The sequence below is a fragment of the Stenotrophomonas sp. 21LCFQ19 genome (assembly GCF_056861425.1).
On sequence record NZ_JBSPUF010000003.1, the window covers coordinates 111,065 to 168,735 of the forward strand.

At 63.9% G+C, this 57,671-nt stretch carries 45 protein-coding genes (1 of these 45 cut by a window edge); 15 read left to right on the top strand and 30 right to left on the bottom strand.

All coding sequences use genetic code 11. From position 1 onward, the window contains the following. Nucleotides 1-133: 133 nt before the first annotated feature. The 7 genes from AC13FW_RS04595 to AC13FW_RS04625 all read right to left on the bottom strand — a co-directional run bounded on the left by AC13FW_RS04595 (nucleotide 134) and on the right by AC13FW_RS04625 (nucleotide 8,078). On the bottom strand, nucleotides 134-1,510 hold the full coding sequence (locus tag AC13FW_RS04595; RefSeq protein ID WP_482988345.1) for an FAD/NAD(P)-binding protein: 1,377 nt from the start codon (nucleotides 1,508-1,510) through the stop codon (nucleotides 134-136). Between the two features lie 154 nt (nucleotides 1,511-1,664). After that, complete coding sequence (gene rpmG / locus AC13FW_RS04600; protein WP_172675037.1) at nucleotides 1,665-1,832, bottom strand: 50S ribosomal protein L33; 168 nt, start codon at nucleotides 1,830-1,832, stop codon at nucleotides 1,665-1,667. 10 nt (nucleotides 1,833-1,842) lie between these two features. Next, the gene (gene rpmB / locus AC13FW_RS04605) at nucleotides 1,843-2,079 is read right to left on the bottom strand and encodes a 50S ribosomal protein L28 (protein WP_282270140.1); all 237 of its coding nucleotides are present in this window, start codon (nucleotides 2,077-2,079) and stop codon (nucleotides 1,843-1,845) included. 209 nt (nucleotides 2,080-2,288) lie between these two features. Next, on the bottom strand, nucleotides 2,289-3,740 hold the full coding sequence (locus AC13FW_RS04610) for a 2-dehydro-3-deoxy-6-phosphogalactonate aldolase (RefSeq protein ID WP_482988346.1): 1,452 nt from the start codon (nucleotides 3,738-3,740) through the stop codon (nucleotides 2,289-2,291). Next, the gene (locus AC13FW_RS04615) at nucleotides 3,737-4,669 is read right to left on the bottom strand and encodes a 2-dehydro-3-deoxygalactonokinase (protein ID WP_482988347.1); all 933 of its coding nucleotides are present in this window, start codon (nucleotides 4,667-4,669) and stop codon (nucleotides 3,737-3,739) included. Before AC13FW_RS04615 ends, AC13FW_RS04610 begins: the two co-directional genes overlap by 4 nt. Further along, complete coding sequence (locus AC13FW_RS04620; RefSeq protein ID WP_482988348.1) at nucleotides 4,666-5,412, bottom strand: SDR family NAD(P)-dependent oxidoreductase; 747 nt, start codon at nucleotides 5,410-5,412, stop codon at nucleotides 4,666-4,668. Before AC13FW_RS04620 ends, AC13FW_RS04615 begins: the two co-directional genes overlap by 4 nt. A 2-nt stretch (nucleotides 5,413-5,414) precedes the next feature. Then, nucleotides 5,415-8,078, bottom strand: coding sequence for a TonB-dependent receptor (locus tag AC13FW_RS04625; protein ID WP_482988349.1), 2,664 nt, complete (start codon nucleotides 8,076-8,078; stop codon nucleotides 5,415-5,417). Between the two features lie 289 nt (nucleotides 8,079-8,367). Between AC13FW_RS04625 and AC13FW_RS04630 the strand changes: the two genes are divergently transcribed. Together AC13FW_RS04630 and AC13FW_RS04635 are read left to right on the top strand one after the other, a co-directional pair. Then, nucleotides 8,368-9,300, top strand: coding sequence for a dihydrodipicolinate synthase family protein (locus AC13FW_RS04630; RefSeq protein ID WP_282270150.1), 933 nt, complete (start codon nucleotides 8,368-8,370; stop codon nucleotides 9,298-9,300). Beyond that, nucleotides 9,297-10,466, top strand: a complete 1,170-nt coding sequence (locus AC13FW_RS04635) for a mandelate racemase/muconate lactonizing enzyme family protein (RefSeq protein ID WP_482988350.1) — start codon at nucleotides 9,297-9,299, stop codon at nucleotides 10,464-10,466. Before AC13FW_RS04630 ends, AC13FW_RS04635 begins: the two co-directional genes overlap by 4 nt. Before the next feature lie 58 nt (nucleotides 10,467-10,524). Here AC13FW_RS04635 and AC13FW_RS04640 read toward each other — a convergent pair whose 3' ends face one another. The 17 genes from AC13FW_RS04640 to AC13FW_RS04720 form a co-directional block, all read right to left on the bottom strand. After that, a complete protein-coding gene (locus tag AC13FW_RS04640; protein ID WP_482988351.1) occupies nucleotides 10,525-11,802 on the bottom strand; it encodes an MFS transporter in 1,278 nt (425 codons plus the stop codon). Nucleotides 11,803-11,940: 138 nt separating this feature from the next. Continuing rightward, on the bottom strand, nucleotides 11,941-12,660 hold the full coding sequence (locus tag AC13FW_RS04645) for an IclR family transcriptional regulator (protein ID WP_282270074.1): 720 nt from the start codon (nucleotides 12,658-12,660) through the stop codon (nucleotides 11,941-11,943). Nucleotides 12,661-12,775: 115 nt separating this feature from the next. Continuing rightward, nucleotides 12,776-13,420: a cation efflux transmembrane domain-containing protein gene (locus AC13FW_RS04650; protein WP_482988352.1), complete on the bottom strand. Its 645-nt coding sequence runs from the start codon at nucleotides 13,418-13,420 to the stop codon at nucleotides 12,776-12,778. A 398-nt stretch (nucleotides 13,421-13,818) separates the two neighbouring features. Beyond that, a complete protein-coding gene (locus AC13FW_RS04655) occupies nucleotides 13,819-16,986 on the bottom strand; it encodes an efflux RND transporter permease subunit (protein WP_482988353.1) in 3,168 nt (1,055 codons plus the stop codon). A 29-nt stretch (nucleotides 16,987-17,015) separates the two neighbouring features. After that, nucleotides 17,016-18,020, bottom strand: a complete 1,005-nt coding sequence (locus AC13FW_RS04660; protein WP_482988354.1) for an efflux RND transporter periplasmic adaptor subunit — start codon at nucleotides 18,018-18,020, stop codon at nucleotides 17,016-17,018. Continuing rightward, nucleotides 18,017-19,297 carry a TolC family protein gene (locus AC13FW_RS04665; RefSeq protein WP_482988355.1) on the bottom strand — a complete coding sequence of 427 codons (1,281 nt, stop codon included), beginning with the start codon at nucleotides 19,295-19,297 and terminating at the stop codon, nucleotides 18,017-18,019. Before AC13FW_RS04665 ends, AC13FW_RS04660 begins: the two co-directional genes overlap by 4 nt. Nucleotides 19,298-19,351: 54 nt before the next feature. Continuing rightward, nucleotides 19,352-19,735: a hypothetical protein gene (locus tag AC13FW_RS04670; protein WP_482988356.1), complete on the bottom strand. Its 384-nt coding sequence runs from the start codon at nucleotides 19,733-19,735 to the stop codon at nucleotides 19,352-19,354. Between the two features lie 254 nt (nucleotides 19,736-19,989). Then, nucleotides 19,990-21,774, bottom strand: a complete 1,785-nt coding sequence (locus tag AC13FW_RS04675; RefSeq protein WP_296250099.1) for a DUF885 domain-containing protein — start codon at nucleotides 21,772-21,774, stop codon at nucleotides 19,990-19,992. Nucleotides 21,775-21,883: 109 nt separating this feature from the next. After that, nucleotides 21,884-22,219 carry a lipid-A-disaccharide synthase N-terminal domain-containing protein gene (locus AC13FW_RS04680; RefSeq protein ID WP_405051638.1) on the bottom strand — a complete coding sequence of 112 codons (336 nt, stop codon included), beginning with the start codon at nucleotides 22,217-22,219 and terminating at the stop codon, nucleotides 21,884-21,886. A 2-nt stretch (nucleotides 22,220-22,221) separates the two neighbouring features. Beyond that, complete coding sequence (locus AC13FW_RS04685) at nucleotides 22,222-22,944, bottom strand: glycosyltransferase family 2 protein (RefSeq protein ID WP_296250097.1); 723 nt, start codon at nucleotides 22,942-22,944, stop codon at nucleotides 22,222-22,224. Nucleotides 22,945-23,016: 72 nt separating this feature from the next. Continuing rightward, complete coding sequence (locus tag AC13FW_RS04690; protein ID WP_482988357.1) at nucleotides 23,017-23,982, bottom strand: SDR family NAD(P)-dependent oxidoreductase; 966 nt, start codon at nucleotides 23,980-23,982, stop codon at nucleotides 23,017-23,019. Further along, a complete protein-coding gene (locus tag AC13FW_RS04695; RefSeq protein ID WP_482988358.1) occupies nucleotides 23,979-24,710 on the bottom strand; it encodes a suppressor of fused domain protein in 732 nt (243 codons plus the stop codon). The genes AC13FW_RS04690 and AC13FW_RS04695 overlap by 4 nt, the downstream gene beginning before the upstream one ends. Before the next feature lie 39 nt (nucleotides 24,711-24,749). Beyond that, nucleotides 24,750-25,058 carry a helix-hairpin-helix domain-containing protein gene (locus AC13FW_RS04700; protein WP_296250089.1) on the bottom strand — a complete coding sequence of 103 codons (309 nt, stop codon included), beginning with the start codon at nucleotides 25,056-25,058 and terminating at the stop codon, nucleotides 24,750-24,752. A gap of 34 nt (nucleotides 25,059-25,092) precedes the next feature. Then, nucleotides 25,093-26,007, bottom strand: a complete 915-nt coding sequence (locus tag AC13FW_RS04705) for a ParB/RepB/Spo0J family partition protein (RefSeq protein ID WP_482988359.1) — start codon at nucleotides 26,005-26,007, stop codon at nucleotides 25,093-25,095. Continuing rightward, nucleotides 26,007-26,804, bottom strand: a complete 798-nt coding sequence (locus AC13FW_RS04710) for a ParA family protein (protein ID WP_282270048.1) — start codon at nucleotides 26,802-26,804, stop codon at nucleotides 26,007-26,009. Before AC13FW_RS04710 ends, AC13FW_RS04705 begins: the two co-directional genes overlap by 1 nt. Before the next feature lie 401 nt (nucleotides 26,805-27,205). Next, nucleotides 27,206-27,844, bottom strand: coding sequence for a 16S rRNA (guanine(527)-N(7))-methyltransferase RsmG (gene rsmG, locus AC13FW_RS04715; protein ID WP_482988360.1), 639 nt, complete (start codon nucleotides 27,842-27,844; stop codon nucleotides 27,206-27,208). Between the two features lie 261 nt (nucleotides 27,845-28,105). Next, entirely contained in the window at nucleotides 28,106-28,696 is a 591-nt protein-coding gene (locus AC13FW_RS04720) for a 4'-phosphopantetheinyl transferase family protein (RefSeq protein ID WP_482988361.1), read from the bottom strand. 102 nt (nucleotides 28,697-28,798) lie between these two features. Here AC13FW_RS04720 and AC13FW_RS04725 point away from each other — a divergent pair, with 102 nt between their 5' ends. Next, nucleotides 28,799-29,053 (top strand): GlsB/YeaQ/YmgE family stress response membrane protein, encoded by a 255-nt coding sequence (locus AC13FW_RS04725; RefSeq protein WP_282270042.1) that lies wholly within the window; start codon nucleotides 28,799-28,801, stop codon nucleotides 29,051-29,053. A 56-nt stretch (nucleotides 29,054-29,109) separates the two neighbouring features. Here AC13FW_RS04725 and xth read toward each other — a convergent pair whose 3' ends face one another. Further along, entirely contained in the window at nucleotides 29,110-29,883 is a 774-nt protein-coding gene (gene xth, locus AC13FW_RS04730) for an exodeoxyribonuclease III (protein ID WP_482988362.1), read from the bottom strand. 199 nt (nucleotides 29,884-30,082) lie between these two features. Between xth and AC13FW_RS04735 the strand changes: the two genes are divergently transcribed. After that, the gene (locus AC13FW_RS04735; protein ID WP_482988363.1) at nucleotides 30,083-31,171 is read left to right on the top strand and encodes a type IV toxin-antitoxin system AbiEi family antitoxin; all 1,089 of its coding nucleotides are present in this window, start codon (nucleotides 30,083-30,085) and stop codon (nucleotides 31,169-31,171) included. Further along, nucleotides 31,156-32,028 (top strand): nucleotidyl transferase AbiEii/AbiGii toxin family protein, encoded by an 873-nt coding sequence (locus AC13FW_RS04740; RefSeq protein ID WP_482988364.1) that lies wholly within the window; start codon nucleotides 31,156-31,158, stop codon nucleotides 32,026-32,028. Before AC13FW_RS04735 ends, AC13FW_RS04740 begins: the two co-directional genes overlap by 16 nt. A gap of 107 nt (nucleotides 32,029-32,135) precedes the next feature. Here the strand turns inward: AC13FW_RS04740 and AC13FW_RS04745 are convergent, their stop codons facing one another. From AC13FW_RS04745 to AC13FW_RS04765, 5 genes are read right to left on the bottom strand one after another with little or no spacing between them, the layout of a single operon-like run. Continuing rightward, nucleotides 32,136-34,439: a restriction endonuclease subunit S gene (locus tag AC13FW_RS04745; RefSeq protein ID WP_482988365.1), complete on the bottom strand. Its 2,304-nt coding sequence runs from the start codon at nucleotides 34,437-34,439 to the stop codon at nucleotides 32,136-32,138. After that, on the bottom strand, nucleotides 34,436-35,905 hold the full coding sequence (locus AC13FW_RS04750; protein ID WP_482988366.1) for a type I restriction-modification system subunit M: 1,470 nt from the start codon (nucleotides 35,903-35,905) through the stop codon (nucleotides 34,436-34,438). Before AC13FW_RS04750 ends, AC13FW_RS04745 begins: the two co-directional genes overlap by 4 nt. 9 nt (nucleotides 35,906-35,914) lie before the next feature. Beyond that, nucleotides 35,915-36,757, bottom strand: a complete 843-nt coding sequence (locus AC13FW_RS04755) for an HNH endonuclease (RefSeq protein ID WP_482988367.1) — start codon at nucleotides 36,755-36,757, stop codon at nucleotides 35,915-35,917. Then, nucleotides 36,754-39,123 (bottom strand): EcoAI/FtnUII family type I restriction enzme subunit R, encoded by a 2,370-nt coding sequence (hsdR, locus tag AC13FW_RS04760; protein ID WP_482988368.1) that lies wholly within the window; start codon nucleotides 39,121-39,123, stop codon nucleotides 36,754-36,756. Before hsdR ends, AC13FW_RS04755 begins: the two co-directional genes overlap by 4 nt. Nucleotides 39,124-39,144: 21 nt before the next feature. After that, nucleotides 39,145-40,032 carry a restriction endonuclease gene (locus AC13FW_RS04765; RefSeq protein WP_482988369.1) on the bottom strand — a complete coding sequence of 296 codons (888 nt, stop codon included), beginning with the start codon at nucleotides 40,030-40,032 and terminating at the stop codon, nucleotides 39,145-39,147. 732 nt (nucleotides 40,033-40,764) lie between these two features. Here AC13FW_RS04765 and AC13FW_RS04770 point away from each other — a divergent pair. From AC13FW_RS04770 to AC13FW_RS04815, 10 genes are all read left to right on the top strand, one after another. Beyond that, complete coding sequence (locus AC13FW_RS04770; RefSeq protein WP_481545116.1) at nucleotides 40,765-41,616, top strand: HpcH/HpaI aldolase/citrate lyase family protein; 852 nt, start codon at nucleotides 40,765-40,767, stop codon at nucleotides 41,614-41,616. 52 nt (nucleotides 41,617-41,668) lie between these two features. Next, the gene (locus AC13FW_RS04775) at nucleotides 41,669-44,077 is read left to right on the top strand and encodes a sodium:solute symporter family protein (protein ID WP_482988370.1); all 2,409 of its coding nucleotides are present in this window, start codon (nucleotides 41,669-41,671) and stop codon (nucleotides 44,075-44,077) included. A 135-nt stretch (nucleotides 44,078-44,212) separates the two neighbouring features. Then, on the top strand, nucleotides 44,213-45,094 hold the full coding sequence (locus AC13FW_RS04780; protein WP_296250076.1) for a LysR family transcriptional regulator: 882 nt from the start codon (nucleotides 44,213-44,215) through the stop codon (nucleotides 45,092-45,094). 594 nt (nucleotides 45,095-45,688) lie between these two features. Then, nucleotides 45,689-47,872 carry a TonB-dependent receptor gene (locus AC13FW_RS04785; RefSeq protein WP_282267477.1) on the top strand — a complete coding sequence of 728 codons (2,184 nt, stop codon included), beginning with the start codon at nucleotides 45,689-45,691 and terminating at the stop codon, nucleotides 47,870-47,872. Nucleotides 47,873-48,311: 439 nt separating this feature from the next. After that, nucleotides 48,312-50,570, top strand: coding sequence for a TonB-dependent receptor (locus AC13FW_RS04790; RefSeq protein WP_481615449.1), 2,259 nt, complete (start codon nucleotides 48,312-48,314; stop codon nucleotides 50,568-50,570). Between the two features lie 20 nt (nucleotides 50,571-50,590). Beyond that, nucleotides 50,591-51,847 (top strand): serine hydrolase domain-containing protein, encoded by a 1,257-nt coding sequence (locus tag AC13FW_RS04795; protein WP_482988371.1) that lies wholly within the window; start codon nucleotides 50,591-50,593, stop codon nucleotides 51,845-51,847. Then, nucleotides 51,844-52,785, top strand: coding sequence for a ribokinase (locus AC13FW_RS04800; protein WP_282267483.1), 942 nt, complete (start codon nucleotides 51,844-51,846; stop codon nucleotides 52,783-52,785). The genes AC13FW_RS04795 and AC13FW_RS04800 overlap by 4 nt, the downstream gene beginning before the upstream one ends. A gap of 37 nt (nucleotides 52,786-52,822) precedes the next feature. Further along, on the top strand, nucleotides 52,823-55,012 hold the full coding sequence (locus AC13FW_RS04805) for a formylglycine-generating enzyme family protein (protein ID WP_482988372.1): 2,190 nt from the start codon (nucleotides 52,823-52,825) through the stop codon (nucleotides 55,010-55,012). Continuing rightward, nucleotides 55,009-56,865, top strand: coding sequence for a glycoside hydrolase family 127 protein (locus AC13FW_RS04810; protein ID WP_482988373.1), 1,857 nt, complete (start codon nucleotides 55,009-55,011; stop codon nucleotides 56,863-56,865). Before AC13FW_RS04805 ends, AC13FW_RS04810 begins: the two co-directional genes overlap by 4 nt. A 162-nt stretch (nucleotides 56,866-57,027) precedes the next feature. Beyond that, nucleotides 57,028-57,671, top strand: the 5' portion of a protein-coding gene (locus AC13FW_RS04815) for a CaiB/BaiF CoA transferase family protein (protein ID WP_282267488.1). Its footprint extends 550 nt past the window's final position; the window shows 644 of its 1,194 coding nt (coding positions 1-644); it begins with the start codon at nucleotides 57,028-57,030; its stop codon lies off the right edge, out of view.

Consider the following 57,671-nt stretch of genomic DNA (forward strand, 5'->3'; position numbering starts at 1 on the left):
CTGGGTTTTGCGGGTATGGCCGTGTAGTGCCGAGCCTGGCTCGGCTGGGGCTTTACCGGTAAGGCCTCTGCCGAGCATGGCTCGGCACTACCTTGGGCCTGCTTGGAAAGCCTCTGCCGAGCATGGCTCGGCGCTACAAGGCTTGTTTTGCCGCCGTCGCCGCCTGCCCACGCAATTCAGGAATCGCCAGGCTCTCCCACAGATTGCCGATGCGCAGGCTGCCCAACACCTGCACGCGCGGCTCGACCGCGCCATCGGCGTCGATCAAGCTGCCGTCGGCTGCCGTGTCCAGACCGATCCCGTGCGGGCCAGCGCGGCCCACGCCGCTGCCCAGCAACTGCTGCAGCAGCGGATTGCGCATCGCCTGCGCGCGCATCTCCACACCGGTGGCGTTGATCACGCATTGCACTTCCAACTGCAACGGCTGACGCCAACGGTCCCGTGCGGTCAGACGTACGCAGGCGCCTTCGGCAACCGCGGTTTCCAGTCGGCCACGATGCAGCTGCAGGCGACCGGCCCGCTGCAGCTCCAGCAGCTGCGCATGCAGCGGGGCGGCGATGCGGTGGCGATGCACATCCCAGTAGCGCACCACATGGCGCAGGAAGCGGCGCTGGTCATCGAATGAAAGGGTTTGCCACAGCCGTTGACCCAGCGGACGGATACGCTCCATCACGCTTTGCCACGGAATATCACGCGTGGCCGCTTCGGCCGCGTGACATCGCAGTGCATGCATGCGCTGGCGCAGATTCATCGCCAGCAAAGGCTCGGGATCGTAATCAGCCGCAGCGCCCTTGGCATGCGGCAACGGCAGCAGCGCATGCCGCGACATCACATGGATGCGACCGCGATGACCATTGGCCTGCAGCGTTGCCACGCTGTCGGCCATGCTCAGGCCGGAACCGATGATCGCCACGTCGGCGTTGCCCGCAATGCCGTCGAGTGACGGGTAATCCCAGGCTTCCACGCGCTTGCCATCGACCAGGCCACTGGCACCGCGCGCCGGCAACGGCCGCAGCGCATTGCCCACTGCCAGAATCACCCGCCCAGCCTGCAACGGCCGGCCCGAATCCAGGGTCAGCAGCACGCCTTCGTCATTGGGCTGCAGCGCCTGCACGCGTGCAGCAAGAATTTCCAAATGCGCAGGGCTGGCGTCCACCGCCTGCTGCAGTCGGTGGCGCAGATAGTCGGCGTAGAAACGACGCGACACGAACTTCCCGGCCAACTGTTCCCGCGACAGTGCCGGAAAGACCTGCGCCTCACACAGGTAGTCGAGGAAATCCTCGGGTTGTTCAGGAAAGCCACTCATCTTGGCGGCCGGCACGTTCAATACGTGCTCGTCGCGGGTGGTGGCATAGGCCACGCCACGGGCCAGCGGCAGACTGGGCTCGATCACCAGCAGGCGCAGTGGCCCGCTTGCGCCACGCAGCACGCCGATGGCGGCAAGCACGCCGGCGGCGCCACCGCCAATGATGGCCAGATCACACAATGCAGGGGTATCGATAACACTCATCTGCCCGATTGTAGGCGATGCAGTCCCCTCGCCTGATGCTGCACGGGCATGTATTCATGCTCGCAGGGCGGGAACTTTTTTCACGGCACTGAAACACAAAACCCGCCTTTCGGCGGGTTCTGCTTGGAACAGCAGCTCAAACAATCCGTGAGGATTACTTGATCTTGCCTTCCTTGTACATCACGTGCTTGCGAACAACCGGATCGTACTTGAGGAATTCCATCTTCCCCGGGGTGTTCTTCTTGTTCTTGTCGGTCGTGTAGAAGTGGCCAGTGCCGGCCGAGGAAATCATACGGACCTTATCGCGCTTACCTGCCATGATCGTTTACTCCTCAGACCTTTTCGCCGCGCGCACGCAGCTCAGCCAGAACGGAATCGATGCCGTTCTTGTCGATGGTGCGCAGTGCATGCGCGGAAACACGAAGCTTGATCCAGCGGTTTTCGCTGGCAACCCAGAAACGACGCTCGTGCAGGTTCGGCATGAAACGACGACGGGTCTTGTTGTTGGCGTGCGAGACGTTGTTACCCGTCTGCACTCGCTTGCCGGAAACTTGGCATACGCGGGACATTGCGCACCTCGGTAATGTTGATGACTTCCTTAGCCAGGAAGACGGCGGCCCCGGCGGTTACCCGCCACGCGTCATGGGAATCAAAGAGTTACGCTGACAAGGGTGGCCAGATGACGTGTTCCCGGCCACCGGCCCGGAGAATTCCGGACACAGCGAGCCGCGTATTGTGCATGTAATCAGGTACCTGCGCAAGTTTGCGCCGGCAACCCTCAGGGCCTGGCGACAAACAGCCCGCCCGACGCCGGCGCCCGCTGCAGCGCATCGGCGCTCAGCCGGGCCCTGGCGGTGCTGATGAACAGGCGCCCATCCGGGGCGAAACACAGGCTGCCCACCTGCGGCGCCGGCACCGCCAGCCGCCGCAGGACTGCGCCATTGGCGGCAAGTTCGAGCACCGCGCCGCCGCCCCACATCGCCACCCACAGGCTGCCCTGCGGCGACATGGCCATGCCATCCGGCTTGCCGGGCTCGCCAAGGAAATCGGTGATCACCCGCGGCTCACCCAGGCTGCCGGCCTCGATGTCGACAGGGTAGGCCAACAGGGTCCGCGCCAGCGTGTCGATCACATACAGGGTCTGGCCATCGGCCGAGAAGGCCATGCCGTTCGCCACACCCAGCCCTTCGGCCACGCAGCGCACCGGGGCATCGGCGCTGGCCGCATGGAACAGCGCGCCCCGGCCAGCAAGCAGGCCACGGTGCATCGACCCTGCCCACAGCCCGCCACGGGCATCGACCACCATGTCGTTCAGCCGGCAACCCGCGCCCACCGCGATTTCCGGGCCAGCAAGCAGGCTGCCATCGGCACCGATACGCACGAAATGGGTCTCGCCGTTGCCCACCAGACCCTGTCCGTCGCAGCCAAGCGACCAGACCGCCTCGGCCAACGGGGTTCGTGTGCAGGCCTCACCATCCCAATGCAGCAGGGCCGGTGCGGTCGGCTCGACCCAGACGACCCGACCGTCCTCCAGCACCAGCGGCGACTCGCCGACCAGGGTCTGCGCGTCGCAGGCCAGACTGACACCACTGGTGGGAACCGCTCGCAGCGCCTGCAACCATTGCCTCGCCCTCACGCCAACCTCGTCGGCACTGCGGCCGGGCCGGTACAGATCCGAACCGATGCCGACCGCACGTACACCGGCCTGCCACAGCGCAGGCAAGGCATCCGCACTGAAGCCACCAACCGCCACCAGACGCGCCTGCGCCGGCAGCACCGCCGCCAGTGCCGACAAACGCGGCGCCGCCTCGTGCGCGGGGAAGGCTTTCAGGTAACGCGCGCCAGCAGCCAGGGCCGCGAATGCTTCGCTCGGCGTGGCAAAGCCCGGCATCGGTTCCATGCCATGTTCGAGCGCGGCGGCGATCACCGCCGGGTTGCTGTTCGGCGACACGCAGAAGCGGCAACCAATCGCCGCCAGCGCCTGTACCTGTTCCACCTCCAGCACGGTACCGGCGCCCACCAGCAAACGATCGCCGAAATGCGCGGCCATCAACGCGATGGTGGCCAGTGGATCGGGCGAATTGAGCGGCACTTCGGCCAGACGCACGCCTGCATCTACCAGCGCCTGACCGACCGCCAGCGCCTCGGCGCCGGTAAGTCCACGCAGTATCGCGACCAGCGGTGTGTGTTCGATCGCCGCATCGAAGGCGGCCGCGGAGCTGTGGTTCATGCGGGTTGTTCCAATGCCGCCCGATGCAGGGCGAGAAATCCGCGGGTTACCGCGTCGTGCGATGCGATCGAATGCGCCTGCCCACCCAGAACTTCCATGGCCCGCGCGTACAGGGCACACACCGGCGCTGCGCCCACCAGCGGCAGTGATTTGGTCAATGCGTCCGGCCATAGCTGCAGCACATCAGTCAACTCCGCACCGATCAGCACACCACGCAACCACGATGCGCCGTCGCGGCGCGGCAGTTCACCGCGGATCACCCGCGCACGCGCACCGAACAACAGGCTGCCCAGGCCCAAACCACTGCGATGGCCTTGCTGCAGGCCATCGAGGAAGGCCGGACCATCTTCGGCCGGGCCATCCACCACCGACGCCAACAAACCGGCAGCGGTCAGCCGATCGAATACTTCACCGGACATCGCGGTCAGGAACGATGCCACCGCACCGCCCTGCAGTTGCACCCATTTGCTGTGCGTACCCGGCAAGGCCACCAATCCATCCAGCGGCAGCTGGCCGGCGTCGAGCAGGCCAAGCAGCTCGGTCTCTTCGCCGCGCATGATGTCGGGCGCATCGTCCTGCGGGCGCCGGCAAGCCAGCCCCGGCACGATCGCCACTTCCACCGGACCGACATGGGTCCGGTGCAGACGCGCCGCCAGCCGCTGCGGCGTTGCCGGGCAGTCGGCATAGCCGGCATCGCTCCAGCCAACGTTGGAGCCGACCATCCCACAGGCATAGACCTGCGTGGCATCCGGCCAACGTGCCGCCGTCTGCACCAGCAATGCTTCCATCTGCGCACGGTCCAGGCCGACGATGCCGCGCGGCTGCTCCACCGTATCGGCAACGCGGCCATCGGCATGGATCAGGAACGCACGGAAATTGCTGCTGCCCCAGTTGATGCCGATGATCGGCGCTTGCTGCATGCCACTCATCGACGTGTCACTCCCGCACCACCATCAAGCGGCACCACCGCGCCAGTCATCCAGGCACTGCGCGGCGAGGCCAGGAACAGGGCCAGCTCGGCCGCATCCGTCGCCGTGCCGAGCCGCTGCAATGGATGTCGCTGCACATTGCGCGTGCGCGCGGCAGCCGGGTCCTCACTGCGATCGAACGAGGCGCGCAGCATCGGCGTATCCAATGACGCCGGTGCGATCGCATTGACGCGGATCTGCTCGGGCGCCAGCTCCAATGCCGCGGTGCGCGCCAGCGATTCAAGCGCGGCCTTGGAGGCAGCGTAGGCAGCCAAACCGGGCGTGGCGTAACGCGCATTGATCGAAGACAGCAGTACGATGCTGCCACCGCCGTTGCTGCGCAGGCCCGGCAGTGCATGCCGCATCAGACGACGCGCACCCAGCACGTTGACTGCATGCACCTGCTGCCACAAGGCATCGTCATCGGCCCAGGTATCTGCGGACGGGCAGATGCCGGCGCAATGGATCAAGGCGTCCAGTGGCTGGCCGACATGTGCCGCCAGCGCGGCATCCACCGCCGCGCCATCGGCCAGGTCAAGCACAAGTTGCTGGACCGCATCCGCTACCGCCACCCGGTCCAGCGCCAGCACCTGCGCGCCCTGCGCCTGCAACAGCGCGCACACGGCCGCCCCTGCGCCGCTGGCAGCGCCACTCACCCAGACGCGTCGCCCACTCCATTCCATCTGCCGTACATCCTCGCCCATGATCAGAACCGGTAGGTGATGCTGGCCTTGTACGAACGCCCGAACACCACGTTGGTGCGCAGGCCTTCGCCATAGCCATCGAAAGTGCGCTGTTCGCTGTCCAGCAGGTTGTTGGCCTCGACCTTCAACGACATGCGGTCGCTGAAATCGTAGCTCATCGATGCCGACAGATCCTTGTAGGTATCGTTGTAGATGCCGGTGGATGCGGCGGACAGACCGACCAGGTATTCATCGCGCCAGTTGTAGGCCAGACGGATGCCGAACGGGCCGTTCTCGTAGTAGCCGATCAGGTTGGCGTTGTTCTTCGACAAGCCCGGGAAGCTCATCGCATTGCCATTGATGTCGGTGATCGGGGTTTCCGAGTCGATCCAGGTGTAGGTCGCCACCACACCGAAGCCATCGAGGATGCCGGTGAACGGCACCTGCGCCAGCAGTTCGGCACCCTTCACCTTGGCTTTGTCACCGTTGATCTTGCGCAGCACCAGGTAGTTGGTGTTGTTGTAGACCTCGTTGCTCTGCCGCTGCACGATGAAGGTCGAGACATCCTTGTAGAACAGGCCGGCCGAGAGCAGGCCCTGGCCGCCGTAATACCACTCCAGCGACAGGTCGTACTGGGTGGCCTTGAACGGATCCAGGTCCGGTGCGCCGCCACTGCCGGTGCCCGGCGAGGTCTGTACGCCATTGCCATCGAACACGGCATTGTTGTTGAGGGTCACGCCGTTGTTGAGATCCTCGGTGTTCGGGAACGCCACGACTTTGGCGGCACCACCGCGCAACACCAGCGTATCGCTGAGCTGCAGCTTGGCCACCATCGACGGCAGCATCTCGTCATCGTTGCGCTTGAACGTGGCCGGCGTCACCACGCCGGTGCCGCTGAGCAGGTTGCCGCGCGACTCGAGCTCACGGTGCAGGAAGCGCACGCCGATGTTGCCGGTCAGCCCCATGTCGCCAACCGTGGTGTCCCAGTTGAGCTTGGCGTAACCCTCGAGGAAATCCTCATCGACACTGAAGGTGGAACCATGGGTCAGAACGGTGTTGCGCAGGTTCAGGCATTGCGCGTTCTGCGAGATCACCGGCAGGTTGGCATAGGTTTCGCAGCCAGCCAGCTGGCCACGCAGGCCGGCCAGGTAGTCGCGCGGCAAACCACTGAATTCGCCGGGCAGGAAGTCATGGTTGCTGTACTGGCTGACGTAGCCGCCCATCTGCGATACCGGGATGCCGCCACTCGGGCGAATGTCGGCGCGCAGCGGGTTCTGCAGGCTTTCCAGGCGGCTGAAACGCGCGCCGAAATCCAGCGAGCGCAGCGGACCATCATCGAAGGCCAGGCTCCAGTCGGTACGCAACGCGCTGGAATCGGTCTGGGCGCGCCAGTTGTTGTCGAACAGGATGGTCATGCGCCATTGCGCCGGATCGGTCAGGTCGACGCCACTGACATTGAAGCTGCCGAAGCTGCCATTGCGCAGGTCGAAGTCGGTGACCGAGGTCAGCCCGGCCATTGGCGCCAGGCGCATGTAGTGCTGGTCATAGCTGGCGGTGGAACGGCCCCAGTTGAGCTCGGCCGAACCGTCCAGTCGCTCGCCGACGCGGAAGCTGGCGCGCAGCGCGGTGGACAGCGTGTCCGCGTCGATGTCGGCGACTTCCGAGTTGAGCAGCACGGTGCCGGTGGAGCGTCCGGCCAGCAGGATGTTGTGCTCGGAGTAGACCGCATTGCTCAGCCCTGCGGACGGGTTGAAAGCAATCCAGTAACGATCACGCTCGGCCTCCTGGCGCGAATAGAACGTATCCCAGGTCAGCTCGACGCCATCGACCGGTCGCCATTGCAGCACCGCGCTGACGCCAACCTTGGTGCGGTCATCGTCGATGTTCTGCGCACGCATGTCGGTGCTGCCGAAGCGGGTCTTGCCCGGGTCGGTCGGATCGGTGAAACGGCTGTAGCCGGAGAACGTGTCCAGGCCCTGCTGGACCACGTTGCGGTGACCATAGGTGGCCGAGATCAACGCACCGAAGCGGCGGTCCTCGCTGCGTCGCGACAGCAGGCCGAAGGCGTTGTAACCGTAGGCATCGGCCATGTCATCGTAGGTTCCAGCGACGCTGACCACGTTCTGCTCGCTGTCGCCGGACAGCGGCTGGCGCGTATTGATGTCGACAATGCCGCCGAGGCCACCGCTCAGCTGGTCGGCACCGGCCAGCTTGGTCACCGACAGCCGCGAAATCAGCTCCGACGGCACCAATGACAGCAGCCCATACGTGGAGGTCGCCAACTGGTCCAGGCCATTGCCGCCGCGGCCGGTGGCATCGACGATCTGCCGGCCGTTGTAGAGCAGCACGTTTTCCTTCATGCCGCGCACGAGGATATCGCTGCCTTCACCCATGCCGCGCTCGATCTGCACACCGGCCACGCGGCCCAGCGATTCGGCCACGTTGGTGTCGGGCAGTTTGCCGATGTCATCGGCGACGATCGCGTCGACTATCTGCGCCGAATCGCGCTTGAGGTCGCGTGATGCCTCCAGGCTGCCGCGGATGCCAACCACGGCAACAGCATCCAGGGTCTGCGCTTCCTGCCCGCCTGCGGGCGGGGCAGCGGCGTCCTGTGCCGAGGCCAGTGCAGGTGCCAACAGGCAGACGCCCAGTGCGGTGAACAAAGTCGAACGTCGAAAACGATGCATATGTCGTGCCCTCTCCCAAGGTAGGGATCCTGCAGCCTGCCATCAGGACCGGCGCGGACCCTCTCCGTCCGCTGCCCCGCCCCGCACGCCAGCCTGCTGCCCGGATCCAACGAAATCCGTCATTGCTGCTGCACTGCGACTTGGCAGTGTTGTCGCTAATATAGCAATATGTTTTTGCCGCGCACGCTGCAATGCAGCGAATGAAGTCGATATACCAGCGGACACTTGGAAATCCCCTTTAACGCGTGTTGCTACGAATGGCACACCAATAGAACAAGGACCCGGCGCAATGGCCGCTCTGCAAGGCGTCTTCCCGATTCTCCCCACGATCTTCACTGCCACTGGCGCCATCGACGAAGCCGGCACCGAGGCAGTGTTCGAGTACCTGCTGGCCGCAGGTTCCGCAGGCGTCGTGTTTCCCGGCCTGGCCAGCGAGTACGACATGCTCAGCCTGGAGGAGCGGCTGCACCTGACGGCCTGCATCGGCCGCTGGAACCGCGGCCGCGTGCCCTTCATCGTCGGCGGTAGCGCAAAGACGCTGGAGGACGCGGTGCAGGTCACCCGCGCCGGCGGCCAGGCTGGCGCGGCGGCGGCAATGGTGCTGACCCCGCATGCATTGGCCGGTGACGAAGATGCGATGGCGGCGTTCTTCGCCCGCCTCGGCGAAGAATCCGGCGTCGCCATCATGCTGCAGAACGCCCCGGCACCGATGGGCATCGGCCTTGGCGTGGACGCATTGCTGTCGCTGGCCACGCGCGTGCCTGCTATCCGCTACGTCAAGGAAGAAACCATGCCGTCCGGCCACCGCATCACCGCGCTGTCCGAGCGCGCTGGCGACTCGGTGGAAGCGATATTCGGCGGCGCCGGTGCCCGTTACGTGCTTGATGAACTGGCCCGCGGCGCAGTCGGCACCATGCCCGCCTGCGAGATCACCGAAGTGCACGTGGCGATGCTGGCCGCGCACGCCGCCGGTGACCCGGAAACAGCGCGCGTGCTGTTCGAACGCACGCTGCCCTTGCTGAGCATGCAGGCGGTGTTCCGCTGGCGCCTGACCAAGGCCGTGCTGCTGCGCCGCGGCCTGATCGCCAGCGACCATGTGCGTGCACCCGGCCCGGCCCTGGATGCCTACGACCAGCGCGAACTGGATACCCTGTTGGCCCGCATCGCCGATCTGCTGCCGCTGGATGCAGTTCCCGGCCGCGCGCCACGGAGTCCTGCATGAGTGCCGTCACCCGCGTCGAAACCTTCATCCTGACCGTGCCGCGCAGCACCCCTTACCTGGGCCCGTTGGGCGCAGGTGAGCGGGTCAATGCACGCGGCTACCTGGTGCGACGTGGCAACGGCACGTTGTATCCAACCGTGGACAGGTCGGTACTGGTACGCGTGACCACGGCCGATGGCGCCATCGGCTGGGGCGAGACCTATGGCATCTGCGCACCACGTGCGACCTGCGAAATCATCAACGACCTGCTCGCACCGGAATTGCTTGGGCGCGAGCCCGAGGACGTGGAAGCGATCTGGGATGACCTGTACGGGCTGATGCGCGTACGCGGCTGCGGCAGCGGCTTCCACACCGACGCGATCGCCGCACTCGATATCGCCTTGTGGGACCTGCGCGCACGCGCGCAGGGCAAACCACTGTGGGCACTGCTGGGCGAACGCCGGCATGAACGTATCGCCGGCTATGTATCCGGCCTGCCGGCCGCTACCGTCGCCGAAAAGATCGAGATGGCGCGCGGCTTCGCTGCCGATGGCCACACCGCGTTCAAGGTGCACGCCGTTGTGAGCCATGAAGGCATCGCCGAGGAAATGGCGGCACTGCGCGAAGCCCTGGGCAACGAGGTCGAATTGATGGTTGACCTGCACTGGAAGTTCGATCACACGCAGGCACTGCAGCTGGCCCAGCAACTGCAGCCCAGCAAGTTGACCTTCATCGAGGCACCGTTGAAGCCGGAAGACGTGCCCGGCCTGATCGCACTCGGCAAGGACAGTCCGATTCCGGTTGCCGCCGGCGAAGAATGGCCCACCGAATACGTTGCACGGCCGCGCATCGACGGTGGCAGTCTTGCCTTCGTGCAGCCGGAGATGGGCCACACCGGCATCACCCAGTTCCTCCGCATCGCCCGCCTCGCCGCTGCGCGGGGCGTGCAGGTGGCACCGCACGCGACGATTGGCGGCGGCATCTTCATGGCGGCCAGCCTGCAGGCCTCCGCCGTGATCGAAGGCCTGTGGCGACATGAGTGGCAGCATTCGATCTTCTCGCGCTCGCTGCGCATGCTCGACACCGACATGGCCTACGGCCGCCAGGGCTATCAGCTGCCCAGTGGCAATGGCCTGGGCGCCACGCCCAACGCGTTGTTCTGGGAACACGCCGAAGCCATCAGCTGAGCGGCAGGCAAAAGGCCGGAGCGGTTACCCGCTCCGGCCTTTTCAGTGCAACAAGGTTTCAGCCAGCCACGCTTGCCGCCTGTGGTCCGATCAAGGTCATCGGCGAGCGCCGCGCCAGCCGCGATGCAGTCCACGCCAGCCCCACCGCGATCGGATGCAGGAAGGCCATCAGGATGAAGGCGCGATCGAAGTTTCCGTCCGCTACCAGATGCCCCACCACCTGCGCCGACAGCATGCCGCCCAGCGCACTGCCGCAGCCCACCAATCCCGCCACCGAGGCGATGTAGCGCGACGGGAACATGTCCAGGGTCATCGTGGTCAGGTTGATCTGGTAGGTCAGGTGCGCGAACGTCACCAGGCAGGCCAGCCCCAGCAATACCGGGATCGATGGGTGCATCGCGACGAAGATGCCGACCGGCGCCAGGCAGGCCGCGCCGACCATGGTGGTCAGGCGCGCGCGCACCGGGTCCATGCCGCGCTTCACCAGCCGGCCAGAAATAAGGCCACCACCGACACTGCCGATATCCGCGGCCACGTACACCACCCAGGCCAGCGAGGCGATCGTCGCCAGACTCATGCCGCGCGCATCGCCCAGGTATTTGGGGAACCAGAACAGATAGAAGTACCAGACCGGATCGGCCACCGCGCGCGACGCAACCAGCGCCCACACCGTGCGATCACGCGCCAACCTGCCCCACACGCCTTTCATCGATGGCGTGGCTGCCGGCAGTGCTTCATCGGCGACCGGCGCCGCATCTGCTGCGGCTGCTTGCGCAGGCGCCGCGGTCGCAGCCTTGGCCTTGCCGCGCGGGTAGGCCCACCACCACGCGATCATCCACAGCAAGCCGGCCACGCCGGTGATCCAGAACGCGCTGCGCCAGCCGTATGCAAGGGCAATACCGCCAATCAGTGGCGGCGCCAAGGTCGCGCCGATCATCGCGCCTGCGGTGTACAGGCCCAGTGCCAGCCCGCGCTGACGCGAGGGGAACTGCTCGGACACCACCTTGCTGCCCACGGTGTAGTTGCCCGGCTCACCCAGCCCAAGCGCGAAGCGTGCCGCGCCCAGTTCCAGCGGCGTGCGCACCAACCCGGTGGCGATGTTGGCCAGCGACCACCAGCCAACGAACAACAGCAGCGACAGCCGTGCACCCAACCAATCGGTGACGCGGCCGGCCATCACGTAGGCCGCGGCATAGGCGAACAGGAACACCTGCACGACCCGCGCGTACTCCAGGTCGGACATGTCCAGGTCGGCCTGGATGGTCGTTGCCAGGATCGACAGCGCCTGCCGGTCCAGATAATTGATGACGGTGGAGAAGAACAGCAGCCCCAGCAAAACCCATTTGGTCCTGCCCGTCCCCGTCATGCGAACCCGCGCTTGGCCATCGACAACGCCTCCCCTTCGGAAGGCTGCAACGTATTGCTATTTTAGCAACAGGTCAAGCCGCACTGCGCCACGGCTGATCCGGCTGGATCAGCCGATTTCAGCGGCGGCGGCCTGCAGCGCACGAACCAGTTCGTCAGTGGCCGATTCCGGGATCCAGCCTGACATCGCGATGCCGGCATGCACCGGGTCGCCCATGGCGATGGCGACGACGTGGTGGTCGCGCTCATCGGCGACATGCACGCGCGCATGGCCCTGGCTGCGGGTGACGGCCAGGGTCGCCAGCAGCTGCTCGATGCCGTTCGGGAACATCGGGATCGGCTTGTCCGCATACAGCTCGCGCACCTCCTCGTCGGAGAGCTGGGCCAGCAGGGCGATGCCGATGCCGCTGGTGGTAGCCGGCAGCAGGCCGATGCGGCCCAGGCCGCGTGCCGCCTCGATTCCCGGCGGTGCGTGGAACAGGTAGCTGACACTGTCATTCCACAGAACGCCCATCGCCACCGTGTGGCCGAAGCGGCGCAGGCTCTCCAGCACCGGCAGCGCGCGCCGGATCAAGCCCGAGGCGAACAGGCTCTGCGCGGCCAGCACGTGCATGCCGGGCCCGGCGGTGTACTTGCGGTCCGCGGTCTGCCGGGCGATGCCCAGGTAGGCCAGGGTCTTGAGCAGGCGGTTGACCCGGGTTGGGTTGGCATCGAGCTGGCGGGCCAGCTCACGGCAACCGACCGGTTCGGGAGACGAGGCCAGCGCCTGCAAGGTGGCGATGCCATCGATCAGGCTCTGGTTGGGCTGGGCATTGGGCTTTGTACGCATGGTGAAAGCGTACTTGGCCCCCTCGTGCAATGCCATCAATAGCAACAAAGTGGGAGGCCGAACTGGATCTGACGAGCTCAGATCGGCCGGAAGCACCACCAACCGACAACGTGACTCAGGATTGGCCGACCGTGGCAGTCGCACGCTGGGTGCGCAGCTCGCGCCACGCTGCCCGCGCGACTTTCCAGGCCGAACCCAGGAACAGCAGCAGCAGGGCCACTGCGATCAGCACGTCCGGCCAACCGGCGCCGAATACCCACACTGCCAGCGCTGCCAGGATCACCGCCGAACCTTCGTAGACGTCATTCAGCGAGCATGCCCATGCCGAGGCGAGGTTGATGTCGCCCAGCCGGTACGGCCACAGCAAGCGCAGGCAGACCAGGTTGGCGGCGAGGTTGAGCAGCGCCGCGATGCACATGCTTTCGAACAGCGGCAGGTGCGGATGCGCCAACTTCCAGGCGATGCCTGCGCCAACCGCAATTGCCGCGCACAGGATGAAGAGCGCCTTGAGCATGGCGACACGCGCCTTGGCGGCGAGGCTGGCACCGACCACCGCCAGGCTGAGTGCGTAAGTGAGCGCATCACCGAGGTTGTCCAGGCTGCCGGACAGCAATGAGGCCGAGCCGCTGTGCCAGGCGGCGAGCATCATCAGCACGAAGGTGATCAGGTTGATCCCCAGCACCTGGTAGAGCACGCGGCGCTGCTGCGCCTGCATGCGTTCGACTTCCAGGGTTTTGCCGCAGCCGCAGCAGTCGCTCATCTTGGTTCCGGGGGAAGGGCTCTGCCGGATTATCGCGCTGATATGCGCGGGCTTGTAGAGATGGATGAAACAACAGCCAAGGCTGAAACGGTAGTGCCGAGCCATGCTCGGCAGGGGCCTTACCAGCGAAAAGCTTGCCCTCACCCCAACCCCTCTCCCGTAAACGGGAGAGGGGCTAGAACAGTAGTGCCGAGCCATGCTCGGCAGGGGCCTTACCGGCGAAAAGCTGCCCTCACCCCAACCCCTCTCCCGTGAACGGGAGAGGGGCTTTAAGCGAAGCAAGAGCTTCAAGCCAAAGCCAAAGCCAAAGCCAAAGCCAAAGCAAAAGCCAAAGCAAAAGCAAAAGCAAAAGCAGAAGCAAAAGCCTCAAGCCAAGAAAGCCTCAAGCCAAGCAGGCGCTACTTCCCGTTCCTGTGCAGCCAACGGTACAGCACCGGCAACACCAGCAAGGTCAGCAAGGTGGACGAGACGATGCCGCCGATCACCACCGTTGCCAGCGGTCGCTGCACTTCCGAACCTGCGCCTACGTTGAACGCCATTGGTACGAAGCCCAGCGATGCGACCAGGGCAGTCATCAATACAGGCCGCAAACGACCCAGCGCGCCTTCGCGCACGGCCACGTCCAGACTGCGCCCTTGCTCACGCAGGTGGCGGATGAAGCTGATCATCACCAGGCCGTTGAGCACGGCCACACCAGACAGCGCGATGAAGCCGACGCCGGCCGAGATCGACAAGGGAATGCCGCGCATCGCCAAGGCCAGCACACCACCGGTCAAGGCCAATGGCACACCGCTGAACACGATGCTGGCGTCGCGCGCCGAGCCAAAGGCCCAGAACAACAAGGCAAAGATCAGCAGCAAAGTCACCGGCACCACCACCGCCAGACGCTGGCTGGCCGAAATCAGCTGCTCGAAGCTGCCGCCGTATTCGACCCAGTAGCCGGCCGGCACCTTCACCTGCGCATCGATGGCCTGCTGCAACTCGCTGACGAAGCCACCCAGATCGCGATCACGCACATTGGCGGTGATCACGATGCGGCGCTTGCCGTTGTCGCGGTTGATCTGGTTTGGGCCTTCGCTGCTTTCGATACTCGCCAGTTCACGCAAGGGAACCGTGCGCGCATCGCCACTTCGCCAGCCTCCCGCGCGGCTGGATTCGTCGGCGCTGTCCTGTGCCAATGCAGGCTCCAGCGAAACCGGCAGATCGGCAAGTGCCGCCGGGTCCTGGCGGATGTTTTCCGGCAGGCGTACGACAATGTCGAAGCGGCGATCACCTTCGAACAACTGCCCGGCGACGCGTCCACCAACTGCCGTGGAAACCGTGGACTGCAGCTGCCCCGGGTTGAGTCCATAACCCGCCAATGCCGCGCGGTTTGGCGTGACCGTCAGCAAGGGCAGACCACTGGTTTCCTCCAGGCGCACATCGGCCGCACCCGGCACCTTGTTGGCCACTGCGACGATGCGCTGACCAACCTGCGCCAGCGTTTCCATGTCATCGCCGAACAGCATCACCGCCACGTCGGCACGCACGCCCGAGATCAACTCGTTCATGCGCATCTGGATTGGCTGGGTGAACTCATAGTTGTTGCCCGGCAATTCCTCCACCGCTGCTTCCAGCTCGGCCAGCAGCTGTGCGCGCGGTTTGCGCGGGTCCGGCCACTGCTTGCGCGGCTTCATCATGATGAAGGTGTCGGCGACCGAGGGCGGCATCGGATCGGAGGCGACTTCCGGCGTGCCGATCTTGGAGAACACCTTCTCCACTTCCGGCAACTGCTGCAGGCGCGCTTCCACCTGCTTCTGCATGTTCACCGACTGTGTGAGGCTGGTGCCGGGAATGCGCATCGCGTGCATGGCGACATCACCTTCGTCGAGGTTGGGCACGAACTCGCTGCCCAGCCGCGTTGCCAGCACGCCACAACCAACCACCAGTAGCAGCGCAGCGGCAACCACCCAACGGCCACGCCGCATCACCCACGCCAGCAACGGCGCGTAGCGTGCGCGCAGCCACGCCATCAAACGGTTCTCCCTCTCCTCGACGCGGCCGCCGAGGAACATGGCAATCGCCGCGGGAACAAAGGTCAGCGACAACAGCATCGCGCCGCTGAGCGCCAGCACCACGGTGATCGCCATCGGGTGGAACATTTTTCCTTCAACGCCGGTCAGCGCGAAGATCGGCAGGTAGACCGCAGTGATGATGCCCAGGCCGAACAGGCTGGGCCGGATGACCTCGGCGGTGGCGCTGGCGGTTTCGGCGAAGCGTTCCTCGCGGGTCATCGCCCGGCCCAGCGCATGCGTGCGTTCGCCGAAGCGACGCAGGCAGTTCTCGATGATGATCACCGCGCCATCGACGATCAGGCCGAAGTCCAGTGCACCAAGGCTCATCAGGTTGGCGGAGACGCCGCCACGCGCCATGCCGGTCAGGGTGAACAGCATCGCCAGCGGAATCACCGCCGCGGTAATCAGTGCCGCACGGAAGTTGCCCAACAGCAGGAACAACACCACGATCACCAACAGCGCGCCTTCCAACAGGTTCTTGGCGACGGTCTGGATGGTGCGGTCGACCAGCGCAGTACGGTCATAACTGGCGGTAACAGTGACGCCTTCGGGCAGGCTGCGCTGCGCCTGTTCCAGCTTCGCCGCAGCGGCCTGTGCCACCTCGCGGCTGTTGGCACCGACCAGCATCACCACCGTCCCCATCACCACTTCGTGGCCGTTCTGGGTGGCGGCACCGCTGCGTAGCTCCGGACCTTCGCCGACATCTGCAACGTCATGCACGTGAATGGGCACGCCTTCGCGGCGGGCCAGCACGATATTGCCGATTTCCTCCAAACCGACGACTTGACCGGGCACACGCACCAAGAACTGCTGGCCGTTGCGTTCGATGTAACCGGCACCGATGTTCTGGTTGTTGCCCTCCACGGCTTCGGCGACATCATCCAGGGTGAAGCCCAGCGCACGCAGCTTGGCCGGATCCGGAGTGATGTGGATCTGCCGCTGGTAACCACCAATCGTGTTGACCTCGGTGACGCCGGGCACGTTGCGCAGCTGTGGTCGCACCACCCAATCCTGCAAAGTGCGCAGGTCGGTGGCGGTATAGGGCGAACCATCGGGCTTGCGCGCCTTGGGATCGGCGTCGATGGTGTACATGAAGATCTCGCCCAGACCGGTGGCAATCGGCCCCAGCTGCGGGTCCAGGCCTTCCGGCAGCTGCGACTTCACCTGCTGCAGGCGTTCGGCCACCTGTTGGCGGGCGAAGTACAGGTCGGTGCCGTCCTTGAACACCACCGTCACCTGCGACAGGCCGTAGCGCGACAGTGAGCGCACCTGTTCGAGTTTCGGCAGACCCGCCATCACCGTTTCCACTGGATAGGTGATGCGTTGTTCCGTCTCCAGCGGCGAGTAGCCATCGGCGGCGGTGTTGATCTGCACCTGTACGTTGGTGATGTCGGGCGTTGCATCGATGGACAGGCGAGTGAAGCTCCAGCTGCCGATCGCGATCAACGCGAAAGTAAGCACCATCATCATCCAGCGATGGGCGATGGCGCTGCGGATGATGCGCTCAAGCATGGCGGCACCCTCCAGCTTGCATGCACTGATCAATGTTCATGCGCGGCCCCCGCTTTGCCGATGTCGGCCTTGACCACATAGCTCTGCTCGACCACGACCTGCTCGCCAACGCGCAGACCTTCCTTGACCTCGACCTTGCCGGCATCGCGTGCGCCCAACACCACCGGACGCGCGGTATAGGTGTCGCCATCACGCACGAACACCACCTCGCGTCCTTCCATGGTCTGCAGCGCGGAAAGCGGCACCACCATCGCGGCCGGCTGCATCGCCACCACGATGCGCGCCTTCACTGCAGCACCGGGTCGCCACAGGCCATCGTCATTGCGCACGCTGGCGCGGGCCACGGTGCTCTGGCTTGCAGTGGCGGTGCCTGGCAGCACGCGCTCCAGCGTGGTGCCCTGGCTAACGCCATCTGTCATGCGGGTGACCGTGACCGGCACGCCGGCGGTGATGTGCTGGGTGTCGTTGCCGAAGATATGCAGGTCCACCCACAGCTCGGATAGGTCGCCGATCTCGAACAGCGGTGTGCCCTCGCCCGCGACCGCACCCACCTGTGCCTGCCGCGACAACACCACGCCGCTGATTGGTGCGCTGATGCTGTAGGTGGTCAGGCTGAGATTGCTGTCGATACTGGCCAGGGTCTGGCCGGCGCTGACGCGATCGCCGACATTTGCGCGCAGCGAGCGGATCGGCCCGGGGAAGCGCGCCATCACCTGCGCGACGCGGCCATCCACCGGGGTCAACAGGCCCTGCACCTCGTGCTCATCGGCGATGGTGCCGGCCTGCACGGCGGCGCTGCGGATGCCGGACTGTTCGGCCATTGCCGCCTTGATGGTGGTGCGGTCGGCTTCTGCTTCCTCGCCCTCGTCGTGGGCGTGACCGTCTGCATCACCGCCCTTTTCTTCATCGTGATCATGGCCAGCTTCTTCTGCCGCACCGGCACCGGCTTCAGCCACCGGCTTTGCACCGCAACCGACCAGCAGCAGACTCATTGCCAACACGCCGGCGGCTACAACATTCATCGGACGGCTCATCGTGCGTTCTCCACGGCAGCGGTTGCATCGGTGGCCAGCATTCCCTGACCGGTGAGGCGCTGGATCTCGATCAGCGCGGTCTGTGCGGCGATGGCCGCGTCCAACTGGCGCTGGCGCGATTCAATGCGCATGGCCTGCATCTGCGCCCACTCCATGTAACTGGCGGCACCAGCGCGCCAGGCCTGCTCGGCAGCGCGCTCGGCCTTCTGCAACTGCGGCAGCACGTCCGCCTGCATGCGCTGCACTTCCAGCCGCGCGGTGACATAGCGTCCGTGTGCCTCGGCCAGGGTGGCGTACAACTGCTGCTGGCGGGCCTGGCGCTGGTAGGGAAGCAGGGCGAGATCGGCTTCTGCCTCGCGGATCTCCGGCGCGGCACGGCGGGCGCTGCCCAGCGGGATGCTGAAGCCACCGACCAGCGAGGTGGCGTTGTCGGCGCGGCTGTTGCGTACGCCCACCTGCCAGTTCCAATCCGGACGGCTGCGGGTGCGCACCAGTTGCAGCTGCGCTTCGCGGATACGCTGCTCGCCGAGCAGCTCGGCCAGTTCCGGTGCGCGTTGCAGATCGTCATTGAGCAGCGCGAAATCGCGCAGTGCCGGCAACTGCAATGCATCGCCACTCACCGCCTTGAAGTCAGGCGCGCGCGCGCCCCACAGCGCGGCCAGCGACAGCCGTGCTGCGCCCGCTTCTTCGATGGCACGATCGCGATCCAGTTCCGCCTGCGCCAGCATTGCCTGCGCAGTGAACAGCACCGACTCCGGCGAAGCACCTGCCTGCAAGCGCAGGCGCGCGGCGGACACCGCACGGCGACGCTGCTCGATATCGGTACTGGCGATCTGCAGTGCTGCTTGCGCTTGTGCCACCGCGAGGTAACGGCGTGCGGTTTCGGCGAGCAGATCGAGGCGTGCGGTGGCGCGCTGCGGTGCCAGCGCATCGATATTGGCCTGGGCCAGCATGCGGCGCGCATCGAGCTTGTCGCCGCGTTCCAGCACACCGGAAAGGCTGACCGTGGCTTCGGCGCCCTGCACGCCACGGGCATCGCCGCTGCCGAGCAGGTTCTCCAGTTCCACGCCCAGTTGCATCGGCGGGCGCAGCAACGCGGCGTCGCGGCGGGCTTCAAGTACAGGGCGCTGCGCATCGATCAGGCGCAGCTCAGGGTGATCAAGGGCAACGCGGACGATGGCATCGTCCAGCGTCAACGGCACAGCAGGCACCGGCACCTGCGCATACGCGCGCGGCACCAGCGCAAAGGCGGCAACAGCCGCCAGGCGCATCCACATGGGTTTCTCCAGATAGCAGGTTCAGACGTAGGGGCCGGCCAAGGGGCCGGGACGTCAGACGACTATCGGGGGACGGAACAGGCTCTCGGTCGGGTGCGTGACCGCTTGCGTGCCCAGCATGGCCACGGCCTGCTGTGCAGGCGGTGATGCCACGATCCAGGCGGGGGTGACGGTGGGCAACACGCCACCGTGGCCGTGGCAGTCCACGCAATGCACCAAGGCATGCAGCAGGGCGTTGGCGCTGTCTTCGGCATCCGGAGCGGTCGCCAGTTTGGCGTCATCGTGCTCATGCACGTCGGCACCTATATCGGTGTGCGCCAGCATGTGGATGTCGGTCAGTGCTGCGGCCAGCGAAGTGCCGAATACGCCAATGCCGACCAGCGCCAGCATCAGCAGGCGCAGCAGGTGGAGGCGACGGTGGCGCAGGGCGTGCAGCATCGGCGCAGGTTAGCGGGTGCTCGATGGGTTACACAATCGCAGTGTGGTTGCTGTGGTTCAGCTGTGTGCTGTTGCCCCTCCCCTTTGGCGCAGCCAAGGGGGAGGTTGGGAGGGGGTGGCTTTGCTTGTGGCTTTGGGTCACTGCGAAGTGCACCCCTCCCCGGCCCTCACCTTGGCTGCGCCAAAGGGAGGGAGCTAGAAGCACCCCTCCCCAACCCTCCCCTGCGCGTTGCGCAAGGGAGGGAGCAGAGCACTCACTTCGCCGCTTTACGCTCGGCGATGTAGGCCTGGATCTGCTGCTCCAGCACCGGCAGCGGTACCGAGCCCTGCTTGAGCACGGCGTCGTGGAAGCCCTTGATGTCGAACTTGTCGCCCAGTTCCTTCTCGGCCTGCGCACGCAGCTTGACGATGGTGATCTCGCCCAGCTTGTAGCTCAGTGCCTGCGCCGGCCAGGAGATGTAGCGATCCACTTCGGTGGTGACTTCGTGCTCGCTCAGCGCGGTGTGGTCACGCAGGTAGGCGATCGCGCGGTCGCGGTCCCAGCCGTAGTGATGCACGCCGGTATCGATCACCAGGCGGCAGGCGCGCCACATTTCATAGGTCAGGCGGCCGAAGTCTTCGTATGGAGTCTGGTAGATGCCCATGTCGACGCCGAGCTTCTCGGTGTACAGGCCCCAACCTTCGCCATAGGCCGAGATATAGGCGGTGCGACGGAACTCGGGCTGGCCGGTCTGCTCGGCGGCGAGTGCGCCCTGCAGGGCGTGGCCCGGGTCGGACTCGTGCAGGGTCAGTGCCGGCAGGTTGTACAGCGGGCGCGCCGGCAGGTTGTAGGTATTGAGCCAGTAGGTGCCCATGCCGCCACGGCCGGCGGTCCAGAACGGGGCGATATCCGGCGGCACCGGCACGATGGTGAAGCGCGCGCGCGGCAAGGTCATGAACTTGCCGATCACGCCGTCCACGCGCTTGGAGATCCACGCCGCACGCCACAGCAATTCGTCCGGCGTCTTGGCGTAGAACTGCGGGTCGGTACGCAGGAATTCGAGGAAATCGGCGAAGCGAGTCTGCTCGCTTTTGCCCTTGAAGCCCACCTTGTCGATGATGGCGTTCATTTCCTGCTGGATGCGATTCACCTCGGCCAGGCCCTGCGCATGGATCTGCTGCGGGCTCAGGTCCAGCGTGGTGTATTCGCGGATCTGCTGGCGGTAGAACTCCTTGCCACCCGGCATTTTCTCGGCCGCCAGGGTGGTGCGCGACTGCGGCACGTATTCCTGCCGGTAGAAGGTCAGCAGCTTGCCGAAGGCCGGCACCACGCTGCCGCTGATGGCCTGCTTGGCATCGGCCTGCAGCTTGGCCTGCTCGGCCGCCGGAATGCTGCTGGGCAGCTTCTTCAGCGGCTCGTACAACGGCGACTCGGTCGGGTCCTTCAGCTCGGCCACGGTCGAGATCGACACGTCGCGCCCTTCCAGCACCGCACGCGGCACGCTGAAGCCACGGGCAAGGCCGGCGCGCATGTTGACCATCTGCTGGTCGAAGTAACGCGGCACATCGTTCAGGCGCGCGATGTAGTTGCGGTAGTCCTCCGCGGTCTTCATCTCGCGGCGGGCCATGAAGCTGAGGTTGGACCAGAACGAGGAATCCGAATTGAACGGCATCTCGTAGCTGCCCAGGCGCACTTCATCGGCCAGGCTTTCGACCTGGTAGTGATAGATGGCGTAGTTGATCTGGTTCTCGGCCGAGAGCTTGCTCGGGTCGATGGCCTCGAGCTGCTTCAGCACCCCATCCCACACCTTCAGGCGCGCCTTCTGTGCTTCGGCGCTGACGTCGGGCAGGCGCGTGCTGTTGGCCGGGGCGTCGCTGTCTTCGCTGGCTTCGCCGCCACCGGTCTGGCGCCAGGCCCATTCCTTCTCGTAGATGGCCTTGAACTGGTCATCCAGCGATTGGGTGGCCAGCGTGGCCGGGGCCGACGGTGCGGCGGCAAAGGCCGGGGTGGCGCTCAGGCCAAGGGTGAGCAGCAGCGCAACGGTCAACGGCGATTTCACGATCGGTATTCCCCAGGTGGTTCATTCACCCCGATCATCGCATTGAAGCTGCCGCCCGACCTAGACGGATTCAGGCGGCAAACCGCCGGATTTGGGCACAGTCGCCCGCTCAGTGACCGGCTTTGTCGCGCTGCCAGCCACGGTGCTTGATATCCAGGCGCAGGCTGTAGAGCGCGGTGAATGCCGGGAACAGGTTCTGCACCACACCCACCGCATCCTGCTTGGACGAGAACAGGAAGTAGCTCAGCGTCATCAGGCTGCCGAGCACGCTCATGTACCAGAACAGGCGCGGGATCACCGGCTTGCCGGCACGGCGCGAGGCGACGAACTGCACCAGCCAGCGGCCGCCGAACATCAACGCACCGGTCAGTCCGATCAGCTTCCACGGCGACATGTGCACGCCGGTCCACTCCAGCCACACCAGTGGTTGGTTCATGAAATCCATGCTCAGACCTCTTCCACCGCGGTGCGCTTGGAACGGGTGATCAACCAGGCCACGCCACGCAGGTCGCGGATGCCGACCAGCGCGCGGCCGAGGTTGTTGTACTTGGAAACGCCAGCGGTGCGATGGCGATGGTTGACCGGCACGCTCACCGTCTTCCAGCCGGCACGCTGCATCAGCGCCGGCAGGTAGCGGTGCATGTGGTCGAAGTACGGCAGGTCGAGGAAGGCGGCGCGCTCGAACAGCTTGATGCCGCAGCCGGTGTCCGGCGTGTCATCGCGCAGCATGCGCGCGCGGATGGCATTGGCCCACTTGCTGGCCCAGCGCTTGCTGCCCGAATCCTGGCGGTTGACGCGCCAGCCGGCGAACAGCCTGACCTGCGGTTCGGCCTTGGCGCGCGCGGCCAGCAGCTTGGGGATATCGGCCGGATCGTTCTGGCCGTCACCGTCGAGGGTGGCGATCCACGGCGCGCGCGCGGCCTTGACGCCGGTGCGCACTGCCGTGCTCTGCCCGCTCTGGCTGACATGGTGCAACACCCGCAGCTCCGGGTTGGTGGCCTTCAGCGCCTGCAGCACCTGCAGGCTGTCGTCCTTGGAGTTGTCGTCGACGTAGACGATCTCGAAATCGATCTGGCCGCGCAGCGCAGCGGTGATTTCATTGACCAGCGGCGCGACGTTGTCGCGTTCGTTGAAGACGGGAACAACCACTGAGAGGCTGGGTTGGTTCATTGCTGGTTCCGCAGGTTGTGCATTTGAAGAAAGGTCACGCATTTTCCAAAACTCAACTTAGCGGAAGGTGAGTCAGGCGCTTGACCCGAAGTAGCTACGGCACCACTCCACCACCGGAGGCAGGCCCAGTTCGATCGGCGTGTCCGGCGCGTAGCCGAAGGCGGCCTGGGCGCGCGAGGTATCGGCCATGGTTTCCACCATGTCGCCCGGCTGCATCGGCTTGTAGACCTTGTGCGCCGGGTGCCCCGCGGCCGAGGCGATCACGTCGATGAAATGTTCCAGCTCCACCGGGGTGTGGTTGCCCAGGTTGAACACCTGGTGGGGTGTGGCCTGGGCGGAGGGATGCGACAGCGCCCCGAGGATACCGGCGACGATGTCAGAAACATGTGTGAAGTCACGCCGCATCTGGCCGTTGTTGAACACATCGATGCTGCGCCCGGCCAGCACCGCGCGCGAGAACAGCAGCGGCGCCATGTCCGGCCGGCCCCAGGGGCCATACACGGTGAAAAAGCGCAGGCCGGTGGCCTTCAGGCCGTACAGCTGCGCATAGGTATAGGCCATCAACTCGTTGGCGGCCTTGGTGGCCGCGTACAGCGAGCGCGGCTGGTCCACGCGCTGGTCTTCGGAGAACGGTGGCGTGGCCGAGTTGCCATAGACCGAGCTGCTGGACGCATAGACCAGGTGCTGGACGCCGCGGTGCCGGCACAGCTCCAGCAGGTTGACGAAGCCGACCAGGTTGCTTTCCACGTAGGCGTGCGGGTTTTCCAGCGAATAGCGCACGCCGGCCTGCGCGGCCAGGTGGATCACCTGCGTCGGCTGGATTTCATCGAACAGCGCGGCCAGGCCATCGCGGTCGGTGATGTCCAGCGCGCGCATATCCAGCTGCGGGCACAGGGCAGCGACGCGGTCACGCTTGAGCTGCGGATCGTAGTAATCGTTGTAGTTGTCCAGCCCGACCACGCGCTCGCCTTGGGCGGCCAGTGCCTGGCAGGTGTAAGCGCCGATGAAACCAGCGGCGCCGGTGACGAGTACGGTCATGCAGGAAGTCCAGACAGATGTTCGCGGGCCGGATTATGCCGGCCCGGCTCGATGACATCACCGATGTCGTTGTCGCTCAGCAGGTCGATCAGCGCATCGGCACCTTCGCGCAGCTTCAAGGCCATTTCCTGCGGGTACAACGGCACCACGGACAGGAACTCGATGCTGGTGTCGTCATCGACCACCAGGGTGTCGAAATCTTCCGGTGCCGACAGCGCCAGCAGCAGGATCGCACCATCGAACGCCACGCCGGGCGCGTACGGCTGGGCCGGATCGCCGTTGGGCACGGTATGGGTCAGGCCCAGCCAGGTGTTGTGCTTGTGCGGCAGCCGCGCCAGCGTCTTGAGCAGGCGGATGGGCCAGTAATTGCGCTCGTCCTGCAGCTGGGCGTGATCCAGCGGCCAGTCGCCGGGCAGGGTCAGCATCAGCTCCAGGTAGGGCGAGACCTCGGCATCATCCGGCAGCTGCATCGGCAGATCGCTCATGCCGGAAGTGACCAAGCGCGTATTCGGGCAGTCCCCGCACGGCGGCACCACATGGATGTCCACGTGCACGGTATCGGAGACGATTTCATGCAGCACGTTGGTTATCGGCCCGAGATGGTGCTCGATGTGCGCGCTGATCGCCGCACCGTGCGAATGGCCGCGTGCGGGCTCGAAATCACTGGCCTGGCCGTGGTCCAGGATGCGGCTGCCGCCCGGGCTCATTTCGTCGCCTGTGTTGCTCATGCACTGCTCCGGTTGGTGGCCACGAGCATCGCCCCTGCCTCACCACAGGGTGAGCGGCGCGTCCTTGGCCAGGGTTTCCTTGCGTTCCTTGCTGTATGCCCACCACGGCTGCGGCGCGTCGCCCCCCATGAAACGCACCACCGACAGGAAGACATCGATCACGCAGGGATCGTGCACCACGCCGGTCTTCAGGCATAGCTGCGCATACATATCGTAGGGATCACGCCCGCGCAGGTGCGCGGGAACCCGGATCCCGATCAGACGGAGATCCTTTTCACAGGCCGGCCCGACATTCGGCAGGTCGGTCAGACGCAATAGATGATTGCGGTCGACCTTGGTGGGGTTCATTGCCTTGCGTGCACCTCGGGGGGAATGAAGTACGTCAGCCGTTCTGGCGGACGCGCAGCCGCTCCAGCACGCCGTCCAGCGTGTCCAGATCGGTGTAGTGGATGACCAGCTTGCCCTTGCCGCCGCGGCCGTGGCTGATCGCCACTTTCGCACCCAGCGATTCGGACAGCTCGGTTTCCAGCGATGCGATATCGGCCTGCGGCGCGCTCGGCGACGGCTTGGCCTTGCGTGCGCCCGGTACCTTGCCGGCGGCGAATTGCTGCGCGCGGTGCTCGACTTCACGCACCGACCAGCCCTGCTCGGCGGCTTCTTCGGCCAGCTTGGTAGCCAGTTCCGGCGCCAGCGTCAGCAGCGCGCGGGCATGGCCCATTTCCAGGCGGCGGGTTTCCAGCAGCACGCGCACGCCGATCGGCAGATCGATCAGGCGCAGCAGGTTGGACACCGAGGCGCGCGAGCGGCCAACCGCCTGCGCGGCTTCGGCATGGGTCAGGGTGAACTCGCTGACCAGGCGCGCCAATGCTTCGGCTTCTTCCAGCGGATTGAGGTCTTCGCGCTGGATGTTCTCGATCAGCGCCATCGCGATGACGGTGCGGTCTTCCAGCTCGCGCACCACCACCGGCACTTCGTCCAGCCCGGCCAGGCGCGAAGCGCGCCAACGGCGTTCACCGGCGATGATTTCGTAGCTGCCGCCCTCGATCTGGCGCACCAGGATGGGCTGGATGATGCCCTGTGCCTTGATCGACTCGGCCAGTTCGGCCAGCTTGGCCTCGTCCATGTCGCGACGCGGCTGGTACTTGCCGGGTTGCAGCTGGTCGATGGGCAGCTTGCGCAGCACTTCGCCGGGTTGCGGCTCGGCGACGGCAGCGACGGTGACCGGGGTTACGGCGCCCTTCGGGCCCAGCAGGGCATCAAGACCACGGCCAAGACCGCGCTTTTTCGCTGCACTCATCAGACAGCCTCCACGGCCCGGGAGGGCTGCTTGCGTTCGTTGTTGCGGCGGATGATCTCGCCGGCCAGGCCCAGGTAGGCCACGCCACCGCGCGAGGCGCGGTCGTAGCCGACGATGCTCTGGCCATGGCTGGGCGCCTCGGCCAGGCGCACGTTGCGCGGCACGATGGTGCGGAACACGCGGTCGCCGAAGTACTCGGTGAGCTGCGCCGACACCGCATTGGCCAGGTTGTTGCGCACGTCGAACATGGTGCGCAGCACGCCTTCGATTTCCAGCGCCGGGTTGAGGTTGATCTTCAGCGCATCGATGGTCTCGACCAGCGCGCTCAGGCCTTCCAGCGCGTAGTACTCGCACTGCATCGGCACGATCACCGAGTCGGCGGCGGCCAGCGCGTTCAGCGTCAGCAGCGACAGCGCCGGCGGGCAGTCGATCAGGATGTAGTCGTATTGATCGCGGATGGGTGCCAGCGCGCGCTTGAGGCGCTGCTCACGCTCGCCCTGGTCCATCAGCTGGATCTCGGCCGCGGTCAGGTCGATGTTGCCTGGCAGCAGGTCGAAGCCTTCCGGCGTGGTGACGCGCACTTCGGCGGCGGTGACCTCGCCCAGCAGCAGGTCACAGGTGGACGCAGCCACCTCACGCTTGTCCACGCCACTGCCCATGGTCGCGTTGCCCTGCGAGTCCAGGTCGACCAGCAGCACGCGCTTGGGCGCGGCGGCAAGGGAAGCAGCCAGATTGACAGCCGTCGTGGTCTTGCCGACGCCGCCTTTCTGGTTGGCGATGGCGATGATGCGAGCCATGCAGGAGAGCCTCGTTGGCGAAGTTGGACTGGTCATTATGGGGGTAGCGGCGCGCAGGCGGAAATCGGTTTCCGGGTAACGGGCGGCTTTGGCCCGGGAATGTGCCCTGATTTGCTCTACTTTGGCCGTATCCCTCCCTTTGGCGCAGCCAAGGGGAGGGCTGGGAAGGGGTAGCTTTTGGCCTTGACCGGCAAAGCCCCTGCCGAGCATGGCTCGGCACTACCGCCTGCCCCCTCCCTTTGGTCGAAGACCAAGGGGAGGGTTGGGGAGGGGTGCCGTTGCTCTGGCTCTCCAAATGACAGCCAAGCAAAGATCAAAAGCGCCCCCTTCCGCCCCCCGCCTTCGCGGGGGCAGGCTCTACGGGCACCTTCCCCCGCAAGCGGAGGAAGGAATCCAGCGGCTCAGGTCCGCTCCACCACCACCAGATGCCGGTCACCAACCAGTCCCGGCACCTGCAGCGGGCGTACTTCCAGCACCTGCCAGCCGGCGGGCAGCTGGGCGATCTCTTCGTGCGGGTACACACCCTTCATCGCCAGCAGCTGGCCGCCGGGACGCAGCAGGTGACCGCCAACCTCGATGATGCCGGCCAAGGTGTCCATGGCGCGGGCGGTGAGGTTGTCGTAAGCACCCGGCTCGTCCAGCGCTTCAGCACGGGATTCGGCGACACGGGCATTGCCCAGACCAAGCTGGCGCACGGCCTCGCGCATGAAGCGGGCCTTCTTGCCGTTGCTCTCGACCAGGGTCACCTGCAGCTGCGAATGGGTGATCGCCAACGGAATGCCCGGCAAGCCGGGGCCAGTGCCCAGATCGGCCAGGCTGCCGCTGCTGACATGCTCGGCCATGGCCAGCGAATCGAGCAGATGGCGGGTGACCATTTCGCGCGGATCGCGGATGGCGGTGAGATTGTAGGTGCGATTCCAGCGCACCAGCAGGGTCAGGTAGGCCAGCAGGGGCTTGGCCAAAGCGGCGTCCAGACCCATGGCCTTCAAGCCGTGGTCGAGGTCGCTGGCGACTTCGCGCGGGAGAGTGGTGTCGTTCATGGCAGGGATTATCGCAGGAGTGGCTGCTTGAGCCCCCTCCCTTGTGCCGAAGCGTAACTTTGCCCCCTCCCTTGCGCGTAGCGCAGGGGAGGGTTGGGGAGGGGTGCTTTGGATGTGGCTTTTGATCTGTCGCGCAGAGCAAGAGCAACGGCAACAGCTACCCCTCCCCAGCCCTCCCCTACGCTTCGCGCAAGGGAGGGAGCAAAACCACCCCTCCCCGGCCCTCCCTTTGGCCGCAGGCCAAAGGGAGGGGGCACGTCGCTACAGCGGATACCACGCCAGCGCAGCCCGGAAATCCTCCGTCGCCTGCCACTCATATAAATGCCAGCGGGCCGCATCACCCAGGCCCGGGTCGCACCACACCAGCTGCAAGGCCCCCGTCGCATCCGGCGCGAAGCGCAGCTTCTCCAGCCCGAACGAAATGCCATGCCCGTGCGCCTTCAGCAGCGCCTCCTTGGCGCACCACACGCGGAAGAACCAGTGCTCGCAGCCGCTGTCGTCCAGTGCATCCAGCCAGGCAATCTCCTCCGGGTGGAAGAAACGACGGATCACCTCGCGCATCTGCTTGCGTGGCCGCTGCCGCTCCAGGTCCACGCCCAGGCGTGCGCCCTCGCCCAGCGCCACCAGCAGATGGCCGCCGCTATGGCTCCAGCCGGTGCCGTAATGCGCCAACTCACCGATCAGCCAGGGCCGGCTGCGCTCATCGCGGGTCAGCGGCAAGGCCTCGGGCGTGGTGTCGAAAACACCGGCCAGCACCTCGCGGGCCTGCGGCTCACCACGGGTTCCAGGGGTATGCGGCAACAGCCACACCTCCACCTGACCAAACTGCCAATGGCGACCAGCGGGGCTCATGCTGAACAGGCTCCTGCCCGGACAAACATGTTCTTAACGCCACTGCGCGTTGACTGTCGCCACCGCACCTTTCGGGGTGCTTCACGGCAGGGAGGTTCGCGCATGGGCATCATCATCTGGTTGATTATTGGTGGCGTCGTGGGTTGGCTGGCCAGCATCATCATGCGCCGCGATGCGCAGCAGGGCATCATCCTGAACATCGTGGTGGGCATCGTCGGCGCCATGATCGCCGGCTTCTTCTTCAGCGGCGGCAGCATCAATGGTGCGATCACCGTGCGCTCCTTCCTGTTGTCACTGGTCGGCGCGGTAGTGCTGCTGGCCATCGTCAATCTGTTCACACGCAAAAGCGTGCGTTAACCGTTCTGGCGCCGATTCGACCGAGGCCCGGCTGGCAACAGCCGGGCCTTGTTGTTTCAGCCCTGTGCCAGCTGCACCCAGGCCGGCGCGTGATCACTGGGGCGTTCCCAGGTACGCGGTTCGCGGTCGATGCCGGAGGCAGCAGCTTGCGGCTTGAGCGCATCGGAGACCAGGGTCAGGTCGATGCGCAGGCCCAGGTCGCGACGGAAACCGGCCGCGCGGTAATCCCACCAGCTGAAGATGCCAGCGGCATCGTTGTGCAGGCGGAAAGCGTCGTGCAGGCCCAGATCCAGCAGCTTCTGCAGCGCGCCACGCTCGGCTGTGGAGGTCAGGATGTGGTCACCGTTCCACACCGCCGGGTCGTAGACATCGCGGTCATCCGGCGCGATGTTGAAATCGCCCATCACCACCAGCTGTGGATGCTTCTGCAGCTCGGCCGCGACCCAGGCGTGCACCGCTTCCAGCCAACGCAGCTTGTAGGCGTACTTGTCAGTGCCCACGTCCTGGCCGTTGACCACGTACAGATTGATGATGCGCACGCCATTGACGGTGCCGGCGATCACCCGCTTCTGCTCGTCCTCGAAGCCGGGAATGCCGATCTGCACGTCTTCGATCGGGTGCCGCGACAGCAGCGCCACCCCGTTATAGGTCTTCTGCCCGGCGAACACATTGCGGTAGCCCAGCTCCAGCAGCCGCGTATCGGGGAACTTGTGGTCCTCCAGCTTGGTTTCCTGGATGCCGACCACGTCGGGGGCAAAGTCGGCCAGCCACTGTTCCAGGTGCGGCAGGCGGACGTTGAGCGAATTGACGTTCCAGCTGGCGATTTTCATTTTTTGCGCAACCCACTGAATTTCCTGCATTTTATCATCATTTCTTGCTATTTCCCCATAGGGCTGCTCGAACTCCCGGCTCACTGAAGAATGCGAACAGATCCAATTTCAGCCCAATGAGCACTTTCAGCATATGCTGAAACGTGCATATTTACTGAAATTCCATTGACTTTTTCATTAATATTGATAATTTCAGCAAATGCTGAAACACATCGAACTGGTGAAAGACGTCAAATTACGCGCCGCTGAAGCGCTGCAAAGCCTGCTTGGGCAGGTGCCTGCCATCACGCGGCTAAGTGTTGAACCTCAACACCACGCAGCCGATGAGGGAGTCGATGTTTTCGTACATCTCAAGGCGGCCGGTCAGGACCGACTACTGGTTTGTGAAGTGAAGTCCAGTGGGCAACCACGGTACGTGCGGGCAGCGCTTTTTCAGTTGAAGCACTTCGTTGAAAGAAACGCGGAAGGTGCCATTCCGGTCTTCATCGCCCCCTACCTGTCGCCAAATGCGCAAGCGCTGTGCCGCGAGGAAGGTGTGGGCTTCATCGACCTGGAGGGCAATGCCTACTTGTCCTTTGATGGCATCTACATCGAGCGCCAAGTTGCGACCAAGCCAGACAGCGAGCGCCGCGAACTCAAGTCGCTGTTCACGCCGAAGTCGGCGCAGGTACTACGCGTCCTGCTCCGCGACCCAAGCCGGTCATGGCGAGTGATCGAACTTGCCGACGCCAGCGCCGTCAGCGTGGGCCATGTCAGCAACGTGCGCAGCAATTTGCTGGACCGGGAGTGGGCTGAAGTAGCGGATGAAGGGCTACTTCTCACCAGGCCCGATGCCCTGCTTGACGAATGGGCGGCGGTTTACCGTTCGCCCGTCGGAAAGCGCCTGAGCTTCTATACGACGATGCACGGTAGCGCCTTGGATGAAGCAAACAGACAGGTGCTGCACGCGGATAGCGATGACAACGGGCAAGCCGTGCTTGCCTCCTACTCAGCGGCACAATGGCTGGCGCCCTATGCGCGCACCGGCACCCATTATTTCTACGCCGATGCACAGGGTCTTGAGCGGCTACACGCGGCCCTTGGACTGTCCGCAGTCGGGAAAGGTCAGAACGTTGTTGTGACGGTGCCCAAAGATGATGGCCTGTTCCTCGATGCAATCGAACCAGCACCGGGCGTGGTCTGCACCAGCGCCGTACAGACTTATCTGGACCTGATAGTGTCTGGCGAGCGCGGTATGGAAGCCGCTGAGCATCTACGCAAGGAAAGGCTGACATGGCAGAAAACCTGATTCCGCAGGAACCTCAATCCGCTGCCGACTACGACGACCGCACGACAGCCGCGGTGAAAACTGTTTTGGTCGAGATCGGACAGATCCTCGGCAGCTTCAAAGGAAAATTCGCCGTGATAGGCGGCGCAGTGCCGTGGTTGTTGTTGGCCAATACGGACATGCCCCATGTCGGCACGCTCGACCTGGATCTTGGCCTCGATGCCGAAGCCCTTGGTGACGGCGAGTACGCGACGCTGATCACGTCGCTGATGGGACATGGCTACCAGCAACGTGATGAACTTCGCCGATTCCAACTGGTGCGGCAGGTACCCGCCACTGATGGCGGCGGGCCGATTGATGTGATCGTCGATTTCCTGATGCCACGTGACGCCGACATCGCAAGGAACAAACCACCGTTGATCGACAACTTCGCCGTCCAGCGAGCAGACGGCGCGGACCTGGCGAGCCACTTCTACGAGATGGTGGCGGTAACAGGCTCCATGCCAACCGGCGGCACCAATCGCGTGGAGATCGCGGTGTGTTCGATTCCCGCGTTGCTGGCGATGAAGGGCTATGCCATAGAAGGCCGTCACAAGCAGAAAGATGCTTATGACATCTATTACTGCATCCGTAACTATCCGGGCGGCATCGATGCCTTGGCGGAAGCCTGCCGGCCGGTGCTGGACCGAGACAGTGGCGCTGCGGGATACCGCATGATCGCCGGAAAGTTCGACACACCGGAAAGCTACGGCCCCACCAGCGTCCGCTTGTTCGTAGAAGAGACGGCGGTACTTGGAGACCGTACCCCGGAGCAATGGCAACAGGATGCATTCGGCCAGGTGGACGCGTGGTTGCGTGCGCTGGGCTTGAAAGACTGACGCGATAACGGCACCGGGAGCGATCCACTGCTCTCGCCTGATGAGCCGAATAACCTGGTTATTCGGCTCATGGGCTGGAGTCAAAGCGCCCCGGCTTCGCAGGCACCTCAGTGCAGAAGACTCCCCTGATGGCGAGTGCTGCTTATCTTGCCTGCGGGCACCAGTCGGTATTCGCGCATCCAGCTCAGCCATTTGGCCAGCAGTTCGGGAGAGAAGCGCTCTTTGCCCTTGTACCAATTAGTCCGGAACTCATTGATCAGCCAGCCGTCATCCGGTTGTTGCCCCTCAGCGAGCGCATCATTCCAGACGGCATACAACGTCGCCACGATTTCAAGGTCTTCGGTCTTGTGTGCGCCCAGCAGGCCGATCAATCGATCCAGCTCAGCACGTTTGTCACCCAGTTCGGCAGCACCGGCGTCAGCCGCGCGATCAATTGCGGCGTCAGGACGATAGACAATCTTCTCGATACCGGACTTCAACGTCTCCTTCTGGGTCGCATAGAGCTGTGACTGAGCTGCCTGCTCCTCAATCTGGTAGATCAGCTTATCCAACGGACCCGCAGCCTGCCGCTCATAAGTCATGCCAAGCTTGAGGCCCAGATGCTGGTCAGCAAGGAACAACCATTTCATGTGCGCTGTACGACCAAAGGTTGGGCGGGAAGCCAGCTTGCGCACCAGATAGCTACTGAGATAAATCGCACTAGAACAAGACGCAGGCGGCCTCTCCGTGATCGCTGCTGCAACTATCGCATCAGCCAATGCATCGCTGAGTTCTCTCGCCTTTGTCTGACTGGCCTTCAGCTGATCGCACAGCGCCATCACATGATCGACCTTAGAGACGATGCGATGCATTTCATTTACAGGAGGTAGCGGAACAGACAATAGTCCGAGAATCTCCAAATTAATATTCTTCTGAGCGGTAGAGGGTGCAAAATTTTGAAGGTTCGATTTCGCTGTGCGAAGGAAGAATTCAAAATACCGTACATCCAACTCAGGAAGATCCGGAATGAAACCCACAACGCTATCTGGGAAGCACGCCTCAAAACCCAAAATTGCGCTGTCAGCGATATTCGCCGCGATAGTAATGCACATTGTGCCAACAGGCCACAGGCGACTTTGAGCCAGACCTTCAGCGTTATACATCGCGCTGTGCGTTCTAACTATCCCATGCGCCCGAGCGACATCACCAGTTTGAACTAGAGGAATACTTCCACCCACGTACAACGACGGGTCATTTCGGGGGCGATGCCTCGATTTTCCGCGTGAAAGCTCCCCCACTGCTGGCAGTGTCGTCCACGTCCAATTTCTTGGCAGCTCAAACGGATGTTCTTGACCCGAACTCATCGCGAGAAGCTTCGGCTTCTTATCACCTCGACTACTACGCGTTCTTTGTATGCGCTCAAGCAACACACTTGCCGGCTCATCGCTGAAATCCTGCTGCGCCAATTTACCCATCACAGCTAGCTCTAGTACGGTTTGAATCAGGGCATCAATGCTCGCCTTGGTAGTGAATAGCGTTGTGAAGTGATCAGATAGCCGTTGCCAACTGGCAGAAAAATCCGCCGCATCTACGGTCTTGGTCAAGCTGTCGAGCAGTGTACGCACCAGATGCATGTGGGCAACCTCCGCATCCACCTGCCGGGCCTCCACTCGATCACACAGCGCCATCAGCTCATCCAATTTGGCGACGATGCGACTTTGTTCATCAAGCGGCGGGAGTGGGAACGGGTTCGCTTCAACAAACTCTTTCGGCAATCGCTTCTGCCCTGCTGTCCCCGTCATTTTGGTTTCGCCAGCAAGCAAAAACTGCGGCGACTTCAAATAAGCCAGCACATATCTTGCGTCGAGAGTTCCGGAAACCGGGCGAACGATGTGCAACTCTGTCGTCCCAGCCCCTAAACCGTTCCTTAGTCCGGCAAAAACACAAGCTTTACTATTCTCAAAGCATGGTGTGATTTTCGCGACACCAATGTCACCCTCAGCAAAATGTGTGAAACCCTGCTTAACATCGCCCCAAGTACGGAACTCTTGCCCGTGCTGACCATCGAAGCGCGTGCCAATAAGGGTCATTGGCACAAAAGAAACCTCCAAGTTGTCCGATGCAGAATTTCGTGGATTAACGAATGCAATCTGCGCTAGTGAGCTCCACTGCCAACCTGTTGGCAGCTGGTAAGGAGCGGCGCTATCAGCACTTGCGCCGCGAGGCTTATTTTTTTTTGCCGCGCTTTTCTCGACAGAGCCCGCCTTTCCCTCGACGATTCGCAAAAGCAGCTCGCCCGCTGATTCGTCACTCGCATCCTGAGGCACCAGCTTGCCGCGCATCGCCAACTCAAGAATCAGCTCGCGCAGCTTCTTGATTCCGTTCGGCGCAATGGCCAGCAATGGCAAATTGTCGGTCAGCAGCGCTGTCATACTTGCCGCTCCAAAGCCTCAGCTAGCGCCGCCTTGAGTTGATCTCGCAACTCGCTGATCTCGCCTTGCAACCTGGCGTAGTCACGCAGCAAATGCTCCGGATCATGGCTAGTCTGCTCGCCGACATGCGGATTCTTGCAATCAAGGTTCCAGCTACGTGCCCGCAGCTCTTCCAAGCTGGCCTTCCAGGCAAACTCATTTTCCTGCCTTGCTGCAAAGCCATCCGCCTCGCTGCCCCACCACGCCTCTTCAACTGCGAATTCCTCAATGCGCATGGGCTTGGTCTTGGAGTAGTTCTTAACACCTGCCGGATACTGGTGTTCGTAGAACCACACTTCTTTGGTCGGCGTCCCCTTGGTGAAGAACAGCAGATTGGTCTTGATGCCGGTGTACGGATTGAACACACCGTTGGGCAACCGAACGATGGTGTGCAGGTTGCATTCGGTAAGCAGCTTTTCCTTGATGCGGCTCTTGATGCCTTCGCCAAACAGGAATCCATCGGGCAACACCACGGCGGCCCGGCCGCCGGGCTTGAGCAGGTGCATGATCAGCACCAGAAACAGGTCGGCAGTCTCTCGTGTGCGGAATGCCGCCGGGAAGTTGTTCTCAATACCGTCTTCTTCCATGCCGCCAAACGGCGGATTGGCAACTATGCAATCAACACGCTCCTTCGGCGTCCAACTGGTGAGTGGCCGCGCCAGCGTATTGTCGTGCTGGATCTGATTTGGCACCTCGATGCCATGCAGGATCATGTTGGTAGTCGCCAGCAGATGCGGTAGCGGCTTCTTCTCCACGCCAAAGATGCTGGCCTGTAGGACGCGCTCATCCTCGGCGGTCTGCGCATAGCGCTGACGCTTATGCTCGATGGTGCAGGTCAGGAAGCCGCCGGTACCACATGCTGGATCCATCACCTTCTCATCCAGCTTCGGGTCAACCATGCGCACCATGAATTCGGTGACCGGGCGCGGGGTATAGAACTCACCGGCATTGCCAGCGTTCTGCAGATCGCGCAGCAACTGCTCGTACATGTCACCAAACGCGTGCCGCTCCTGTGCACGGTTGAAATCGACACCTTGCTGGATCTTGTTGATCACCTGCCGCAGCAGCTGACCGGACTTCATGTAGTTATAGGCATCCTCGAAGATGCCACGGATGACAAAGCCCATCGGCTTGCTGTATCGCGGCTGCAACTCGCGCAACTTCGGGAACAGGTCATTGTCGATGAACTCTTTCAGCTCATCGCCGGTAATGCCTTCCGGATCCGCCGCCCAATTGCGCCAGCGGTATACCTCGGGCAACGGCGAACGATAGCTGTCATCCAGCAGTTCCCATTCCTGTTCACGGTCGTCGAGAATTTTCAGGAACAGCATCCAGACCAGCTGACCGATGCGCTGTGCATCGCCGTCGACGCCGACATCCTTGCGCATGATGACCTGGATGGATTTTATGGTGCTTGAGATCGACATGAAATTACTTCAATTGGAGATAAAGCCAAACACACGCCGGTGTTCAGCCAAATAGGGGAGATGCGCGGGTGCAAGCTGCTTCAGGCGACGATCATCGCCCTGCAGCCCCAGCCGCTCCAGTTCGGCATGCGGCAGCGCAGCTGAATACAGCAAACGGCCATCATTGGCAAAGGAGATCAGCCCACGGTCAAACAGCCGATCCACATGTGCGGCCAGCAATAGTCCGTTGAAAGGGTCCAGTCGCTCCTGGTTGCTGCTACCAGCCCACGGCTTGATATGGCTTGCCACCAGTACCTGAGCCAATGAACAACCGGTCAATGCGCAGGAGCCGTCCCAATAGGCCATGAGCGCGCGCCGGAAGCCACCTTGACCGATACGGGCGTCAATAAGCTGTTGCCTTACGGTTTCTGTCAGCTGACTGCAGCTCGGATCATCGGCCAATTCAGCTACAGCGGCCTTCCGCAGCAATACATCTTCCGGAGCGGACATTGTGCCTTCCAGAAGCTTGACTGCTGCACGTAGGGCTTGAACGCTTGGCACGTCAAAAGCGACGCCTGTTTTGCTCTGGCCCGTGGCCGCCAATGGGAAGCCATGCAGGTCGGCATTGCGGTAATCAATGCCAGGACTACCAAGTGCTGCTCGCAGGGCTTCCCAATGTGGAAGATCCCTGTGCTGCGGCAAAACAAGCAAGGGCCGCGTGCGCATCGCCCTTCCTCCTTTACCGCGCTTTACACAAATCGGCTGATCACTGATCGGCAGATGATAGGTATAGGCGTACATGGGGGAATGCCGTAGCACCGCTCCCAGCCTTTCCAGCTCTCGAGCGATCTCGTCGGAGTTCAACCCGCTCATGCGTACAGCGCCTTCTCAAGCTCTTTGATCGCCTGCAAATATTGCTGTCGCCCGCCAAAGCTGGAGACCAGCTCAACGGGCGATCCCAGGCTACGGAACGGATCCAACTGCAGGATCTTGATGTCCTCGATATGCTCCACGCCGGTATCGGCATACTTTTCCAACAGCCCCTCAAGCACCTCTCGTGCCGAGCCCTTGTAGCGTGTGAAGTAGTCACGCTTGCGGACATTGTCCGCGCGTTCTCGTCGGGACAGCGGTGGCTGATCGAAGGCGACATGGCAGATCAGATCGAACGGATCCAATGGCTTGCCAAGTTTGCGCTCGACTTCCTCGCTCAAGGCCTCCCACATCACACCTTGTGCCGCCATTTCGTCAATGATGGCCTTCTTCTGCTCGGCATCAGTCCAACGCCGCAGGAATTGATCCAACGAAGTGAACTGCCGCTGCACGCGTTCACGGGTGTAGTCGCGCAGCGACTCCGTAATCAACTTGCCATCCGGGCCGTAGTACTGCACGCGCTCGGCCACAATATTGATTGGCACGTTGTCCACGACATAGCGCTTACGCGGCTCACCAACACCACCTGTATCTCCGCCGGTTATGGTCACCTCACCCTCACCTGAGGGCTCCCCTCCTGCGGGTTCGGACGGACCAGGAACATCCTCCGGGGGGACGGGGCTGTCTTCCGGCCCAGGGTTGTAGATCTGCACCGGATCACCATCGAAGGCTGCGTCGGCGAACAGCTCTGTCGCCTTCTTGAAATCCATGATGGTGAACCAGTACTTGCCGTAATCCTCGTTGATTCGGGTACCGCGCCCAATGATCTGCTTGAACTCAGTCATCGACTTGATGTGCTGGTCGAGCACGATCAGCTTGCAGGTCTGCGCATCAACCCCCGTAGTCATCAACTTGCTGGTGGTTGCGATGACCGGATAGCGCTCCTCAGGGTTGATGAAGTTGTCCAGCTCTGCCTTGCCTTCCTTTTCATCACCAGTGATGCGCATGACGTACTTTCGGCTCTCCCCTACCCGCTTGGGATTCAGGTTCACGAGAGCCCGGCGCATGCGCTCGGCATGGTCTACGTCGTCACAGAAAACGATGGTCTTCTGGTACGGATCGGAGGCTTCAAGGAACTCGGTGACCTTCTTCGCGACCGCCCAGGTACGCGGTTCGATGACCAGCGTGCGATCCATATCCGAAAGGTTGTAGATGCGGTCTTCGATCAGCTGGCCATGCTTGTCCACCATGCCTTTGGGCGGACGCCAGCCCAGGAGGTCCAGATCGAAATCGATACGTACGACCTTGTAGGGCGCGAGAAACCCGTCCTCGATGCCTTGCTTGAGGCTGTAGGTATAGACCGACTCGCCGAAGTACAGCGTGCTGGAGACTTCTTTTGTTTCTTTTGGTGTTGCGGTGAGACCTATATGGGTCGCACCTGAGAAATAATCCAGAATGTCGCGCCAGGCTGAATCCGAAGCTGCGCTGCCGCGGTGGCATTCATCCACCACTACCAGATCAAAGAAATCTGGTGAGAACTGTTTGTAGATGTTTTTCTCTTCCTCGTTACCAGTAACGGCCTGATAGAGAGAAAGATAGATTTCGTAGGAGGTATCTATCTGGCGCTTGGCGATCTTGGTCATCGCCTGCCCGAAGGGCTTGAAATCGTTGTTGCGGGTCTGATCCACAAGGATGTTGCGATCCGCTAAAAACAGGATGCGTTTCTTCTGCTTTGATTTCCACAGCCGCCAGATGATCTGAAATGCAGTATAGGTTTTGCCTGTGCCCGTCGCCATGACCAACAGGATGCGATCCTGCCCACGCGCTACGGCTTCGACGGTGCGATTGATGGCATTGGACTGGTAGTAGCGCGGCGAGCGGCCACTGCCATCGTCGTAGTAAGGAAACTCAACCTTCTGACAGGCAGCAGCATCCAGGCCTTTCCACTGGCAGTAGCGCTGCCAAAGCTCATTGGGGCTGGGGAACTGATCCAGTGTCAGTTCGGTCTCGACCTGATCACCGGTGCCGGTGCGGTCATGGAACAGGAAGCCGTCGCCATTGCTGGAAAACACGAACGGCACATCCAGCGACTCGGCATAACCCAGCGCCTGTTGCATCCCAGCACCGACGCCATGGTTGTTGTCTTTGGCCTCGATGACCGCAAGCGGAAGGTTCGGCTTGTGATACAGGATGAAGTCGGCCCGTCGCGCTTGTCCGCGGCTATGCAACTTCCCCCTGACAATGATGCGCCCCTTGGTGAAGGAGACCTCTTCCCGCACCTGCGTCTCTATATCCCAACCGGCCAGCTGGATGGCAGGCACCAGATACTTGGTACAGATATCCCGTTCGCTCAACGACTTCTTGTCCATTTCGCTCCTTCCCCTTGCAACTTATTCGTCGCCCGCCAAGAACCACACAGGCTTGAGCGGTAAGCGCCGACGGGCGCTGTCGTCCAGCTGGCCGTAGTGCCGAGTCCACAGCTCAACCAGTTGGTTGGCGTCAATCAGGGTGATGCGGCGATGGCTCTGGCGGGCTTCCAGGTCGGCGTCCTTGGTGAAGCCGGACAGGGCCACGAACAGGCCGACGTCGCCTTCGCCCAGCACAGCCATGAAGCTGCGCAGGCCCATCACATCGATCTTGGGTGAGTTGGCGTTGCGTTTGACCTGCACCTTGATGCGCGGCGGGCGGGTGCCCAGCGGGTCGTTGTAGGCGATTACGTCCACGCCACCATCCTTGCCGGGCGGGGCAATCCACGCCACGTGGTAACCCATGGCGGTGAGCAGGGCGCCTACCAGCTCCTGGAAGTCGTAGGGCGGCATGTCGGCCAGGTAGGCCTCGATCTCGGCCCAGGCCATTTCCTCGGCCTGTTCCAAGGTGATGCTGGCGGATTTTTCCACCGCCTCGTCATCGCCTTCGTCGATTTCGATTACGGGCTGCGCCTTTTTCCATTTGTGGTACAGGCGTACTGCCTCGCGGTAGAACTGTTCGCCGTCCGGGTACTGCTGCAGGGCTACGGCGCCTTCGGCGGTGATGCTCCAGATGCCCTTGTCCTTGACCAGCCAGCCGGCTTTTACGGTGTCGACGGTGGCGAAGCGGACGATCTTCTCGAAGCGGCGCCCGCCGGTAGGATAGTCGCCTGCTTCGTAGGGGGTCAGTTCGACCTGGGACGCGAGGGTTGCCAAGGCTTCTGCGGCCTTCATGCCGTCGGGCCGGGTTTGCAGGATGCTGAACAGCTTGCGTATCAGGTGGCCGGTCCGGGCCTTGGTTACTTCCGCCATGCTTCCCCTGCCTCGGTGGTTTGTTTCAGCCTTTTGGCGCCGGGATGCGGCCGCCGGATCTGGCTGATTTATGTGAAGGGCCATGATAGCCGGGGTGGCTTGTGTATATCAGGCTGAACCGGCTTGGTCGTGGGGGTAACTGCTTTGTTCAAGGCCTTCCGGAGGCTTGGGTTGGCCTTGGGTAAAGGGCGCTGGGGTTGAGGCTTGATTTTGCTGGCCGTTGCAATGTTGGGGGAGGCCTGATTGCGAGGTTGGCGCCCAGGATGAGTTTTGGGTTTTTGCTGGGGGCGGAGCGCGAGCCAGATCAAAAGCGCCCCCCACCCGCCCCTTCGGGGCACCCTCCCCCGCAGGCGGGAGAGGGGACGGCGCTGGGATCTGCGGTATTGCTTGCGGTTTAGCATCGCCGGGTACGGCGGCAATCTGCTCCCTCCCTTTGGCCAGAGGCCAAGGGGAGGGTTGGGTTTGGGTTTGGGTTTGGGTTTGGCTCTCCCGCCGCTTCGGCATACGTCCGGGTAGCTCAGGCAAAAGTGAAAAGCGCCCCCCTTCCGCCCTTCGGGCACCTTCCCCCGCGGGCGGGGGAAGGGACAGCCCGCGCCTTGACGCCTTGCTGAGGCTTTCTCCCCACCCGCCAAACTCCGCAAACCACAACAAAACCTATCGGGTGAATGTCGGGGAATACACTTTTTCAGCGTTCCGATTCGCGCAGACTGCCTTTCAAAGTGAGGGGAAGCCATGCGTAGCAAGCTGTTTGTGCCCGGCGCACGTCCGGAACTGTTCGACAAGGCCTTGGCCAGTGCGGCCGATGCCCTGTCCTTCGATCTGGAGGATTCCGTCCCCGAGGCTGGCAAACAGGCGGCGCGCGCGGCCATCGCCAGCTTCCTCGCCCGTGCCGACGTGCTTGCCAGCAACAAGCTGCTGATCGTCCGTACCAACGCCACCGACAGCCCGCACTTCGCCGCCGATCTGGCTGCGATGGCGGTGCCCGGCCTGTGGCTGCTCAACATCCCCAAGGTGGAATCGGCCGCGCAGGTGCGGCAGGTGGTCGTTGCGCTCGAACGCGCCGAGGCCGCCAATGGCGTCACCCGCCCGATCGGCCTGCTGCTGAACATCGAAACCCCGCGTGGTCTGCGTCTGGCCGCTGAATTGGCTGGCGCGCATCCGCGCGTCGCCGGCCTGCAGTTGGGCCTGGGCGATCTGTTCGCGCCCAATGGCATCGCCCGCACGCCGGCCAATGTGCATGCGGTGCTGTTCGCGGTGAAAATGGCCGCCACCGAAGCGGGCGTGTTCGCCTGTGACGGGGCTTGGCCGGATGTGGCCGATGCCGAGGGCTTCCGCACCGAGGCCATGCTCGCGCAGCAGTTGGGCTATATCGGCAAGAGCTGCATCCATCCGCGCCAGGTGGGCCAGGCCAATGTGATCTTCAGCGTGGCCGAGGCCGAACTGGACGAAGCACGGCGTATTGTTGCCGCCGCGCAGGCGGCCAGCGATCTGGGCCGCGGTGCGTTCCTGTTCGAGGGCCGCATGATCGATGTGCCCTACCTGCGCCGGGCCGAAGCCCTGCTCGCCGGCGCCCTGCGCGCCTGATCTTTCCACCTGGCGGTTCGCCGCCACGCCGTTCATTACCGGGATTCCATCCATGCCCACGCCCATGGCCACCGCGCTCGCCGCGCTGTCGCACCGCTTCTCGCTCGGCTTCCGTCTGCTCGTCGTCACCACCTTGCTGGCGTTGGCCGGCACGGCGGCCGCCGACGAGAGTTTGAATGCAGTGAAGCCCGGTTCGCTGCCGGCACTGCCGGAGGCCGCGCCGGTGCAGCAGTTGCTGGATGTCGATGGCCGCCTGCTGGCCCGCTCCGGCGACAAGGCCTGGCTGCTCGACAAGAATGGCAAAGCATGGACGGCCGCCACCGGCATCAGCAACGAAGTGGTGCAGGACATCGTCCGCACCGGCGACAAAACCTGGGTGCTGACTGGCCCGGATGCGAGCCACAGCGATCAGCTGCAGCAGCTCACGCTCAAGGGCGAAAGCCTCGGCAAGGGCCAGTCGCTGGCACTGCCATCGCCACTGGGCAATGCGCATGCAGCCGCCTTGGATGGCGCCCTGTTCGTCGCTGGTGTCGACGATAGCGGCGTGACCCAGCTGTACAAAAAGCCGACCGACGCCGCGCAGTGGCAGCCGCAGCCGATCTGGCCGGGCGCCGCTGCCGTTGTCGCCCTGCAGGCGCAGAAAGGCGCGTTGTACGCGGTGGTCGGCAACAACGGTGCGCAGCAACTGCTGCGCTGGAACGCAGAGAAGGGTTGGCATGAGCTGCCCGCCATCGGTGGCGACGTTGTCCCGGGTTCGCTGCGTGCACTCGGCCAGGCGCACTTGTTGATGCAGGTGACCGACGCGGTTGGCAGCAGCCACGCGCGTACCTTCCACACCATCACCAGCGCCTGGGCCGACCTGGCCGATACCGATGCCAACGCACCGCTGGCCACCGCCAGCTGGGGCAATGGCCTGGCCTGGGCGAATGCCGATGGCAGCCTGCATACCTTTGAACTGCAGAGCGGCAAGCACCTGCTGGGTTGGATGGACTGGACGGTGATCATCATCTACCTCGGCGCGATGCTGGGCATGGGCGCCTACTTCTACTTCCGCGAGAAGCGCGCCAGCACCGCCGACTTCTTCGTCGGTGGCCGCAGCATTCCGTTCTGGGCCGCGGGCGTGAGCTTGTACGCGACCAACACCAGCTCGATCAGCTTCATTGCCATTCCGGCCAAGGCCTTCGAAACCAACTGGCAGTACCTGACCAACAACCTGATCGCAGTGCTGGGCCTGATGTTCGTGGCGGTGTGGATCGTGCCGCTGCTGCGTCGCCTGGATTTGATGAGCGTGTTCTCGTATCTGGAAACCCGCTTCCATCCGGCCATCCGCATGCTCGCCAGCGCGCTGTGCATCGTCATGCAGATCGGTGCGCGCATGAGCGTGGTGCTGTTCCTGCCGGCGCTGGCCATCGCCACCATCACCGGCATCAGCGTGGTGTGGAGCATCATGATGATGGGCGTGTTCACCATCCTCTACACCGCGATGGGCGGCATGAAAGCGGTGATCTGGACCGACTTCGTGCAGGTGATCGTGAAGATGGGCGGCGCGATCTTCGCCATCCTGTTCATCGTGTGGACGCTGAAGGGCGGCTTCGGTGAATTCGTCGCCACCGCGGCGATGGAAGACAAGACCAAGCTGTTCGATTTCAGCTTCGACCTGACCAAGGCCACGGTGTGGGGCTTCATCTTCCTGGTCGTGTTCGACGTGGTGCTGACCTTCCCCAAGGACCAGGTGCTGATGCAGCGCACCCTGGCCACCAAGTCGGACAAGGAAGCCGGCCGTTCGATCTGGGCCTTCGCTGCGATCATGATCCCGGGCGGCTTCATCTTCTACGGCATCGGTACCGCCTTGTGGGTGTTCTACAAGAACAACCCGCAGCGCCTCGATCCGCTGCTGCCGATCGATGCGACCTTCCCGTTGTTCATCGCCGCCGAGCTGCCGCCTGGCGTCACCGGCCTGATCATCGCCGGCGTGTTCTCCGCGGCAATGGCCACCTTGTCGAGCATCATGAACAGCGTCGCCACGTTGATCTCGGTCGACTTCTACGAGCGCATCGCCAAGAACCCGACCCCGCGCAAGAGCGTGCTGTTCGCCGAGATCTCCACGGTGCTGGTCGGCCTGACCGCGATCGGCCTGGCGCTGATCATGACCCGCTACGACATCCACTCGCTGTTCGACGTGTCGATCGAACTGGCTGGCCTGCTCGGCGGCGGCTTTGCGGGTGCCTATACGCTGGGCATGTTCACCCGCCGCGCCAACTCCGCCGGCGTGGCAATCGGCGTGGCCGCCAGCATCGTGCTGACCTTCGTCGCATGGTGGTTCAACCTGGTCCATCCGTACTTCTACCTGGCCATCTCGATCTTCCTGTGCATCGTGATCGGCTATCTGGCCAGCCTGTTCTTCCCGGCCCCGAGCCGTTCGCTGAAGGGCCTGACCATCTACAAGCAGGACGCGGTGTGAAGACCGGTCGGCACGCCGCTGCGGGCCGGTTCCGCGGCGGCGTGAAGCCAGCTTCAGCAACGACCATGACGTTGGTCGGATCGCGCCGCCGCGCCCGCTGGTGTAGTTTGGCGCGCAGCTGAGAGGTCTAATCGCGTGGAAACCCAGTTCCTCAATACCTTTGTCACCGTGGTCGACCGTGGCTCCATGGCCGCGGCCGCACGCCTGCTGCACATCACCCCGGCCGCCGTCGCCCAGCAGATCCGCACGCTGGAACGCGAGCTGGGCGCGCCGTTGATCGCCCGCGCCGGCCGCACCGTCAGCGTCACCGAGGAAGGTGCGCGCATCCTGCAGCGGGCGCGCGACCTGCTGCGTGGCGTGGCCGACCTGCGCAGCGTCGCCAACGAAAGCGGCATGGCCGGCGAACTGCGGCTGGGCGCCTGCCCTACCGCGCTGGGCGGGCTGGTGCCGGACATCCTGGCGCGGATGGTGGCCAAGTTCCCCGAGATCAACGTCTTCATCAAACCCGGTTACTCGGCCGACCTGTATGGCGCGGTGGAATCGGGTGACCTGGATGCGGCGATGGTGCTGCAGGCACCGTTCTCGCTGCCCAAGACCTGCGACTGGCAGCTGCTGCGTGAAGAGCCGCTGGTGGTGCTGGCGCCGGCGCGCATGGCCGGTGCCGACCCGCACCAGCTGCTGCGCGAGGAACCGCTGATCCGCTACGACCGCCACGAATGGGGCGGCCGCCAGGCCGATGAATATCTGCGCAAGGCCGGCATCGTGCCGCGCGAACGGTTCGAGCTGAATGCGCTCAATGCGATCGCGGTGATGGTCGATCGTGGTTTGGGCGTGTCGCTGGTGCCGGATTGGGCCAAGCCGTGGCCGGAAGGCATTTCGGTGGTGCGCATTCCCCTGCCCGAGCCCAGCGAGCCACGCCGCATCGGCATGGTCTGGTCACGCTCCTCGGTGCGCCTGCGCCAGGTCAATGTGCTGCTGGACGAGGCGCGCACGGCGTTGTTGCAGCCGACGGACTGAACGAAATTCACATGTAGTGCCGAGCCATGCTCGGCAAGGGCATTACCCGTAGATCCCCTGTAGTGGGGGGGGGGGGGGGGGGGGGGGGGGGGGGGGGGGGGGGGGGGGGGGGGGGGGGGGGGGCGGGCGGGGACCCCGCGGGGGGGGCGGGCCGCCCCCGCCCTCGCCGGTGGGTCGCGGCCGGGGTCGCGCCCCGCCCCCCCCCCCCCCCCCACTACAGCTCCCGAGGGTTGGGGAGGGGTAAGCCCTTCCGCTTCTGAATTTGCGGTGGCTTCGCGGCTTACGCCGCTCCTACATGGGACACGTCTGCCGGATACATCCCGGTGAAGCCCCTGCCGAGCATGGCTCGGCACTACCGATGCAAAGGCCAATCGCAACAAACCCTAGGCTTTGAACATACACAGGTGCGCTTCTATCGCGCCGGGGCGCCGCCTAGGCTTCGCCCAACGTCGGAGTTGCGCCCGGTGCCCGCCTGGTCGGGGACCGAAAGCAGCAAACGGCAGGATCAAAGGGGCGCTAGTCCCCGTCGCATTCTGGCTCTGCCGGCTCCCAGGCCGGTCGCGTCACACATTCAAACCTGGGGGAGAGAACAACATGATCAAGCCACTTTCGGCCGCCATCAGCGCCGTGCTGCTCGCCAGCGCGATGAGCCCGGCCTTTGCACAAGACGCCGGCGATGCCGCCACCAACCTGGACCAGGTGATCGTCACCGGCAGCCGCACCCCGGTCGCCATCGAGAAGGTTCCCGGCGCCGTCACCCTGGTGACCCAGGAGCAGGTGCAGCGCACCCTCAATCTGACCGAAGACGCCACCGCCGTGCTCGCACGCATGGTGCCGGGCTACTCCGAATCCTCGCAGGCGATGAGCAACTCCGGTGAAACCCTGCGTGGTCGCATCGCGCTGCGCCTGTTCGACGGCGTGCCGCAGGGCTCGCCGCTGCGCGAAGGCAACCGCAACGGCACCTTCACCGACATGGGCGTGATCGGCCGCATCGAGGTCATCAATGGCCCGTCCGCCGCCGAAGGCATTGGTGGCGCCGGTGGCGTGATCAACTACCTGTCCAAGAACCCGGAAGTCGATGGCCACCAGACCATCATCAGCACCCGCTACGGCACCCAGTTCAAGGACAACAGCGACCAGTCCAAGATCGGCGTCACCCACACCTTCCGTGGCGATGCGACCGACTTCGTGATCAGCGGCGCTTACATCGACCGTGGCATCGCCTATGACGGCGACGGCCGCCGCGTCGGCCTGAACACCTCCGGCTCGCTGTCCGATTCGTACAGCAAGAACCTCTTCGTGAAGGGCGGCTACAACTTCGGCGAAGACCAGATGCAGCGCATCCAGGCCAGCTACAGCAACTTCCACATCGGCGGCAAGCACAACTACATCCCGGTGGAAGGTTGCCGCTTCGATCCAGTGGAGTGCCCGAACCCGACCACCAACACCGCCGAGAAGGGCTCCATCGCCGGCTCGCTGGCCGAGTTCAACGATTTCGAGCAGTTCGCGGTGAAGTACACCAATGCCGATTTCTTCGGCGGCGACCTGAGCGTTGATGCCTACTGGGCTGAGCAGGCCATGCGTTACGTGCCGGAGAACGGCGACGACCGCCAGCTGACCAAGCCGGCCCCGACCGATGATGCCGACCGCATCTGGGACCAGTCGGAAATCAACAGCGAGAAGAAGGGCCTGCGCTTCGGCTACGCCTACAGCGACCTGTTCAAGGTCGAAGGCCTGCGCCTGCGTGCCGGCCTGGACCTGGTGGAAGACACCGCCGAGCAGCGCCTGGCGCTGACCAACCGCCTGTGGGTGCCGCCGATGAAGTACACCAGCATGGCGCCGTACGCGCAGCTGAGCTGGGACATCGGCCCGGTGACGCTGGACGCCGGCGTGCGCCGCGAGGACGGCGAGCTGGAGATCGACAGCTACACCACGGTCGCCTTCCGCGACCACACCCCGGTGCAGGGCGGCAAGCTGGATTACAAGGCCACCATGCCCAACTTCGGCGCGATCTGGCGCATCAACGATGCCTGGTCGGTGTTCGCTTCGTATTCCGAAGGCTTCGGCATCGCCAACGTCGGCATCCCGCTGCGCAACATCCAGGCCAGCAGCCCGTGCAAGGCCGTGTCCTGCATCACCGACCTGCAGCCGCTGATCACCGAGAACAAGGAAATCGGCTTCAACTGGCGCGGTGCCAAGGGCCAGGTGGGTGCGTCGGTTTACCGCTCCACCTCGGACTTCGGCTCCACCCTGACCGTGGACAAGGCAACCGACGACTTCATCCTGACCCGTTCGCCGGTCGAGATCGAAGGCTTCGAGCTCAACAGCGCCTGGACCTTCAACCAGCACTGGAAGGCCACCTTCCTGTACTCGCGTATCCGTGGCCAGACCCAGTACTACCCGGGCTCGGGCCTGAAGAAGGAAATGGGCATCCTGGACATCTCGCCGGACAAGGTGAATGCCTCGCTGACCTGGACCCCGACCGATACCCTCAACGCCACCCTGGGCGTGAGCAAGACCTTCAGCCGCGACCTGCGTGAGACCTTCACCAATCCGGCCAACGGCGATGTCTACGTCAACGAAGAGAACACCTATGGCTACGCGCTGTGGGACCTCAGCGTGAACTACGACACCGGCCGCTTCGGCCAGTTGTCGCTGGGCATCGAGAACCTGTTCGACAAGCAGTACGTGTTGACTTGGTCGCAGCTGCCGGGCTGGCAGAACTACTTCTCCGGCCGCGGCCGGATGGTGTCGCTGTCGCACACCATCAAGTTCTGATGACTGCAGTTTGAAGACGGCGCCACAGGCAACTGTGGCGCCGTTTTTTTTGTTTGATGTTTGTTGTTTGTGGGAGCGGCGTCAGCCGCGAAGCTGGAGAAGCATCCGCGCCCGCGCATCCTGCAATTGCAGATATTTCGTCACAGGAACGGTGGCCTGCTTCGCGGCTTACGCCGCTCCCACAAAAACGATGCCCAGCGGCAACAAGAAAACCTTTCTTGTTGCACCGCAAGAAAAAACCACAGCTTGCTTCAAGCAACAAAACCTCACGTCTGAAGCAAGGCCCCCCGCCTTCAATGCCCTCCTGTGCACGCCTAGGCTGCTGTTGTCGGGGAGTTGCGTCGGGAGGGATGCAGCAGCCAACAGAAGTATCGGAATGCCGCAGTCCGCGGCAGCAGTTCATGCACGTCTTATCTAAAACAAAAACGAGATAAACAACATGAAGAAGGTACCGGTAGCGTTGGGGGTTCTGGTCCTGGCCGCTGCGATCAGCAGCAGCGTGCAGGCCCAGCAGATGCAGGCAGCAAACGAAGAAGACAGTCGCAGCGCCGACAAGCGCGCGCAGGATAAAAAAGCCACCGAGCTTGATCGGGTCATCGTCACCGGCGTACGCGCGCCCAAGGCGGTGGACAAGATCCCCGGCGCCATCACCATCATCACCCCGGAAGAGATCAAGCAGTCGCTGATCATCACCGAGGACAACACCGCGGTACTGGCACGCACCATTCCCGGCTATGCCGAATCCTCGCAGGCGATGACCAACTCCGGTGAGTCGCTGCGTGGGCGCATTCCGCTGCGCCTGTTCGACAGCATCCCGCAAGGCTCACCACTGCGCGAAGGCACCCGCAACGGCACCTTCACCGACATGGGCGTGATCGGCCGCATCGAAGTGATCAACGGTCCGTCCGCTGCCGAGGGCATCGGCGCTACCGGTGGCGTGATCAACTACATCTCCAAGGTGCCGGAACAGATCGGCAGCGAGACCACCATCAATGCGCGCTACCAGACCCAGTTCAACGACGACAGCGTCGGCTGGAAGCTGGGCCTGAGCCACGCGATCAAGCAGGACAACTACGACTTCCTGGCCAGCGTCTCGCAGCTGGAGCGCGGTATGGCCTATGACGCCAAGAACCGCAGCATCGGCATGAATTCCAGCGGTTCGCTGGCCGATTCGCAGTCGCGCAACCTGTACATGAAGGGCGGCTACAACTTCGGCGAGGACGGCGAACAACGCCTGCAGGCCACGTACAGCAACTTCAACATCGGCGGCAACGGCGATTACATCCAGCTGGTCGGCTGCAAGGGCCCGAATGACTGGCCGCCCTGCGACACGCCGGTACCGAATACCTCGATCAAGGGCCATATCGACGGCCAGCGCGATGCGCTCAACAAGTTCATCCAGTACAGCCTGCAGTACACCCACAGCGATTTCTACGGCGGCACGCTCGACCTGGTCGGTTACCAGGCCAAGCAGGGCATGCGCTTCCTGCCGGAGAACGGCGCCGACCGCCAGCTGGTGAAGCCGGCACCGGCAGACGATGCCGACCGCATCTTCGACCAGTCCGAGATCCAGTCACGCAAGAAGGGCCTGCGTACCTCGTGGACGCGTCCCAGCATCTTTGGCGTGGACGGATTGGAGCTGCATACCGGCGTGGACTTCGTGCAGGACGTGGCCGAGCAGCGACTGGTGATGACCGACCGCGTATGGGTGCCGCCGATGGATTACCGGAGCGTTGCCCCGTATGCGCAGCTGTCCTGGGATATCGGCCCGGTCACGGTCAGCGGCGGCTTCCGTCGCGAGAACGGTGAGCTCGACATCGACAGCTATACCACCGTCGCCTACCGCAACAATTCCTTCGTCGAAGGCGGCACCCTGGACTACACCGCCAACCTGCCCAACATCGGCGCGATCTGGCGCGTCACCGATGAGTTCTCCCTGTTCAGTGCCTATAGCAAGGGCTTCACCCTGCCTGACATCGGCATCCCGCTGCGCAACGTGAATTATCCGGGCCAGACCGTGGCCGGCATCCTCGACCTGCAGGCGATCATCGTCGACAACATCGACATCGGCTTCAACTGGCGTGGTTCGCGCGGTGCGCTGAGTGGCAGCTGGTACCACTCCACCTCCGACTTCGGGGCATCGCTGGAAGTGGACCCGCTGACCAGCGACTTCATCATGACCCGCGCGCCCACCGACATCAAAGGCATCGAGCTCACTGGCGAATTCCGTTTCACCGACACCTTCAAGATCACCGGCCTGTACACGCACCTGCGCGGCTACACCTCGTTCTGGGGCCCGGACCCGCAGGGTCGCTATGACGCAGGCCCGATGAAGAAGCCGCTGGGCATCTTCGATGCGACGCCGGACAAGATCAACGTCGCGCTGGTGTGGAAAGCATTGCCCAACCTCGACGCCACCCTCGGTGCCAGCATGTTGCGCGACCGCCACCTCACCGGCTCGGCAGTGCGCGAATACGACGGCGAAGAGTACGACTACGACGAAAAGATCAACGGCTACACGCTGTGGGATCTGGGCGTGAACTATGATTCGGGGCGCTTCGGTACGTTCTCGCTGGGCGTGGACAACCTGTTCAACAAGTACTACATCCTCAGCGGCTCGCAGGGCGATGGCTGGCAGAACTACTGGGCCGGTCGCGGTCGCGTGGTGTCGCTGAGCTATTCGTATACGTTCCGCTGATGAGCGCAGGAGTGCACGCCATGCATCAAACCATCGCAACACCGCGCAGCCACCGCTGGCTGCGCCATGGCGCCGCACTCCTGCTGTGCCTGTCGGCGCCGCTGCTGCACGCTGATGAGCGCTGGCAGCGGCTGGATGGTTTCCTGCAGGCCAGCACCGCACCGGGCCAGTTCCCGGGCGCGGTGGCGCTGGTCGAGCACGATGGCCGCATCGTGTTCCAGCAGCACTACGGCCACGCCGACAGCGCTGGCCATCGGCCACTGCAGGCCGACAGCATCTTCCGCATCTATTCGATGACCAAGCCGGTGACCTCGGTCGCCGTGCTGATGTTGCTGGAGGAAGGCAAGCTGTCGCTGGACGATCCGCTGGCCCGCTACCTTCCCGAGTTCGCCGACCGCACCGTGGTGACCGGTGGCGACCTGCAACATCCGCAGACCGAAGATGCGCCGCGCGTGATCACCCTGCGCCATCTGCTCACCCATACCAGCGGATTCGCAGCGGCGTCGGACACGCACCGGGTGGCGACCAAGCTGTTGACCGCGGCCGATGTCGACAGCGCGACCTCGCTGCAGGACGTTGCACGCCGCTTGTCCACGCTGCCCTTGGCCGATGCGCCCGGTACCCACTTCCATTACGAAGGCAGCAACACCGAGCTGCTGGCACGCGTGGTCGAAGTGGTCAGCGGGCAACCGTTCGCGCAGTTCCTGCAACAACGCATCTTCAGCCCGCTGGCGATGCACGACACCGGTTTTGAAGTGCCGCTGGCGCAGCGTGGTCGCGTGGTCGAACTGCCAACCAGCAACGACGATGGCAGCCTGCGCGTGGCTGATACGCTCAGCGCGCGCAATCCGGGCGTGCGTCTGAAGGGCTACGACAGCGGTGCCGGCGGCCTGTATTCCACCGCTGCCGACTACCTGAAGTTCGCCCACATGCTGCTTGATGATGGCCGCAGCGGGAAGCAGCAGCTGCTCGCGCGCAAGACCGTCGAGCTGATGATGAGCGACCAGCTCGGTGGCTTCGAGCCGGCCATCAGCAGCTATGGCGCGGGCGAAGGCTTCGGCCTTGGCGGCTATGTCATCACCAACCCGGCGTACCGCGGCAAGCTCGGCAGCGTCGGTCAGTTTGGCTGGTCCGGTGCGGCGTCCACGTACTTCACCATCGACCGCAAGGAGAAGCTGGTGGCCATCCTGCTGATGCAATACCTGCCCAGCGGTGACAAGGCGCTTGCTTCACCGTCCACCCGTTTCTACAACCTCGTTTACCAGGCCATTCCATGAGTTCCACCGTTCTTGTCGCCGGCTCGGCCAATCTCGATTTCGTGGTGCGCGCGGCGCATGTGCCGGCACCGGGTGAAACCGTGCTCGGCCGCGAATTCCGTACCTTCCCCGGTGGCAAGGGTGCAAACCAGGCCGTGGCCTGCGCGCGTGCCGGTGGCGCTGCCACGCAGATGCTGCTTGCCCTGGGTGCCGATGACTTTGCCAAGCCAATTGAAGCCTCGTTGAACGACGCTGGCGTGCTGCTGCATGCCGTGCGCGATGCGCAGCTGCCGACCGGTACCGCCTTCATCTGCCTGTCCGATGATGCCGAGAACGCGATCACCGTCGCCCCCGGCGCCAACATGGCACTGCTGCCCGAACACCTGCCAGCACTGGATGGCGTGCAATGGCTGCTGTTGCAGCTGGAATCGCCACTGGCCTCGGTCCAGGCCTACGCAACCGCCGCCCGCGCTGCCGGGGTGAAAGTCGCCTTGAACGCAGCACCCGCGCAGGTGCTGCCGGCCGAACTGCTGGCACAGCTGGACATGCTGATCGTCAACGAAGGCGAGCTGGCGGTGGTTGCCGGCAATCCGCCGGACCTGGCCACCGGCCTGGCACGGCTCGACGTTCCCTGCGTGATCGTCACCCTCGGCGCGCGCGGCTGTCTGGCCCGCATCGATGGCAAGATCCTGCTGCAGCCTGCGTTCTCGATTTCGCCGCTGGATACAACCGCTGCGGGCGACACCTTCTGCGGCACCTTGATTGCCCTGCTCGCCCGCGGTGAGCCACTGCAGCAGGCCCTGCTGGCTGCCAGTGCCGCATCGGCGCTGACCTGCACGCGCCTGGGTGCACAATCCAGTATTCCCGAACACGCCGAAGTACAGGCATTGCTGGCCGACGCCAGCCGCCTGCCCGGCACCGACGCCCATGCCGCACTCGCGGCATGGTGCGCGCTGTAACCGTTACGCCTCCCCCCGTTTTTGTTGGATGACTGCCATGACCTCCCCCTACCCCGCCCCCGATTACGACACCGATTCCCCCGATCACGGGCGTGAGGCGATCTACACCGAGTACAAGTTCTCGCACGTCACCACCGGCCGCTACCTGCCGACGCCGGGCAAGGCACCGGCGTGGCCGTTCGCCGACATCGGCAGCTGGATGATCGATGCCAATGCCAGCGCCGCCGACTGGTTGACCGAGCTGAAGGACTGGCGCCAGGAACACCTGGTGCGCATCGGCTATACCGACGTGAACTACCGTCGCCCGGAACTGCAGTGGGCGCAGCGCAACTTCGTGCACGCGCAGATGATGGTCGAGGACCGCTATTTCTTCGACGTGGAAACCGCGCAGTACACCGTCGACAAGTACCTGGACGATCTGATCGAACGCTTCGGCGGCCTGGACTCGGTATTGATCTGGTACATCTACCCGAACATCGGCATCGACGACCGCAACCAGTTCGATCTGGCGCACACGCTGCCGGGCGGCCTGGAAGGTTTGACCGCCGCGGTGAAGGCATTCCAGAAGCGCGGCGTGCGCGTGTTCCTGCCGGCCAAGCCGTGGGACCACGGCACCCGTGACCCGGGCGTGACGCATTGGGACGGGCTGGCCGAGATCATCAAGGCCACCGGTGCCGACGGCATCAACGGCGACACCTTCAACGGCGTGCCGCGTGCATTCTTCGATGCCTGCGATGCCAACGGCAACCCGGTGGTGGTGCAGCCCGAGTCCACCATCAGCTCGGAAGAGCAGCTGATCTGGAACGTGCAGAGTTGGGGCAAGAAGGCACCCGATGGCCCGGTGCCGCCGGTGTCCAAGTGGAAGTGGCTGGAGCCGCGCCACATGGTCAACTACGAGAATCGCTGGGGTCGCAACCGCAACCACGACCTGCAGTACTGCTTCTTCAACGGCATCGGCTACAACGCCTGGGAAAACATCTGGGGCATCTGGAACCAGTTCACCGCGCGTGATGGTGAAACCCTGCGCCGCATCGCCGCCATCTATCGCCAGTTCCCGGCGCTGATCGTGGCCATGGACTGGGAGCCCTACCAGGTCTGCTACCAGGGCGGCACTTTCGCCAGCAAGTTCCCGGTCGACGGCCAGTGCCTGCACACCTTCATCAACCGCAACGAGTACGCAGTCAATGGTGAGCAGATCGGCCTGCCGCATGTGGACGGCACCCGTTACTACGATGTCTGGCACGGCGTGGAACTGTCGCCGGCCGTGCGTGATGGCCTGGCCATCATCGAGCTGCCGATGGAAGCACGCGGCTTTGGTGCGGTGCTGAGCGTGCAGCCGGGCGTTGCCGTTGAAGGCCTGGATGCGTTCCTGATCGAAGCTGCCAAGCGCGCCGAGCAGCCGCTGAACAGTTTCTCCGGCGCATGGAAGGCAATCCCGCAGCAGCTGCGCGAGATTCCCGCCACCACCGCGCAGGCTGCCGCGCCGCAGGGCATGGTCACCATCCCGGCTGGCGAGTTCGTGTTCGCCGTTGGCGGTGTCGAGATCGAAGGCTTCAACTGGGCCGGCCAGGACGTGCAGTTCCCGTGGGAAGACTGCCCGCGCCGTCACCATCGCAAGCTGATGCAGATGCAGGCGTTCCATATCGATCGCCATCCGGTCACCAATGCGCAGTTCAAGGCCTTCATCGATGCCACCGGCTATCACCCGGCCGATGACATCAACTTCCTCGCCCATTGGATCGATGGCGCACCGCGCGCCGGCTGGGACAACAAGCCGGTGATCTGGGTGTCGCTGGAAGACGCACGCGCCTACGCCGCATGGGCCGGCAAGCGTCTGCCGCACGAATGGGAATGGCAGTACGCCGCGCAGGGCAGCGATGGCCGCACCTATCCGTGGGGCAATGACTGGGACCAGAGCCGTGTGCCGCAGGTCAACCGCGGCCGCCGCCTGCTGGCTCCGGCCGATGTCGATGCGCATCCGCAGGGCGCAAGCCCGTTCGGTGTCGAGGACCTGGTCGGCAACGTGTGGCAGTGGACCGATGAGTTCAGCGACGAGCACACCCGTGCGGCGATCCTGCGCGGTGGCTCCAGCTACCAGCCGCAGACCTCGCATTGGTATTTCCCGCAGGCCTACCGCCTGGACCAGCACGGCAAGTACCTGCTGATGGCACCGGCCAAGGACCGCAGCGGCATGCTCGGCTTCCGCTGCGTGGTGGACGCGGCATGAGTGCGGCGATCACCAGCGGCCAGCAGCTGATCACACCGGCAGCAGTGAAGCTCGACGGTGTGTTCGGGCAGATGCTCGCCGCCAACCGCAGCGGCCGCCTCAGCCACTTCATCGTTGATGAAGCCAGCCCCTCGATCAGCATCTTCGGCCAGGCACACAAGCAGCAGAACCAGGAAGGCGACTGGTACGGCGAACACGCCGGCAAGTGGCTGTCGGCCACCGCCCGCGCAGTCGCACAGGGCGACCAGCCCGAACTGGAAGCCAACCTGCGCCGTGTCGCCGATTGGCTGATCAGCCAGCAGGACGACGATGGCTATCTGGGCAACTATGCCGCTGACCGCCGCTTCACCGTGCCGCAGCCGCCCAAGCCCGAGAGCTGGAACGGCGAACCGGCGCTGCGCACCTGGGACATCTGGACCCACAGCTACCTGATCCTCGGTTTCCTTGAGACCTGGCGCGCACTGGGCGATGACAGCTATCTGCAGGCCGCACGGCGCATCGCCGACCTGTGCTGGCAGGCGCTGGAATCGGGCATCGACATCACCACGCTGGGCAACCACCACGGCATGTCGGCGACGGTGCTGCTGGACCCGGCCGCCGACCTGTACCTGGTCACCGGTGAGCCGCGCTATCTGGCGCTGGCCGAAAAGATCCTGCAGCAGGCCAACGCCAATCCGCGCCTGGCCCTGCTCGACAAGGGCATCGCCAACGAAGACGCCGCCTTCATCGCCACCGGCAAGGCCTACCAGCTGTCGTGGAATCTTGTTGGCTTGGCCAAGCTGTACAAGGCCACCGGCAAGGCCGATTACAAGCTGGCCATCGACAACCTGTGGAACAACATCCGCGAGCAGCACCTGACCCTGGGCGGCGGCCCGTGGGGCGGCGTCGCCCATCGCTCGCGCGAGGTGTTCAACGCACCGCGCACCTTCTTCCCGCAGGCCTATGTGGAAACCTGCTCGGTGCTGGCATGGATGCAGCTCAACCGCGAGCTGCTGGCCATCAGCGGCCACGCGCGTTACGCAGACGAGCTGGAACGCACCGCCTACAACGACCTGCTGGCGGCGATGGCGCCGAACGGTGAGGACTGGTGTTACTACACCTTCCCCAACGGCAAGCGCGTGCACACGACGTACTGGCGCTGCTGCAAGTCCTCCGGCGCGATGGCGGTGGAAGAGCTGCCGCAGATTGCCTATGGCGTTGCCGCCGATGGTGGCCTGCGGGTGAACCTGTACGGCGCCGGTGAAGCCACGCTTCATCACGCGGAAGCCGGCAAGGTGGTGCTGCAGCAGCAGACCCGCTATCCATTCAATGGCGATATCAGCCTGCGGGTGACGCCCGAGCACAGTGCCAGCTTCGGCATCGGCCTGCGCATCCCAGCCTGGGCCGAGGACGCCCGCATCCAGGTCAATGGCATCAACGTGCCGGTGCAGGTTGGCACGGATGGTTACGTGCAGCTGCAGCGCCAGTGGCAGGCCGGCGATCTGGTCAGCGTGAAGCTGCCGATGCAGCCGCAGCTGCACCGCGCCGCCAACATCAACGTGCAGGAATCGCGTGCACCGGACGGCTCGCCGGTAGCGCAGGAAGTGCTGCGCTGGGAGTACGTCGGCTTGAGCTACGGCCCGCTGGTCTATGCAACCACGCTGATCGATGGCTTCAAGACCGATGAAACGGTGAAGCTGCCGGAAGGGGATCCCTCGCGCTGGCTGCAGGTAGGCCAGGACGAAGGTGAAGGCGCGCCGGTGACGATGCAGCTGGAATGCCGCGCGCCGCTGGTGTTCGAGCCCTATTACCGCTGTGGTGGCCGCGAACACGACGTCTGGCGCCTGAGCTGGCTGTCACTGGCCCCGCACTAAGCCTGTCACCGCTGCCTGTCACCAGAAACTGTGAAGGCAGCGGTGGTTTTGAAGGCGATGACACCGCGATACCTGCTTTTTGTCCTCGCTGAAAATACCCGCACGATATGTTTCTTCCCATCCACCGGGAGGAAACTGCAATCAAGGATTCGAGTGCAGCCAATGTCAGCAAGCAACAACCCATCTCCGTTCGACATCGCCCAGCGCGATGGTGCCCGTGGCCCGCTCAGCGGCGTGCGCGTGCTGGACCTGAGCGCCTATATCGCCGGGCCTTACGGCTGCACCCTGCTGGCCGACCAGGGCGCGGAAGTGATCAAGGTGGAACCGCCGGTTGGCGACAACCTGCGCAAATACCCGTCCACGCTGGAGGCCGAGAGCCGCGCCTTCCTCGGCGTGAACCGCTCCAAGCGCGGCGTGGTGCTGGACCTGAAGGAAGCCGACCAGCGTGCGGTGCTGATGCGCCTGGTGCGCGAGGCCGACGTGCTGGTGCACAACTTCCGCCCCAGCGTGCCGGCCCGCCTGGGCATCGATTTCGACAGCCTGAACAAGATCAACCCGCGCCTGGTGTATTGCGCGGTCACCGGTTACGGCGAGGACGGTCCGCTCAAGGACAAGGCCGGCTACGACCAGGTGCTGCAGACCATGACCGGCATGTGCGCGATGCAGGGCAAGCCCGGTGGCGCGCCGGAAATCCTGTACGGCTCGGTGGTCGACTACTACGCCGCTGCGCTGGTGGCTGCCGGTGTGTCTTCGGCATTGTTCGAGCGCGAACGCAGTGGCGAAGGCCAGTACGTGGGCGTGTCGCT

What these genes read in the sequence shown, in the direction of transcription:
- AC13FW_RS04595 (WP_482988345.1), bottom strand. Translation starts at nt 1,510, where the DNA reads ATGAGTGTTATCGATACCCCTGCATTGTGTGATCTGGCCATCATTGGC.
- rpmB (WP_282270140.1), bottom strand. Translation starts at nt 2,079, where the DNA reads ATGTCCCGCGTATGCCAAGTTTCCGGCAAGCGAGTGCAGACGGGTAAC.
- AC13FW_RS04610 (WP_482988346.1), bottom strand. Translation starts at nt 3,740, where the DNA reads ATGAACCACAGCTCCGCGGCCGCCTTCGATGCGGCGATCGAACACACA.
- AC13FW_RS04615 (WP_482988347.1), bottom strand. Translation starts at nt 4,669, where the DNA reads ATGAGTGGCATGCAGCAAGCGCCGATCATCGGCATCAACTGGGGCAGC.
- AC13FW_RS04620 (WP_482988348.1), bottom strand. Translation starts at nt 5,412, where the DNA reads ATGGGCGAGGATGTACGGCAGATGGAATGGAGTGGGCGACGCGTCTGG.
- AC13FW_RS04625 (WP_482988349.1), bottom strand. Translation starts at nt 8,078, where the DNA reads ATGCATCGTTTTCGACGTTCGACTTTGTTCACCGCACTGGGCGTCTGC.
- AC13FW_RS04630 (WP_282270150.1), top strand. Translation starts at nt 8,368, where the DNA reads ATGGCCGCTCTGCAAGGCGTCTTCCCGATTCTCCCCACGATCTTCACT.
- AC13FW_RS04635 (WP_482988350.1), top strand. Translation starts at nt 9,297, where the DNA reads ATGAGTGCCGTCACCCGCGTCGAAACCTTCATCCTGACCGTGCCGCGC.
- AC13FW_RS04645 (WP_282270074.1), bottom strand. Translation starts at nt 12,660, where the DNA reads ATGCGTACAAAGCCCAATGCCCAGCCCAACCAGAGCCTGATCGATGGC.
- AC13FW_RS04650 (WP_482988352.1), bottom strand. Translation starts at nt 13,420, where the DNA reads ATGAGCGACTGCTGCGGCTGCGGCAAAACCCTGGAAGTCGAACGCATG.
- AC13FW_RS04655 (WP_482988353.1), bottom strand. Translation starts at nt 16,986, where the DNA reads ATGCTTGAGCGCATCATCCGCAGCGCCATCGCCCATCGCTGGATGATG.
- AC13FW_RS04660 (WP_482988354.1), bottom strand. Translation starts at nt 18,020, where the DNA reads ATGAGCCGTCCGATGAATGTTGTAGCCGCCGGCGTGTTGGCAATGAGT.
- AC13FW_RS04665 (WP_482988355.1), bottom strand. Translation starts at nt 19,297, where the DNA reads ATGTGGATGCGCCTGGCGGCTGTTGCCGCCTTTGCGCTGGTGCCGCGC.
- AC13FW_RS04670 (WP_482988356.1), bottom strand. Translation starts at nt 19,735, where the DNA reads ATGCTGCACGCCCTGCGCCACCGTCGCCTCCACCTGCTGCGCCTGCTG.
- AC13FW_RS04680 (WP_405051638.1), bottom strand. Translation starts at nt 22,219, where the DNA reads ATGGATTTCATGAACCAACCACTGGTGTGGCTGGAGTGGACCGGCGTG.
- AC13FW_RS04685 (WP_296250097.1), bottom strand. Translation starts at nt 22,944, where the DNA reads ATGAACCAACCCAGCCTCTCAGTGGTTGTTCCCGTCTTCAACGAACGC.
- AC13FW_RS04690 (WP_482988357.1), bottom strand. Translation starts at nt 23,982, where the DNA reads ATGACCGTACTCGTCACCGGCGCCGCTGGTTTCATCGGCGCTTACACC.
- AC13FW_RS04695 (WP_482988358.1), bottom strand. Translation starts at nt 24,710, where the DNA reads ATGAGCAACACAGGCGACGAAATGAGCCCGGGCGGCAGCCGCATCCTG.
- AC13FW_RS04700 (WP_296250089.1), bottom strand. Translation starts at nt 25,058, where the DNA reads ATGAACCCCACCAAGGTCGACCGCAATCATCTATTGCGTCTGACCGAC.
- AC13FW_RS04705 (WP_482988359.1), bottom strand. Translation starts at nt 26,007, where the DNA reads ATGAGTGCAGCGAAAAAGCGCGGTCTTGGCCGTGGTCTTGATGCCCTG.
- AC13FW_RS04710 (WP_282270048.1), bottom strand. Translation starts at nt 26,804, where the DNA reads ATGGCTCGCATCATCGCCATCGCCAACCAGAAAGGCGGCGTCGGCAAG.
- rsmG (WP_482988360.1), bottom strand. Translation starts at nt 27,844, where the DNA reads ATGAACGACACCACTCTCCCGCGCGAAGTCGCCAGCGACCTCGACCAC.
- AC13FW_RS04720 (WP_482988361.1), bottom strand. Translation starts at nt 28,696, where the DNA reads ATGAGCCCCGCTGGTCGCCATTGGCAGTTTGGTCAGGTGGAGGTGTGG.
- AC13FW_RS04725 (WP_282270042.1), top strand. Translation starts at nt 28,799, where the DNA reads ATGGGCATCATCATCTGGTTGATTATTGGTGGCGTCGTGGGTTGGCTG.
- xth (WP_482988362.1), bottom strand. Translation starts at nt 29,883, where the DNA reads ATGAAAATCGCCAGCTGGAACGTCAATTCGCTCAACGTCCGCCTGCCG.
- AC13FW_RS04735 (WP_482988363.1), top strand. Translation starts at nt 30,083, where the DNA reads ATGCTGAAACACATCGAACTGGTGAAAGACGTCAAATTACGCGCCGCT.
- AC13FW_RS04740 (WP_482988364.1), top strand. Translation starts at nt 31,156, where the DNA reads ATGGCAGAAAACCTGATTCCGCAGGAACCTCAATCCGCTGCCGACTAC.
- AC13FW_RS04745 (WP_482988365.1), bottom strand. Translation starts at nt 34,439, where the DNA reads ATGACAGCGCTGCTGACCGACAATTTGCCATTGCTGGCCATTGCGCCG.
- AC13FW_RS04750 (WP_482988366.1), bottom strand. Translation starts at nt 35,905, where the DNA reads ATGTCGATCTCAAGCACCATAAAATCCATCCAGGTCATCATGCGCAAG.
- AC13FW_RS04755 (WP_482988367.1), bottom strand. Translation starts at nt 36,757, where the DNA reads ATGAGCGGGTTGAACTCCGACGAGATCGCTCGAGAGCTGGAAAGGCTG.
- hsdR (WP_482988368.1), bottom strand. Translation starts at nt 39,123, where the DNA reads ATGGACAAGAAGTCGTTGAGCGAACGGGATATCTGTACCAAGTATCTG.
- AC13FW_RS04765 (WP_482988369.1), bottom strand. Translation starts at nt 40,032, where the DNA reads ATGGCGGAAGTAACCAAGGCCCGGACCGGCCACCTGATACGCAAGCTG.
- AC13FW_RS04770 (WP_481545116.1), top strand. Translation starts at nt 40,765, where the DNA reads ATGCGTAGCAAGCTGTTTGTGCCCGGCGCACGTCCGGAACTGTTCGAC.
- AC13FW_RS04775 (WP_482988370.1), top strand. Translation starts at nt 41,669, where the DNA reads ATGCCCACGCCCATGGCCACCGCGCTCGCCGCGCTGTCGCACCGCTTC.
- AC13FW_RS04785 (WP_282267477.1), top strand. Translation starts at nt 45,689, where the DNA reads ATGATCAAGCCACTTTCGGCCGCCATCAGCGCCGTGCTGCTCGCCAGC.
- AC13FW_RS04790 (WP_481615449.1), top strand. Translation starts at nt 48,312, where the DNA reads ATGAAGAAGGTACCGGTAGCGTTGGGGGTTCTGGTCCTGGCCGCTGCG.
- AC13FW_RS04795 (WP_482988371.1), top strand. Translation starts at nt 50,591, where the DNA reads ATGCATCAAACCATCGCAACACCGCGCAGCCACCGCTGGCTGCGCCAT.
- AC13FW_RS04800 (WP_282267483.1), top strand. Translation starts at nt 51,844, where the DNA reads ATGAGTTCCACCGTTCTTGTCGCCGGCTCGGCCAATCTCGATTTCGTG.
- AC13FW_RS04805 (WP_482988372.1), top strand. Translation starts at nt 52,823, where the DNA reads ATGACCTCCCCCTACCCCGCCCCCGATTACGACACCGATTCCCCCGAT.
- AC13FW_RS04810 (WP_482988373.1), top strand. Translation starts at nt 55,009, where the DNA reads ATGAGTGCGGCGATCACCAGCGGCCAGCAGCTGATCACACCGGCAGCA.